Origin of the sequence: Streptomyces sp. NRRL WC-3742 (genome assembly GCF_000720635.1) — a bacterium.
In the GTDB taxonomy this organism is placed as follows: domain Bacteria; phylum Actinomycetota; class Actinomycetes; order Streptomycetales; family Streptomycetaceae; genus Kitasatospora.
Map to the genome: position 1 here is coordinate 1 of NZ_JOCF01000044.1, position 54982 is coordinate 54982.

At 72.7% G+C, this 54982-nt stretch carries 57 protein-coding genes and 2 pseudogenes (1 of these 59 cut by a window edge); 27 read left to right on the forward strand and 32 right to left on the reverse strand.

Going from position 1 to position 54982, the window contains the following annotated elements:
* Both IH61_RS47115 and IH61_RS0123525 read left to right on the forward strand, forming a co-directional pair.
* Window positions 1-130: pseudogene (locus tag IH61_RS47115) on the forward strand (ABC transporter ATP-binding protein); the annotation flags it as partial.
* A gap of 56 nt (window positions 131-186) precedes the next feature.
* On the forward strand, window positions 187-2751 hold the full coding sequence (locus IH61_RS0123525; protein ID WP_031073014.1) for an ABC transporter permease: 2565 nt from the start codon (window positions 187-189) through the stop codon (window positions 2749-2751).
* Window positions 2752-2832: 81 nt separating this feature from the next.
* Here IH61_RS0123525 and efeU read toward each other — a convergent pair whose 3' ends face one another.
* The 4 genes from efeU to IH61_RS0123545 form a co-directional block, all read right to left on the reverse strand.
* Window positions 2833-3696: an iron uptake transporter permease EfeU gene (efeU, locus tag IH61_RS0123530; protein WP_031073016.1), complete on the reverse strand. Its 864-nt coding sequence runs from the start codon at window positions 3694-3696 to the stop codon at window positions 2833-2835.
* 45 nt (window positions 3697-3741) lie between these two features.
* Window positions 3742-5028 (reverse strand): iron uptake transporter deferrochelatase/peroxidase subunit, encoded by a 1287-nt coding sequence (gene efeB / locus IH61_RS0123535; RefSeq protein WP_031073017.1) that lies wholly within the window; start codon window positions 5026-5028, stop codon window positions 3742-3744.
* 116 nt (window positions 5029-5144) lie between these two features.
* Window positions 5145-6299, reverse strand: a complete 1155-nt coding sequence (gene efeO, locus IH61_RS0123540; RefSeq protein WP_031073019.1) for an iron uptake system protein EfeO — start codon at window positions 6297-6299, stop codon at window positions 5145-5147.
* 132 nt (window positions 6300-6431) lie between these two features.
* Window positions 6432-7241, reverse strand: coding sequence for an ABC transporter ATP-binding protein (locus tag IH61_RS0123545; RefSeq protein WP_031073021.1), 810 nt, complete (start codon window positions 7239-7241; stop codon window positions 6432-6434).
* Between the two features lie 204 nt (window positions 7242-7445).
* On the opposite strand from IH61_RS0123545, the gene IH61_RS0123550 reads away from it, so the two are divergent.
* The gene (locus IH61_RS0123550; RefSeq protein WP_031073023.1) at window positions 7446-9038 is read left to right on the forward strand and encodes a M4 family metallopeptidase; all 1593 of its coding nucleotides are present in this window, start codon (window positions 7446-7448) and stop codon (window positions 9036-9038) included.
* On the opposite strand, the gene IH61_RS0123555 is transcribed toward IH61_RS0123550, so the two are convergent.
* Window positions 9035-9814, reverse strand: coding sequence for a hypothetical protein (locus IH61_RS0123555; protein ID WP_199823369.1), 780 nt, complete (start codon window positions 9812-9814; stop codon window positions 9035-9037). The two genes, IH61_RS0123550 and IH61_RS0123555, sit on opposite strands and share 4 nt — an antisense overlap.
* Window positions 9815-10162: 348 nt before the next feature.
* Between IH61_RS0123555 and IH61_RS0123560 the strand changes: the two genes are divergently transcribed.
* Window positions 10163-11989 (forward strand): acyl-CoA dehydrogenase, encoded by a 1827-nt coding sequence (locus IH61_RS0123560; RefSeq protein ID WP_051837772.1) that lies wholly within the window; start codon window positions 10163-10165, stop codon window positions 11987-11989.
* A 25-nt stretch (window positions 11990-12014) separates the two neighbouring features.
* Here the strand turns inward: IH61_RS0123560 and IH61_RS0123565 are convergent, their stop codons facing one another.
* The 5 genes from IH61_RS0123565 to IH61_RS0123585 form a co-directional block, all read right to left on the reverse strand.
* Window positions 12015-12959 carry a helix-turn-helix transcriptional regulator gene (locus IH61_RS0123565; RefSeq protein ID WP_031073028.1) on the reverse strand — a complete coding sequence of 315 codons (945 nt, stop codon included), beginning with the start codon at window positions 12957-12959 and terminating at the stop codon, window positions 12015-12017.
* Between the two features lie 110 nt (window positions 12960-13069).
* On the reverse strand, window positions 13070-13618 hold the full coding sequence (locus tag IH61_RS0123570; RefSeq protein WP_031073030.1) for a pyridoxamine 5'-phosphate oxidase family protein: 549 nt from the start codon (window positions 13616-13618) through the stop codon (window positions 13070-13072).
* Between the two features lie 139 nt (window positions 13619-13757).
* Window positions 13758-14807, reverse strand: coding sequence for an SDR family oxidoreductase (locus tag IH61_RS0123575; RefSeq protein WP_031073032.1), 1050 nt, complete (start codon window positions 14805-14807; stop codon window positions 13758-13760).
* A gap of 206 nt (window positions 14808-15013) precedes the next feature.
* Window positions 15014-15622 carry a class I SAM-dependent methyltransferase gene (locus IH61_RS0123580; protein WP_031073033.1) on the reverse strand — a complete coding sequence of 203 codons (609 nt, stop codon included), beginning with the start codon at window positions 15620-15622 and terminating at the stop codon, window positions 15014-15016.
* 529 nt (window positions 15623-16151) lie between these two features.
* Window positions 16152-16382, reverse strand: a complete 231-nt coding sequence (locus IH61_RS0123585; protein WP_031073035.1) for a hypothetical protein — start codon at window positions 16380-16382, stop codon at window positions 16152-16154.
* A gap of 135 nt (window positions 16383-16517) precedes the next feature.
* On the opposite strand from IH61_RS0123585, the gene IH61_RS46180 reads away from it, so the two are divergent.
* Window positions 16518-17117 (forward strand): hypothetical protein, encoded by a 600-nt coding sequence (locus IH61_RS46180; protein WP_158845214.1) that lies wholly within the window; start codon window positions 16518-16520, stop codon window positions 17115-17117.
* Between the two features lie 51 nt (window positions 17118-17168).
* On the opposite strand, the gene IH61_RS41295 is transcribed toward IH61_RS46180, so the two are convergent.
* The 3 genes from IH61_RS41295 to IH61_RS0123600 all read right to left on the reverse strand — a co-directional run bounded on the left by IH61_RS41295 (window position 17169) and on the right by IH61_RS0123600 (window position 22031).
* Complete coding sequence (locus tag IH61_RS41295; RefSeq protein ID WP_234327305.1) at window positions 17169-19328, reverse strand: acyltransferase family protein; 2160 nt, start codon at window positions 19326-19328, stop codon at window positions 17169-17171.
* 131 nt (window positions 19329-19459) lie between these two features.
* Window positions 19460-21232, reverse strand: a complete 1773-nt coding sequence (locus IH61_RS0123595) for a glycosyltransferase family 2 protein (RefSeq protein ID WP_234327306.1) — start codon at window positions 21230-21232, stop codon at window positions 19460-19462.
* 232 nt (window positions 21233-21464) lie between these two features.
* A complete protein-coding gene (locus IH61_RS0123600) occupies window positions 21465-22031 on the reverse strand; it encodes a GNAT family N-acetyltransferase (RefSeq protein ID WP_031073039.1) in 567 nt (188 codons plus the stop codon).
* Window positions 22032-22336: 305 nt separating this feature from the next.
* Here IH61_RS0123600 and IH61_RS0123605 point away from each other — a divergent pair, with 305 nt between their 5' ends.
* Complete coding sequence (locus IH61_RS0123605) at window positions 22337-23251, forward strand: lysozyme (RefSeq protein ID WP_078911339.1); 915 nt, start codon at window positions 22337-22339, stop codon at window positions 23249-23251.
* Window positions 23252-23316: 65 nt separating this feature from the next.
* On the opposite strand, the pseudogene IH61_RS47120 reads toward IH61_RS0123605, so the two are convergent.
* Window positions 23317-23535, reverse strand: a pseudogene (locus tag IH61_RS47120) (hypothetical protein); the annotation flags it as partial.
* Window positions 23536-23542: 7 nt separating this feature from the next.
* On the reverse strand, window positions 23543-24178 hold the full coding sequence (locus tag IH61_RS0123615; protein ID WP_051837774.1) for a maleylpyruvate isomerase N-terminal domain-containing protein: 636 nt from the start codon (window positions 24176-24178) through the stop codon (window positions 23543-23545).
* Between the two features lie 122 nt (window positions 24179-24300).
* Between IH61_RS0123615 and IH61_RS0123620 the strand changes: the two genes are divergently transcribed.
* Both IH61_RS0123620 and IH61_RS0123625 read left to right on the forward strand, forming a co-directional pair.
* Complete coding sequence (locus tag IH61_RS0123620; protein WP_031073046.1) at window positions 24301-24924, forward strand: LysE family transporter; 624 nt, start codon at window positions 24301-24303, stop codon at window positions 24922-24924.
* Window positions 24925-25000: 76 nt separating this feature from the next.
* Window positions 25001-25786, forward strand: coding sequence for an alpha/beta fold hydrolase (locus IH61_RS0123625; protein ID WP_051837776.1), 786 nt, complete (start codon window positions 25001-25003; stop codon window positions 25784-25786).
* Between the two features lie 28 nt (window positions 25787-25814).
* On the opposite strand, the gene IH61_RS0123630 is transcribed toward IH61_RS0123625, so the two are convergent.
* Window positions 25815-26438, reverse strand: coding sequence for a TetR/AcrR family transcriptional regulator (locus IH61_RS0123630; protein WP_031073050.1), 624 nt, complete (start codon window positions 26436-26438; stop codon window positions 25815-25817).
* A 156-nt stretch (window positions 26439-26594) separates the two neighbouring features.
* Here IH61_RS0123630 and IH61_RS0123635 point away from each other — a divergent pair, with 156 nt between their 5' ends.
* The 3 genes from IH61_RS0123635 to IH61_RS0123645 are packed head-to-tail and all read left to right on the forward strand — an operon-like array spanning window position 26595 to window position 29103.
* On the forward strand, window positions 26595-27353 hold the full coding sequence (locus IH61_RS0123635) for an SDR family oxidoreductase (protein ID WP_037973268.1): 759 nt from the start codon (window positions 26595-26597) through the stop codon (window positions 27351-27353).
* Window positions 27350-28132 (forward strand): SDR family NAD(P)-dependent oxidoreductase, encoded by a 783-nt coding sequence (locus IH61_RS0123640; protein WP_031073054.1) that lies wholly within the window; start codon window positions 27350-27352, stop codon window positions 28130-28132. The genes IH61_RS0123635 and IH61_RS0123640 overlap by 4 nt, the downstream gene beginning before the upstream one ends.
* Window positions 28129-29103: an NADPH:quinone oxidoreductase family protein gene (locus IH61_RS0123645; protein ID WP_031073055.1), complete on the forward strand. Its 975-nt coding sequence runs from the start codon at window positions 28129-28131 to the stop codon at window positions 29101-29103. The genes IH61_RS0123640 and IH61_RS0123645 overlap by 4 nt, the downstream gene beginning before the upstream one ends.
* 39 nt (window positions 29104-29142) lie before the next feature.
* Here IH61_RS0123645 and IH61_RS0123650 read toward each other — a convergent pair whose 3' ends face one another.
* The 3 genes from IH61_RS0123650 to IH61_RS0123660 are packed head-to-tail and all read right to left on the reverse strand — an operon-like array spanning window position 29143 to window position 30388.
* Window positions 29143-29454, reverse strand: coding sequence for a TfoX/Sxy family protein (locus IH61_RS0123650; RefSeq protein ID WP_031073057.1), 312 nt, complete (start codon window positions 29452-29454; stop codon window positions 29143-29145).
* A complete protein-coding gene (locus IH61_RS0123655; RefSeq protein ID WP_031073059.1) occupies window positions 29451-29795 on the reverse strand; it encodes a nuclear transport factor 2 family protein in 345 nt (114 codons plus the stop codon). The genes IH61_RS0123650 and IH61_RS0123655 overlap by 4 nt, the downstream gene beginning before the upstream one ends.
* Window positions 29792-30388 carry a TetR/AcrR family transcriptional regulator gene (locus tag IH61_RS0123660; RefSeq protein ID WP_031073062.1) on the reverse strand — a complete coding sequence of 199 codons (597 nt, stop codon included), beginning with the start codon at window positions 30386-30388 and terminating at the stop codon, window positions 29792-29794. The genes IH61_RS0123655 and IH61_RS0123660 overlap by 4 nt, the downstream gene beginning before the upstream one ends.
* Window positions 30389-30548: 160 nt before the next feature.
* On the opposite strand from IH61_RS0123660, the gene IH61_RS0123665 reads away from it, so the two are divergent.
* Window positions 30549-31487, forward strand: coding sequence for an ADP-ribosylglycohydrolase family protein (locus IH61_RS0123665; RefSeq protein ID WP_031073064.1), 939 nt, complete (start codon window positions 30549-30551; stop codon window positions 31485-31487).
* A gap of 44 nt (window positions 31488-31531) precedes the next feature.
* Here IH61_RS0123665 and IH61_RS0123670 read toward each other — a convergent pair whose 3' ends face one another.
* The gene (locus IH61_RS0123670) at window positions 31532-32149 is read right to left on the reverse strand and encodes a MerR family transcriptional regulator (RefSeq protein WP_420713996.1); all 618 of its coding nucleotides are present in this window, start codon (window positions 32147-32149) and stop codon (window positions 31532-31534) included.
* Between the two features lie 161 nt (window positions 32150-32310).
* Here IH61_RS0123670 and IH61_RS0123675 point away from each other — a divergent pair, with 161 nt between their 5' ends.
* Window positions 32311-32730 (forward strand): DUF3291 domain-containing protein, encoded by a 420-nt coding sequence (locus IH61_RS0123675; protein ID WP_031073068.1) that lies wholly within the window; start codon window positions 32311-32313, stop codon window positions 32728-32730.
* Here the strand turns inward: IH61_RS0123675 and IH61_RS0123680 are convergent.
* The 4 genes from IH61_RS0123680 to IH61_RS0123695 all read right to left on the reverse strand — a co-directional run bounded on the left by IH61_RS0123680 (window position 32718) and on the right by IH61_RS0123695 (window position 38411).
* Window positions 32718-34010, reverse strand: coding sequence for an alpha/beta hydrolase family protein (locus IH61_RS0123680; RefSeq protein WP_031073069.1), 1293 nt, complete (start codon window positions 34008-34010; stop codon window positions 32718-32720). The two genes, IH61_RS0123675 and IH61_RS0123680, sit on opposite strands and share 13 nt — an antisense overlap.
* Window positions 34011-34195: 185 nt before the next feature.
* Window positions 34196-35407: an acyl-CoA dehydrogenase family protein gene (locus tag IH61_RS0123685; protein ID WP_031073071.1), complete on the reverse strand. Its 1212-nt coding sequence runs from the start codon at window positions 35405-35407 to the stop codon at window positions 34196-34198.
* On the reverse strand, window positions 35407-36435 hold the full coding sequence (locus IH61_RS0123690; protein ID WP_031073072.1) for a phosphotransferase family protein: 1029 nt from the start codon (window positions 36433-36435) through the stop codon (window positions 35407-35409). Before IH61_RS0123690 ends, IH61_RS0123685 begins: the two co-directional genes overlap by 1 nt.
* A gap of 164 nt (window positions 36436-36599) precedes the next feature.
* Complete coding sequence (locus tag IH61_RS0123695) at window positions 36600-38411, reverse strand: CocE/NonD family hydrolase (protein WP_031073074.1); 1812 nt, start codon at window positions 38409-38411, stop codon at window positions 36600-36602.
* Between the two features lie 184 nt (window positions 38412-38595).
* On the opposite strand from IH61_RS0123695, the gene IH61_RS0123700 reads away from it, so the two are divergent.
* The 4 genes from IH61_RS0123700 (at window position 38596) to IH61_RS0123715 (ending at window position 42603) form a co-directional block, all read left to right on the forward strand.
* Window positions 38596-38910 carry a hypothetical protein gene (locus IH61_RS0123700; RefSeq protein WP_031073075.1) on the forward strand — a complete coding sequence of 105 codons (315 nt, stop codon included), beginning with the start codon at window positions 38596-38598 and terminating at the stop codon, window positions 38908-38910.
* Window positions 38910-40316 (forward strand): class I SAM-dependent methyltransferase, encoded by a 1407-nt coding sequence (locus IH61_RS0123705; RefSeq protein WP_031073077.1) that lies wholly within the window; start codon window positions 38910-38912, stop codon window positions 40314-40316. Before IH61_RS0123700 ends, IH61_RS0123705 begins: the two co-directional genes overlap by 1 nt.
* A 32-nt stretch (window positions 40317-40348) precedes the next feature.
* Window positions 40349-41122, forward strand: coding sequence for a hypothetical protein (locus IH61_RS0123710; RefSeq protein WP_158845220.1), 774 nt, complete (start codon window positions 40349-40351; stop codon window positions 41120-41122).
* A 131-nt stretch (window positions 41123-41253) separates the two neighbouring features.
* Complete coding sequence (locus IH61_RS0123715) at window positions 41254-42603, forward strand: histidine-type phosphatase (RefSeq protein WP_199823370.1); 1350 nt, start codon at window positions 41254-41256, stop codon at window positions 42601-42603.
* Between the two features lie 51 nt (window positions 42604-42654).
* On the opposite strand, the gene IH61_RS0123720 is transcribed toward IH61_RS0123715, so the two are convergent.
* Together IH61_RS0123720 and IH61_RS0123725 are read right to left on the reverse strand one after the other, a co-directional pair.
* On the reverse strand, window positions 42655-43443 hold the full coding sequence (locus IH61_RS0123720) for a hypothetical protein (RefSeq protein WP_158845223.1): 789 nt from the start codon (window positions 43441-43443) through the stop codon (window positions 42655-42657).
* Between the two features lie 61 nt (window positions 43444-43504).
* Window positions 43505-43924, reverse strand: a complete 420-nt coding sequence (locus tag IH61_RS0123725) for a cold-shock protein (protein ID WP_031073085.1) — start codon at window positions 43922-43924, stop codon at window positions 43505-43507.
* A gap of 253 nt (window positions 43925-44177) precedes the next feature.
* Between IH61_RS0123725 and IH61_RS0123730 the strand changes: the two genes are divergently transcribed.
* Together IH61_RS0123730 and IH61_RS0123735 are read left to right on the forward strand one after the other, a co-directional pair.
* Window positions 44178-45350, forward strand: coding sequence for an alpha/beta hydrolase family protein (locus tag IH61_RS0123730; protein WP_031073087.1), 1173 nt, complete (start codon window positions 44178-44180; stop codon window positions 45348-45350).
* 124 nt (window positions 45351-45474) lie between these two features.
* Window positions 45475-46017 (forward strand): MOSC domain-containing protein, encoded by a 543-nt coding sequence (locus tag IH61_RS0123735; RefSeq protein WP_031073090.1) that lies wholly within the window; start codon window positions 45475-45477, stop codon window positions 46015-46017.
* Here the strand turns inward: IH61_RS0123735 and IH61_RS0123740 are convergent.
* From IH61_RS0123740 to IH61_RS0123755, 4 genes are all read right to left on the reverse strand, one after another.
* A complete protein-coding gene (locus tag IH61_RS0123740; RefSeq protein WP_031073094.1) occupies window positions 46014-46220 on the reverse strand; it encodes a DUF397 domain-containing protein in 207 nt (68 codons plus the stop codon). The genes IH61_RS0123735 and IH61_RS0123740 overlap by 4 nt on opposite strands.
* Window positions 46221-46329: 109 nt before the next feature.
* The gene (locus tag IH61_RS0123745; RefSeq protein WP_031073095.1) at window positions 46330-47211 is read right to left on the reverse strand and encodes a GNAT family N-acetyltransferase; all 882 of its coding nucleotides are present in this window, start codon (window positions 47209-47211) and stop codon (window positions 46330-46332) included.
* 134 nt (window positions 47212-47345) lie between these two features.
* A complete protein-coding gene (locus IH61_RS0123750; RefSeq protein ID WP_031073097.1) occupies window positions 47346-47549 on the reverse strand; it encodes a DUF397 domain-containing protein in 204 nt (67 codons plus the stop codon).
* Window positions 47550-47552: 3 nt separating this feature from the next.
* Complete coding sequence (locus IH61_RS0123755; protein ID WP_031073098.1) at window positions 47553-48377, reverse strand: helix-turn-helix domain-containing protein; 825 nt, start codon at window positions 48375-48377, stop codon at window positions 47553-47555.
* Window positions 48378-48484: 107 nt separating this feature from the next.
* Here IH61_RS0123755 and IH61_RS43140 point away from each other — a divergent pair, with 107 nt between their 5' ends.
* The 3 genes from IH61_RS43140 (at window position 48485) to IH61_RS0123770 (ending at window position 49849) form a co-directional block, all read left to right on the forward strand.
* Window positions 48485-48847, forward strand: coding sequence for a hypothetical protein (locus IH61_RS43140; RefSeq protein ID WP_051837780.1), 363 nt, complete (start codon window positions 48485-48487; stop codon window positions 48845-48847).
* Between the two features lie 49 nt (window positions 48848-48896).
* A complete protein-coding gene (locus IH61_RS0123765; RefSeq protein ID WP_031073100.1) occupies window positions 48897-49088 on the forward strand; it encodes a hypothetical protein in 192 nt (63 codons plus the stop codon).
* 224 nt (window positions 49089-49312) lie between these two features.
* Window positions 49313-49849, forward strand: coding sequence for a hypothetical protein (locus tag IH61_RS0123770; protein ID WP_031073101.1), 537 nt, complete (start codon window positions 49313-49315; stop codon window positions 49847-49849).
* Between the two features lie 4 nt (window positions 49850-49853).
* Here the strand turns inward: IH61_RS0123770 and IH61_RS0123775 are convergent, their stop codons facing one another.
* Window positions 49854-50231 (reverse strand): SCO4402 family protein, encoded by a 378-nt coding sequence (locus IH61_RS0123775; RefSeq protein ID WP_031073103.1) that lies wholly within the window; start codon window positions 50229-50231, stop codon window positions 49854-49856.
* 163 nt (window positions 50232-50394) lie between these two features.
* On the opposite strand from IH61_RS0123775, the gene IH61_RS43145 reads away from it, so the two are divergent.
* The 4 genes from IH61_RS43145 (at window position 50395) to IH61_RS0123795 (ending at window position 53577) form a co-directional block, all read left to right on the forward strand.
* On the forward strand, window positions 50395-51096 hold the full coding sequence (locus IH61_RS43145; protein ID WP_031073105.1) for a DUF4937 domain-containing protein: 702 nt from the start codon (window positions 50395-50397) through the stop codon (window positions 51094-51096).
* A 333-nt stretch (window positions 51097-51429) separates the two neighbouring features.
* Window positions 51430-51966, forward strand: a complete 537-nt coding sequence (locus IH61_RS0123785) for a YrhB domain-containing protein (protein ID WP_031073108.1) — start codon at window positions 51430-51432, stop codon at window positions 51964-51966.
* 51 nt (window positions 51967-52017) lie between these two features.
* Complete coding sequence (locus IH61_RS0123790; protein WP_031073109.1) at window positions 52018-52524, forward strand: DinB family protein; 507 nt, start codon at window positions 52018-52020, stop codon at window positions 52522-52524.
* A gap of 132 nt (window positions 52525-52656) precedes the next feature.
* Complete coding sequence (locus IH61_RS0123795; RefSeq protein WP_234327307.1) at window positions 52657-53577, forward strand: CPBP family intramembrane glutamic endopeptidase; 921 nt, start codon at window positions 52657-52659, stop codon at window positions 53575-53577.
* Window positions 53578-53589: 12 nt separating this feature from the next.
* Here IH61_RS0123795 and IH61_RS0123800 read toward each other — a convergent pair whose 3' ends face one another.
* A complete protein-coding gene (locus IH61_RS0123800; RefSeq protein WP_031073113.1) occupies window positions 53590-54096 on the reverse strand; it encodes a DUF6624 domain-containing protein in 507 nt (168 codons plus the stop codon).
* Between the two features lie 222 nt (window positions 54097-54318).
* On the opposite strand from IH61_RS0123800, the gene IH61_RS0123805 reads away from it, so the two are divergent.
* On the forward strand, window positions 54319-54982 hold the 5' portion of the coding sequence (locus tag IH61_RS0123805) for an MFS transporter (protein ID WP_063763253.1). It continues 602 nt past the right edge of the window; the window shows 664 of its 1266 coding nt (coding positions 1-664); its start codon is at window positions 54319-54321; the stop codon falls past the right edge of the window.

Here is a 54982-nt window from a genome sequence, read left to right on the forward strand (position 1 = left end):
CGCCGCCTCCTACGCCGACCGCGTCGTCTTCCTCGCCGACGGCCGCATCGTCGACGAACTCCACCGGCCCACCGCCGACACCGTCCTGGACCGCATGCGCCGCTTCGACGCCAAGGGCCGCACCAGCTGACAGCCCGCGCGACGCAAGCCGACGACCCCCGAGCACCCCAGGACTGACGCTCCCCCATGTTCCGCACCGCTTTGCGCACCGTACTGGCCCACAAGGGCCGACTGCTGATGACGACGCTCGCCGTCATGCTCGGCACCGCCTTCGTCGCGGGCACGCTCGTCTTCACCGACACCCTCGGCAGCGCGCTCAGGACCCAGAGCGCCAAGAGCTACGCCGACATCGCCGTCACCGTCAGCGACCGCCAGGCCGTGGCCCGCGGCTACGACCACCGCGGCGGCGCCGCCACCGGACCGACCCTCACCGAGGAGACCCGCCGCAAGGTCGCCGCCCTGCCCGGCGCCGCCGAGGCCCGCGGGGTCGTCAGCGGCTTCGCCGGCATCGCCGACAGGAAGGGCGCCCTGATCGGCGACGGCTTCTCCACCACCGGCACCAACTACGTCCCGGGCGCCGACGGCACCGACCCGCGCTACCCGCTGGTCGAGGGCCGCGGCCCGAAGAACGCCGGCGAGGTGGCCCTCGACGCCAAAACCGCCGGAAAGGGCGGTTTCAAGGTCGGCGACACCGTCCGGGTGGCCGTCAACGGCCCGGTCATGGAGCTGAAGCTCACCGGCGTCCTGCACACCAACGACCCCCGGGTGACGGCCGGCGGCTCCCTCGCCGCCTTCGACACCGCCACCGCCCAGAGGCTCTACCTCGGCCCCGGCCGCTTCGCCGAGCTGGACGTCAAGGCTTCCCCGGGCGCCGACGACTCCGCGCTGCTCGCCGCCGTCGAGCAGGCCCTGCCGCAGGGCGACTCGATCGAGGCGCGCACCGGCCGCGAACTGGCCGACGAGCAGGACCGGATGATCGCGGAGGGCACCAAGTTCCTCAGCACCTTCCTGATGGGCTTCGCGGGCATCGCCCTGTTCGTCGGCGTGTTCATCATCGCCAACACCTTCACCATGCTCGTCGCCCAGCGCACCAGGGAACTGGCCCTGCTGCGCGCCGTCGGCGCCACCCGCCGCCAGGTCAGCCGCTCGGTGCGGGCCGAGGCGCTGCTGGTGGGCCTGGCCGCCTCGGTGACGGGCCTGCTCGCCGGAATCGGCATCGCCGCCGGGCTGCGGGCGCTGCTCAACGGCCCGATGGACGCCAACCTGCCCGACGGCCCGCTGATCGTCTCCCCGACCACGGTGATCGCCGCCGTCGCCGTGGGCGTGCTGGTGACGGTGCTGGCCGCCTGGCTGCCCGCCCGCCGCGCCTCCCGGATCGCCCCCGTCGCGGCGATGAGCTCGGCCGACCAGCCCGCCACCCACAGGAGCCTGGTGGTGCGCAACAGCCTGGGCCTGCTGTTCGGCCTGGCCGGGGCCACGGCCCTGGCGGCGGGCGTCACCGCCAAGGAGATCAAGCTCGTGGGCCTCGGCGCGGGCGCGCTGATGATCGGCGTGTTCGTGCTGACCCCGCTGCTCTCCCGCCCGCTGATCGCCCTGATCGCCCCGCTGCTGCGCGCCCTGTACGGGACCCCCGGCAAGCTCGCCCAGCAGAACGCCGTACGCAACCCGCGCCGCACCGCCGCCACCGCCTCGGCGCTGACCATCGGCGTCACCCTGATCACCGCGCTCACCGTGCTCGGCGCCTCGGTGAACAAGGCCGTCGACGCCGCCACGGCGAGCGACCTCAGGGCCGACTACACGGTGGCCATGCAGAACGGCTCGATGCTGGCCCCCGACGTGGCCACGCAGATCGCCAAGGCCCCGGGCGTCACGGCGCTCAGCGCCGTGCGCGGGGTGTCCGTCCAGACCGCCCACAACGGCGGCGAGGACGAGTACCTGACGGCCGTGGACGCCGCGACCATCGACCAGGTCGCCAACGTCCAGGTCCGCGAGGGGTCGGCGGACGCCCTCAAGCAGGGCAAGCTGCTGGTCAGTTCGGGCCGCGCCGAGCAGCAGGGCTACCGCGTCGGCGACACCCTCGCCGTCACCTACCCTGACGGGAGCAGGGGCTCGCTGGTCATCGGCGGCGTCATGGAGGCCAACACCGCCCTCGCCGGCGTCCTCGCCCCCGAGTCCGTGGTCGGCCCGCACGCGGCGGAGGGCGACGGCCCCACCCGCGTCCTCGTCAAGGGCGCGCACGGCGCCACCGACGAGCTCAGGCAGGCGCTGCGCGACGCGACCGGCGGCAACCCGCTGATCGCCGTCAAGGGCGAGAAGGACATCAAGGCGGAGAACCGCAAGATGGTCACCGGCATCCTCAACATGATGTACGGCCTGCTCGGGATGTCCGTGGTGATCGCCGTCCTCGGCGTGGTCAACACCATGGCGATGTCGGTGTTCGAGCGCCGCCGCGAGATCGGCATGCTGCGCGCGATCGGCCTGGACCGCCGGGGCATCCGCCGCACGGTGCGGCTGGAGTCCCTGCTGATCGCCCTGTTCGGCGGGCTCGTCGGGGTCGGCCTCGGCATCGTGGTCGCCTGGGCGGGCGTGCGCACCCTGGCGGAGGACCTCAAGGACATCACCACCGTGGTGCCCCCGCTGCAGATCGCCGCCTACCTGCTGGTCGCGGCCCTGGTCGGCCTGCTGGCCGCGCTGTGGCCGGCCCACCGCGCGGCGCGGATGGAGATCCTGGGCGCCATCAGGAGCGAGTAGCACCCCCGGCCCCTCAACGCGAACGCCCCGCCCGGCAGTTGCACCGGGCGGGGCGTTCGCGTGCTGTGTGGGGGGCTCGGCTCAGGCGGCCGGCTTGGCGTCGACGGGCTGGGCGGGCTTGGCCGACTTGGCCTTTCCGCCGCCGAGGAGGCCGAAGAAGCCGAAGAAGACGGCCAGCGTCGGCACCAGGTAGAGCAGCCAGACGACCAGCTGCAGCACCGTCGGGTCGGGCTGGAAGTTGAACACGCCCTTGAGCAGCGTCCCGTACCAGCTGTCCTTCGGGATGGTGCTGGAGATGTCGAAGGCCGTCGAGTGCAGGCCCGGCAGCCAGCCGGCCTCCTGGAGGTCGTGCACGCCGTACGCGAGCACGCCTGCGGCGACCACGACCAGCATCGCGCCGGTCCAGGTGAAGAACTTCGCCAGGTTGATCTTCAGCGCGCCCCGGTAGAACAGCCAGCCGAGCACCATCGAGGTGAGCAGGCCCAGTGCCGCGCCGACCAGCGGGTTCCAGCCGTCGTCGGTGGCCTGCACCGCGGACCAGATGAACAGCGCCGTCTCCAGCCCCTCCCGGCCGACGGCCAGGAAGGAGGTGACCACCAGGGCCGTGGTGCCCATCGCGAGCGCCGCGTCCAGCTTGCCGTGCAGCTCGGTCTTCAGGTGGCGGGCGGTGCGGCGCATCCAGAAGACCATCCAGGTCACCAGGCCGACGGAGATGATCGACAGCGAGCCGCCGAGCGCCTCCTGCGCCTCGAAGGTGAGCTGCGAGGAGCCGAACTGCAGCACCGCGCCGAAGGCCATGGAGAGCACCACGGCCGAGCCGACGCCGAGCCACACGGGTGGCAGCTTGTCCCGGCGGCCGGTCTTGACCAGGTAGGCGATCAGGATGCAGACGACCAGGCTGGCTTCGAGACCTTCGCGCAGGCCGATCAGGTAGTTGCCGAACACGGCTTACTCCTCGGGGTGGTGGGGGTGGGCGGGATCAACCCGGGATCAGCCGAAGAGGGCCTGGCCCCACCACTCCCCCGGCTTGCGGACGCCGGCCGGGCAGGCGAAGTGGGCGGAGCCGACGTGCTGGATGTACTCGTTGAGCTTGTCGCTGCCCGCGAGCCGCTGCTGCAGCGGGACGAACGCCTTGCGGGTGTCGCGCTGGTAGGCGAGGAAGAACAGGCCCGCGTCGAGGCGGCCGAGGCCGTCCGTGCCGTCGGTGAAGGAGAAGCCGCGGCGCAGGATCATCAGGCCGCCGTTGGCGTCCGGGTGGGCCAGGGCCACGTGGGAGGCGGCGGGCATCGCCTTCAGGTCGGGGGCGTCGTGCTCCTTGGCCTTGCCGTACGGGGCGCCCTCGCCCTTGGTGCGGCCGAAGACGTCCTCCTGCTCCTTGAGCGCGGTGCGGTCCCAGGTCTCGATGTGCATCCGGATGCGCCGGGCGACGAGGTAGGAGCCGCCGGTCATCCAGTCCGCGCCGTCGCCGGGGGCGGCCCAGACGTGCTCGCCGAGCTTGGCGTCGTCGGTGCCGGCGATGTTGTGGGTGCCGTCCTTGAAGCCCATCAGGTTGCGCGGGGTCTGCGCGTCCGGGGTGGTGGAGGAGGTCTTGCCGAAGCCGAGCTGGGACCAGCGGATGCTGACGGTGCCCATGCCGATGCGGGCCAGGTTGCGGATGGCGTGCACGGCCACCTGCGGGTCGTCGGCGCACGCCTGGACGCAGATGTCGCCGCCGCTGCGCTGCGGGTCGAGCTTGTCGCCCTTGAAGGTCGGCAGGTCGATCAGCGCCTCGGGCCGCTTGGCCTTGAGGCCGAAGCGGTCCACGCCGTCCTTCTCGAACAGGCCGGGGCCGAAGCCGATGGTGAGGGTGAGCCGGGAGGCGGGCAGGCCCAGGGCCTCGCCGGTGTCGTCCGGGGGCGCCTCGGGCAGTCCGGTCGCGGCGCCGCTGCCGACCTCGCGGCCGCCGGTCATCGCGGCGGCGGCCTTCGTCCACTCCTTGAGCATCTTCACCAGGGCGTCCTTGGTGGCGCGCTCGGAGACGTCGAAGGCGGCGAAGTGCAGCCGGTCCTGGACGGGCGTGGCGATGCCGGCCTGGTGCTCGCCGTAGAAGGGCACCTCCGCGGCGGTCGGCGCGGCGGCGGCCGCCGGGGCCGGGTCGTCCTGGCGGGTGGCGGCGGCGACGGAGCCCACGGCGGCGGCGCCGAGCGCGACTCCCGCTCCGGCCCAGCCGATGACGGCTCGGCGGCTGACGGCGCTGCCGGCCGACGACTGGTTCTGCTGCTCGTTCTCGGCGTCCATCGGCGGGCCGGACCCTTCTCGTTCTGCTGGTTGTTACTGGACCCGCCGAGGCCGTGGCGCCCCGGTTCGGGCGGCCACGGCTTCGGTGGGGTGGGACTACTCGGTTACCGAGTCGGCTACTTGACGACCACGGCGGCGGCCAGCTTCGACAGCGGCTCACCGAGGGAGTTGACCGCGTCGGAGAAGGTCTTGCGCTCGGCCTCGGTGACCTTGTCGTAGGAGGTGAAGGTGCCGTCCGCCTGCTTGTACTTGGCGAGCAGGGCGTTGATGGCGGCGAACTCGGAGTCCAGGGTCTTGGCGAGCTCCGCGTCCTTGGCCGAGGCGACGGGCTTGAGCAGCTCGTACGCCTTCAGCGCGCCCTCGACGTTGGCCTGGAAGTCGGCCAGGTCGGTGTGGCTGTAGCGGTCCTCCTCGCCGGTGATCTTGTTGGTGGCGACCTCGTCCAGCAGCTCCTTGGCGCCGTTGGCCATGCTGGTCGCGGTGATCTCGGCGGAGGGGATCTTCTTCTGCCAGTCCTTCAGGTCGTTGACCAGCTGGTCGGCGAGGGTCTTCTCCTCGTCGCCGATCCTGCCGTCGGCCCACAGGGCCTTCTCCAGGCGGTGCCAGCCCGTCCACGGCTTGCCCTGCTCGACCTTGTCCTCGCGGGTGTCGGTCTTCGGGTCCACGTCGCCGAAGCTCTCGGCGACGGGCTCGGTGCGCTCCCAGCCGGTGCGCGAGGGGGCGTAGAGGGACTTGGCCTTCTCCACGTCGCCGGCCTTGATCGCCCCGGCGAAGGACTCGACGGCCGGGACGGTGGCGTCGGCCTGCTCCTGGGCGTACTTGCGGTAGGCGTCGACGGCGGCGGTCAGCCGCGGGTCGGCCGCGGCGGCGCTGCCGCTCTCGCCGCCGGTGACGGTGATCTTCTGGCGGATGCCGTCGCCGACCATGCCGGGCTTGCAGGCGATCTCGTACGAGCCGGCCTTGATCTCGGCGTTGATGCTCGCCTTGGTGCCGGGGCCGATGTTCTCGCGCTCGGTGACGATCTTGTCGCCCTCGCCGTAGACGTAGACCTCGGTGGTCTTGGAGCCCTTGTTGGCGATGTCCAGGACGACGTGGCCGGCCGGGAAGCTGGTCCTGGACACCTCGCAGGCGGTGTCGGTCGCGTTCACCTTGACCGCGTCCGCGTCGCCGCCGGCCTTGTCGTCCTTCTTGGCGGAGCAGCCGGACAGGGCGGCGGTCGCCACGGCGAGGGAGAGCAGCACGGCTGCGGCGGAACGACGGCGGGCGGACATGCGGGCTCCAACGGAAAAGGGCAGGGGGGTGCCTCGATGGCGCGGGACTCCGGGCGGGTCGGCGTTCCGCGATTTAGCTGAGGCATACCTTACGTAGGGATGCCTCACCTTCGAAACCCACCCCCCTGACCGTTACCTCTCCGGCATCCGCCGGGCGGCGGCCCGGGCCGTCCAGCGGCCCTCGTGGCGGCTGATGCGGATCGGGTGGCCGAAGGTCTCGCTGATCAGCTCCGTGGTCATCACCTCGTCCACCGGTCCGGCGGCCACGCACTCGCCGCCGCGCAGCAGCAGGGCGTGGGTGGTGCTCTCGGGCAGCTCCTCCAGGTGGTGGGTGACCAGCACGCTGGCCAGCTCGGGGTGCTGGTGGCGCAGCAGGTCGAGGCTGTCCAGCAGCAGTTCGCGGGCGGTGAGGTCCAGGCCCGTGGCGGGTTCGTCGAGCAGCAGCAGCCGGGGGCTGGGCATCAGGGCGCGGGCGATCAGGGCCCGGCCGCGCTCGCCCTGGGAGAGGGTGGTCCAGGGGGCGTCGGCCATCGCGGCCATGCCGAGCGTCCCGATGAGCAGTTCGGCGCGCTCGACGGCCTCGGGGGCGGGCTTGCGGTGCAGGTCGGGCTCGATGGTGCCGGCGTACCCGGTGAGCACCACCTCCCGTACGGTCAGCGGCGAGCGCAGCGGGTGGCGGGGGTTGACGTGCCCGAGGTGGGCGCGCAGTTCGCGGATGTCGACCCGGCCGAGGCGGTGGCCCAGCACGTCGACCTCGCCGCGGGTGGGGTGGGAGACGGCGCCGAGCAGGGCGAGCAGCGTGGACTTGCCGGCGCCGTTGGGGCCGAGCAGGGCCCAGTGCTCGCCGGGGTCGATGCTCAGGGTGATCCCGCGCAGCAGGTGGCGCCCGTCGCGGACGACGTCGACGTCACGGGTGCGCAGCAGGGGGGAGAGCGAGCTCATAGGTGCACCGTACAACCGCCGGGTTCGCGGCCGCTCGGGGTCCTGCTGAAAACCGATCAGCTGGTGGTTAGTTACCGATCACTTTTGATTTGAGCAGGACACGACTTGGCAAAGTTATGACCTTTCCTCTAGCTGCTCGTGACCGGTCACCGTCAATCTCTTCGCAGCTCTACTCCCTGCATCTCCACCCCACTTGGAGCCTGCGTGACCCCCACCACCTCCCTGCGGCGTGCCCGCACGGCGGCCGCCGTCGCCGTCGTCGCCGCCCTCGCAGCCGTGACCGTCCCCGCCACCACCGCCTCCGCCGCGCCCGGCATGCGCGAGGCCGCGATAGCCAAGGCCCGCGCCAACGTCGCCCGCAACGCCGGGGTGTTCGGCTTCGGCGCGGGCCAGGACCTCGTCCTCAAGGACGTCGTCCTCGACGCGGACGGCGCCTCCCACGTCCGCTTCGACCGCACCTACCAGGGCCTTCCCGTCGTCGGCGGCGACCTGGTCGTCCATCAGGACGGGCGCGGCCGCCTCAAGGACAGCACCCGCGCCGCCGCCCACGAGCCCGCCGTCGCCTCCACCGTCCCCAAGGTGCCCGCGCGGACCGGCGCCGCCGACGCCCTCACGGCCGCCCCCGGCGTCCGGGACGCCGTCAGCAGCCCCGAACTCGTCGTCTGGGCCGCCGACGGCACGCCCCGCCTGGCCTGGCGCACCACCGTCGAGGGCACCGGCGAACACGGCCAGCCCGCCGGCCGGGTCGTCGTCACCGACGCCACCACCGGCGAGCAGATCGAGGCGTACGACGCCGAGCACCAGGCCACCGGAACCGGGAACTCCGAGTACACCGGCACGGTCACCGTCGACACCACCCCGGTCTCCGGCGGCTACACCCTCAAGGACCCGGTCCGCGGCCACGTCACCAAGGACGCCCGCAACGCCTCCGCGAACTCCCTCAACTCCGGCTCCGGCACGGCCTTCACCAGCGCCACCAACGTCTGGGGCGACGGGCGGAAGTTCTCCACCGACCGCTCCACCGCCGCCGTCGACGCCCACGCCAACACCGCCTGGACGTACGACTACTACAAGAACGTCCACGGCCGAAACGGCATCAAGAACGACGGCAAGGGCGCCACCGTCTTCGTCCACGTCGGCACCAACTGGGACAACGCCCAGTGGTCCGACGCCTGCTTCTGCATGATGACCGGCGACGGCAACGGCACCACCGACCCCGAACAGGTCGACCTCGACACCATGGGCCACGAGATGACCCACGGCGTCACCAGCGCCACCGCCAACCTGCGCTACAGCGGCGAGTCCGGCGGCCTCAACGAGTCGACCAGCGACATCTTCGGCACCATGGTCGAGTGGTACGCGGGCAACTCCATCGACAAGGGCGACTACCTGTTCAGCGACCAGTCCACCCCGCCGTGGCTGCGCCGCTTCGACAAGCCCTCCCTCGACGGCCGCTCGGCCGACTGCTGGAGCAGCTCCGTCGGCAAGCTCGACGTCCACAACTCCTCCGGCGTCGGCAACCACTGGTTCTACCTCGCCAGCGAGGGCAGCGGCACCAAGACCGTCAACGGCGTCACCTACAACAGCCCCACCTGCAACGGCTCCTCGACGGCGGGCATCGGCAACCAGAAGGTCGCCAAGATCTGGTACCGCGCGCTGACCGTCTACATGACCTCCACGACGAACTACAAGGGCGCCCGCGCCGCCTCCCTCAACGCCGCCCGGGACCTGTACGGCTCCGGCAGCGCCGAGTACGCCGCCGTGGCGGCGGCGTGGAGCGCGGTCAACGTCAACTAGGCCCTGAACCCCACGTGGACGTGGTCGTGGTGGGTGTCGTCGGTGAAGAACTGGTTGCCGACGCCGCCCTGGATCGCCAGCGGCCCGCCCACGTTGTACGAACCGGCGGCGGCCGCGTCCCGCATGAACTGCTCGACCAGAGCGCGGGGCGTGGCCCGGTCCACCACCGGGTGACCGTCGATCCGCCACACGTCGAAGGCCCGGCCCAGCGGATGGTCGCTGGGCCGGGTCGTCCCGAACACGTCCAACGGGTGCCCGCTGCGCACCACACTCACCGAGAAGGCGTACGGCCCGGCCAGGCGCAGCATCGCCTCCAGCACACTGTCGTGCACCGCGCCGCTGCGCAGATCCGCCACCGCCTCCGGCGGCAGCTCGATCCTCGGCTCGGCCAGCACCCTGGCCACGGCCGGGGCGGGCGTGGCGGTGGCCGCTCCCGGGGCACCCGGGTGCAACTCGGTGACCGTCCAGCGGGGCTCGGCACGACTGAGGCGCACGTCCACGGTGGTACCGCCCGCCACCACCGACCCGTCCGGGGCGCGCGTCCACCGGCGGCAGACGACCAGCACGCTCGCCGAGTCGTCCAGCAGCCCCCCGTACTGGGCATCCACCACCTCGACCGTGGCCTCTTCCTCCCCCGTGACCAGCCCCTGCGCCTGCTCCACCAACCCACCCGGCACCCCCAACGCCACCACCCGCCGCCGCGCCGCCTCCACCCCCTGCCCGCCCACCGGCCACCCCGCCACCGCAGCCACCACCTCGACGGCACGGCGCTTCACGTCCGGCTGCAGCTCATCCGGCCCGGGCTGCCACAGCACCGGGCTGGGCAACGGCACCTGCGCGGGAGCCCGACTGGCCTCCCGCGTCCCGGTGGGACTACTGGTGGGAGTACTGGTGGAATCCCCGGTGGGAGTCCCTCTCGGGCCCGGCCGCCCTCCCCCGCCCGCGCACCCGGTCACCAACAGCCCCGCCCACAGCACGGTCCGCCGAGCCACACCCGTACCGTTCGCGACGCTCGTCATGCGGCCAGTATCGGACCGAACCTCCCGGGGCGCCGATCGGAGATCCTCATCACAGTGCCGTAACCTCGCCCCCGCCCGGGCTTTGTCATTGGCATGACGCCAATCATGACGCCAACGACGAGTGAACTCTCCCGCCTCCTCTTCGGCCCCGACCGCCGCCTTCACGGCCCCTGGCGCGCCCTCGTCGCCGACCCCGCCATGCACCGCCGCCCCGACACCCCGGCGGCCGATCAGATCGACGCCTCCTACCGGCGGTTGAAGGAGCTCAACGCCCGTACCGACCCGGTCGCGCTGGCCGCCGACCCCCGGCAGTTGGCCGCCCTGCACGAGTGGACGGGGGTGGTCGACGGCGGGCTGACCGTGCTGGCCGGCATCCACTTCAACCTCTTCCTCGGCACCCTGCTCGACCACGACCCCTCCCCCAAGCGCCCCTTGGACGACTATCTGCGGATGGACCGGATCGGCACCTTCCTGTGCACCGAACTGGGCCACGGCAACGACGCCGCCGCCCTGGAGACCGTGGCCGACTACGACCGCACCGACCGCTCCTTCACCCTGCACACCCCCGGGCCCTCCGCCCGCAAGTTCATGCCGAACACCGGCCCGGCCGGCGGGCCGAAGTCCGCCGTGGTCGCCGCCCGCCTGCGGGTCGAGGGGCGCGACCACGGGATCTTCCTCTTCCTCACCCCCCTGACCGACGAGGACGGCGGCCCGCTGCCCGGGGTCGCCGTCCGTCCGCTGCCGCAGCGCCCCGGCAGCCCGGTCGACCACTGCGTCACCTCCTTCGACCGGCTCCGGCTGCCGTACGAGGCCCTGCTGACCGGTGCGCACGGCCGGCTCGCCGACGACGGCACGCTGACCAGCGCCTACGGCAGCAGGCGGAAACGGTTCCTCACCGCGATCGGGCGGGTGACCACCGGCAAGCTGTGCATGAGCGCCGGTGCGCTCGGCGCGGCCCGGGCGGCCCTCGCCACGGCCGTCCGGTACGCGCAGCACCGCGAGGTGACGGGCGCCCGCCCCGACCGGCGCGTCCCGGTGTGGACCCACCGCACCCACCACGGGCCGCTGCTGGAGGGGCTGGCCACCGCGTACGCGATGACCGCCCTGCACCGCGCCACGGTCGAGCGCTGGGCCGCCCACGACCCGGCCGACCCGGAGGCGTCCGCCGCCGCCGAACGGCAGGTCGCCGTCACCAAGGGCTGGACGACCTGGCAGGCCCGCGACCTGATCATCGAGGCCCGCGAACGGTGCGGCGCCCAGGGGCTGCTGCCCGTCAACGGGATCACCTCCTACGCGGCGGACATCGAGGGCACCATCACCGCCGAGGGCGACAACCTGGCGCTCTGGGCCAAGGCGGGCGCCGAACTCCTGCTGGAGTCCGAGCCCCAGGCGCCCACCGGCCCCACCGGCCCCACCGGCCCCACCGACCCGGGCGCCCCCGGGGACCTCGACGACCCGGCCGTCCGCCAGCGCCTGCTACGGGCGGCCGTCCGGCTCCGGCTCGCCCGCGCCCGTACCCGGCTGCGCGAGGCCCCCGCCGGGGACGGCCAGCGCCGATGGAACGCCGCCGCACCCGACGCCCTGGCCGCCGTCACCGCGCACGCCGAGCACGAGGCTGCCGCCGCCCTGCTCGCCTGGGCCGGGGCCGCCCGCGACGACACCGCCCGGGCGCTGCTGCACGACCTGCACCGGCTGTTCACCCTGCGCCGGATCGACGCGTACGGGACGCTGCTGCTCGGCGCCGGGGAGCTGACCCCCGGACAGGCGGCCGCTCTTCCGGACGTGCAGGAACGATCCCTCGGACGGCTGGCGGAACACGCGCTCGCACTGGTGGACGCCTTCGACCTGCCCGATGCCTTCTACGCGGCCCGGCCCATCACCGGGCGGGCCTACCAGGACGCCTTGGCCTTCGTGTCCGTCCGCTCCGGCTGAGCCCGGCGCTGGCGAGGGGCACCGGTCAGCCGTAGAGGGCGGCGGCCCGGCGGGTGGCCTCGGCCAGGCGGGTACGGAGGGCGGACGGCTGGAGGACCTCGGCCTCGGGGCCCAGGCGGAGGATCTCGAAGTAGCCGATCTCCCAGGACTCCAGGGGGAGGGTGACGGTGACCCAGCCGTCTCCGTCGGGTGGGCCTGCGGTGGCGAGGGCGTCGGCGGCGGCGGCGGGCTCCAGGAGGATCGCCAGGTTCTCCACCGCCAGCGGGCTCAGACGGACCAAGGCCCGCTCGCGGAGCATCGCGCGGGCGAACTCGCGGGCGGAGGTGTCCCAGTAGGCGGCGAGGTCGAAGTCCTGGTCGCGGTCGAAGCGGTCCTCGGTGACGGTGGCGGTCTCGAAGCGGTCGACCCGGTAGGAGGCCATCCGCCCGGACGGGCCCCGCGCCGCGAGGTACCACTGCCCGGCCTTGAGGACGAGTCCGTGCGGTTCGAGCCGCCGCTCGCGCGAGCCGTAGCGGGCGTGGAGGACCCGCTCCTCCCACACCGCCCGTGACACCTCCGGGAGCAGCGGCGGGGTGGCGGCCTCGCGGAACCAGGCGGGGGCGTCGAGGTGGAAGCGTTGGACGGCCGCCGCCGGGGCGTCCCCCACCACCGCCGCGACCTTGAGGCGGGCGGCGAGGGCCTGCCCGGCGAGGCCCATCTCGCGCAGGGGGCCGGGGAGTCCGGCCAGGTGCAGGACCTCGGCCTCGGCACGCTCGAGGCCCGTGAGCCGGGTGCGGTAGCCGTCGACGAGCCGGTAGCCGCCGCCCCGGCCGCGTTCGGCGTAGACGGGCACCCCGGCCTCGGCGAGGGCGGCGACGTCGCGTTGCACGGTGCGCTCGGAGACCTCGAGTTCGACGGCGAGGTCCGCGGCGGTCATCGCGCGCCGGTTCTGGAGGAGCAGGAGCAGCGCGATCGCCCGGCTGGCCCGCACGTGGTGTCCTTCCCTAGGCCGTCTCTTTCGGACCGCCCGGCGTGATCCGAAAGACACGGCCTAGACGAGAGGCCATTGTCGCCTCAGCCCAGCAACGGCATCCCGGTGCGTCACGCCTCCTCCGGCTTCGCGTCCTGCGCACCGGCGATGAGCTTGGTCGGGTCGGCGGCGAAGACGGTCATCCACTGCGGGTGCAGCCGGTAGTAGACGACCTCCTCCTCCCAGTCGAACATCTCGGCGCCGTACAGCTCCTGGAGGTACGCCAGCAGCTCCGGCCAGGCGGCGGAGGGCTCCTCGCCGTACGGGTTGAGGATCTCGACCGTGCCGTGGGTGAACACGCCGAGCTCCTCCCCCCGCATGTGCGCCGCGCTGACGGCCGGACGGGCGGCCATGTGCCGGGCCTTGGCGGCGCGGCGCGCGGTGCCGAAGTGCCACATGCCGTGGAGGAAGTGCCCGTCGGCGCCGCTGATCCGCGGCTCGCCCTTGGCCGTGACGGTGGACAGCGCGAGGGTGCACATGCCGGTGAGCACGCCGGTGAGCTGTTCGGCGGTGACGGTGCGCTCGTCGCTGATGATCGAGCGCAGGTGGGCGCTGGAGCGGGAGAGCGAGGCGTCGAGGAGGGCCTGGAGCCGCTGGAGCTCCTCGGGGGTTTCGCGCATGGGGAGGGTTCCTGTCGAAGAGTGGTCGTCCCGGCCGGTGCCACGGACGGCGCCGGCCGGCTCCTCCCACTGTTCCCCCGAAACCCGACACCTTCTGTCGTCTTTCGGGGCACAGTCACCCGCACGTCTCCCGCGCGGGTCAGGACGCCTCGGCCACCAGCCGCCCCGCCCACCGCTGCAGCGCGGGCACGACGGGCGGGTGCGTCAGGCCCAGCGTGGTGGCGAGGCGGGTGGCGGAGGCGGTGTCGTACTGGTCCTCGGAGAGGAAGGTGAGCGCCTCGGGGCTGGCGCCGGTGATGCTGCGCGGCAGGTGGCGCACCAGCCCGACGGGGACCAGGGCGCGGGGCGGGCGCACGCCGAGGTGGCCGGCCAGGTGCTCGACGAGCTCGGGGAAGTAGGGCGTCGCCGGGTCGAGGACGGTGTGGGCCTGGACGGGCGCGTCGTCGAAGGCGGGGACGGCGGCCAGGAAGGCGACGAGGTGGTCCACGGTGACCACGGGCACGAAGGTGCGCTTCGAGCCGGGCAGCAGGGTCAGCTGCCCGGCCTTGAGCTGGCGGACGACGCTGGCCAGGCCGAAGCGCTGCCCGGACTCGCCGGTCTGCGAGTGCCCGATGACGTTGCTCGGGTTGACGGTGGTCAGCGGCACGCCGAGTTCGGGGGCGGTGACGCGGATCGCGGCGTCGCCGAGCCGCTTGGAGGCCGGGTACGCCCCGTGGGTGCTGTAGAGGGTGTCGGCCGCCTGCGTCGCGAGGGGGTAGCGCGGCCGGGTGTCGCTCCCGGTACGGTAGCCGGAGAGGTGGACGTGGCGGCGCAGCCGCGGCCGAGTGGCGGACCAGCGCAGCGCGTTGAGGGCGCCCTGCACGTTGACGGGCTCGGCCTCGGCGCGGGTGAGTCCGAACTGGTAGCGGGCGGCGAGGTTGTACACGTCGCGCACCTCACCGAGCCGGCCCTCGTCCTCGGCGCCGATGCCGAGCCCCGGCGCGGTGACGTCGGCGGCGACGGTGGTCAGCCCGCTCTCGTCGGCGCCGTGGGTGCGCAGCCAGCGGCGCAGCGCGGCGCCGGCCGTGGTGCCCCGGAAGGAGGCGGCCACCGGCGTGCCCCGGCCGAGGAGTTCGAGGACGAGCCACCGGCCGATGAATCCGGTGGCGCCGAGGACGAGCACGCGGGGCGGCGGCGGGGTGGGCGGCATGACGGGTTCTCCAGGGATCTGTCGACTCGTGGATTGCGTGTGGTGCCGGGATCGTGACGTTGTGCGGCCGTCGCGCGCGGCTGACGATAGACCGTCGCGCGTCGTCCTGTCGATGGATCAGATGGATCGAATGGATCAATCGGCCGTCCCCCGAGCCGAGTTCATGCCTGGCGCCGTCAGGCCGGGCACGTTCGGGCCGGGCACGTTCAGACCGCCGGGCGCTCCAGGACCAGCAGCGTCCAGTGCACTCCCCCGCGCCCGTGCAGGTCCTGCCGCGACGCCTGGTGCACCGGGCGCAGGCCGTACTCCGCGGCGAGGGCGAGGGTCTCCTCGTCGGGGACGTCGTACATCCGCCGCCCGGCGGGGACGGGCCCGTGGCGCACGGTGAGGGAGAGTCGGCCGCCGGGGGCGAGGAGGCTTCCCACCGTCCGCAGGGCGGTCCGGCGCTCCCCGGGGGCGAGGTGCATCCAGACGGCGGTGACCAGGACGAGGTCGTAGCGCTCGCCGCTCGCGCGCACCTGCGGCAGGTCGGGCAGCGCGTCCGACATCCACCGCACGCCGCTTCCGGCGTGCAACCGCTCGCCGTGGGCGCGCAGTTCGGGCGTCGGCTCGACGGCGAGGACGTGGTGTCCGAGGGCGGCGAGGGCGGCGGCGTCGCGCCCGGTGCCGGCGCCGAGGTCGAGGACGGCGGCGGGCGCGGGCGGGTAGTGGGCGAGCAGCTCGCCGTGAACCTCGTCGAAGCTCACGCTCTCGTACTGGACGGCGAGTTCGTCGGCCGCCTCGCCGTATCCGAGTGTTCCGGCGGGTCGGGTCATGTCGTGTCCCCCATGATGACGGCGTCGCCGGCCGCGGCGGCGCCTGCGAAGAAGTCGCGCAGGTCGCGCAGGTCACCGACGACGCGTGCGGCCCACGTCTCGGACCAGGTGTGGTGGAGCCGAGCGCGGCGACCGTCCGGGCGAGGACGGCGGCCTGCTGGCGGACGAGCTCGCCGAGCGCGGAGTCGCGCAGGAAGAGGGAGGCGACGGCGACCTGGTCGGGGCGCAGCACGAGCGGTGCGCCGCGCTCGGGGCGGCCGGGCCCGCCGTAGACGGGCAGCCGGGCCGCCGGGTCGGGATGGAAGCCGTTCTCGGTGAGCGCGAGTTCCATCAGCAGCGCGGTGCTGCGGACGCCGAGGGCGAGCCCGGCGGCGGCGAGCCGGTCGTAGCCGCCGTCGCGGTGCCGGGGCACCAACTCGCCGAGTTCCTCGGGCGAGCAGGCGTCGACGGCCTGGCCCGGCAGCCGGCGCCAGTAGTGATCGACACTCACCCGCACAGCCTAACGAACGGCGGCCGGACGGGAAGCCGATCACGCCTCGCCGGGGTGCCAGGACGGCCATTCCCACGGGCGGTCGGCCCAGCGCACGCGCTCGGGGTCGCGCGGGTCGAGGTCGGGGAACAACTGGTGAACGCGGGGCTCGAACTCCTCGGGCGCGAGCGGCTCCCAGCCGTGCCCTTCGAAGTGGACGAGTCGGTAGCGGCTGTCGGTGCGGAACGCGGCCACGTCGACCAGGGGTTCGGTCGTGCTGTTCGTCTCCATGAGCCCAAGCATGTGACCGGGCGGCAACCGGCGCCCGTCCAGACCCCTCTTCCGGGTCATGTCCCGGCGTCCGCGCGCTCGTTGAGCAGGTGGCTCGACGCTTACGCGAGCGTTCGGTTCCGGGAGGACGAGGACATGACGGGGCAGCCGCCTACCGCAGGGCCGTGGCAGTGGCCGCAGAACGCCTGGCAGCCTCCCCCGGTGCCCGTGCCGCCCCCGCCGGGCCAGGCCCCGGCGCCCGCTGCTCCGCCTCCGCCTCCGGGGCGGCGCTCGCGCAGGGCGTGGGCGGTGGCGGCGGTGGGTACGGGCGCGGTGCTGGCCGCCGTCCTGGTGACCTGCGGGCCGGGTTCGGGTACCGACGTGCGGCCTGCGGCCCTGGCCACCCCGGCGCCGGGGCCCGTGCCCTCGCCGCTGCCCGCCCCGCCGCCGACACCGCCGCAGGGCGCGGGCGAGGAGCAGGGCCCGGCCGCCGAGAACGCCCTCGCCCAGTCGGCCCAGTCGGCGCAGTCGGCCCAGCCGTCCGCGCTGTCCGCGCCGTCCCCGTCGCCGGGCGCGCGGCCGAAGCCCTCCCACTCCCCGCATCCGGCCGGCCGCAGCGCCGCCGCCTCCGCGGCGCCCGCCGGGGCGACCCTGCCGAGCCCGGGCCCGGGCAACCCCTGTGACCAGGGCGAACACGTCGCCCACTGGCCCGCCGACTCCGAGCAGGCCCGGATCTGCCGCCACCTGTACGGCTGACGGGAGCCGATGGGGCGGGGGCTCCACCCCCCACAGGCGGAGCCCCCGCGTTCAGTGCGCCGCCCCGAGCAGTTCCCGGTCGAGGCGCGGCGCGAGTATTCGGGCGAGGGTGTCGGTGATGTGCCCGGTGTCCCGGTACAGGACCACGCCCTCCAGCACCGCCGGGCAGCTGGGCCCGGTGCCGGGGCAGAGCAGCGGCCCCAGGTCGAGGGCACGGACGCCGTAGCGGGCGGCGAGGCCGTCGTCGAGCAGCGGGTCGTGCTCGAAGGCGGTGTCGCGGGGGAAGACGCAGGCGTCGGAGCGCCCGTCGGAGGCGGCCAGGCAGGTGGGGATGTCCTTGCCGGGCATCGGGGTGTCGCCCAGGTAGGCGAGCGGGGCACCGAGCGCGGCGAGGCGGTCGAGGGTGCGGGTCCAGCCCTGGGTGCGCTCCTCCTGGGTGCCGTAGCGGTTGAGGCCCGCCAGGAGGACCAGCCGGGGCTTGGGCTCGTCGGCCAACCGGGTGAGGGTGTTCTCGCGCCAGCGGTCGCACTCCTCGAAGGTGCGGCCGAGGACGTTGTTGCGCACGGTGAGGGTGCTGAGCGGGCAGCCGGGCTTGACGAGCACCTCCAGCGCCCAGTGCCGCTGCCGGGCCATCTCGAGCCCGGCGGAGATCCACTGCCCGGCGTGGGAGTCGCCGAGGAGGACGATCCGGTCGGGGCTGTGCTCGTCGCCGAAGAGGCAGCGGGGGCTGGTGTCGGCGTTGAGCGCGATCTCGCAGCCCTTGCCGGGCGGGAAGTCCTCGCGGGCGCGGGCCAGCGAGGGCGTCAGGCCGGTGAGCACCGTGCCGGGGGCGAGCAGCCGCGGCCCGTCCACGGCCCCGGGCGGGGCGACGGTGGAGCCGCCGGAGGCGGAGGTGCCGAGCGCCCGGACCGTCCCGCCGCCGAGGGTGAGCGCGGCGATCAGCGGGATGACCAGCGCGCTCGCGCCCACCGCGAGCCCGCGCCGGGGCGCCGTGGTGCCGCCGTGGCGCAGCGGCTCCTCGACGAGGCGCATGGTGAGCCAGGCGGGCAGGGCACTGGCCGCCGTCAGCACGGCCAGCGTCGTCCACGGCAGGGCGCCGTACCGGGCCTGGGCGATGGTGATCACCGGCCAGTGCCACAGGTACCAGCCGTACGAGAGCCGCCCGGCGGCGCGCAGCGGACGGCTCTCCAGCAGCCGGGCGGCCGCGAACCGCGAGGGCGACCGCTCCGTCGAAGGCCGCGAGGCGTCGGCGAGGAGCAGGGCGGCCGCGCCGAGGACGGGCAGCAGCGCGGCGGAGCCCGGGAACGGGGTGTTGCGGTCGTACAGGAAGAGCGGGACGACCACGGCGGCCAGCCCGGCCCACCCGGCGACCCTCAACACGGCCCGCACGCCCGCCCGTTCGGCCCCGCGACCGGCGAGCAGCGCGGCGCAGGCCCCGGCGGCGAACTCCCAGAGCCGGCTGCCGGTGGAGAAGTAGGCGAGCGGCGCGGAGGTCTCGGTCCAGCGCAGGCACAGGAACAGCGAGACGCCGCCGATGCCGACCGTGGCGAGCGTGATCGCGGCCGTGCGCCGGCGCCCGTACAGGTAGCGGGCGAGGCCGATCAGCAGCACGCCCCAGAGCAGGTAGAACTGGTTCTCCACGCTCAGCGACCAGAAGTGCTGCAGCGGGCTCGGGTCGCGCTCGGAGGCCAGGTAGTCGGTCTGCTGGCCGACGAAGCGCCAGTTGGCGAACTGCCCTGCGGAGGCGATGAGATCGCGGGCGAGGTCCGTTCCGCGCAGCGGGTCCAGCAGGGCGCCGCCGGCGACGGCGGTGGCGACGAGCACGGTGGCGGCGGCGGGCAGGATGCGCCGGGCGCGGCGGGCGGCGAAGTCCCACAGGCCCAGCGGGCGGCCGACGAGCATGCCGGTGATGAGGAAGCCGGAGATGACGAAGAAGACGTCGACCCCGACGTAGCCGCCGGTCAGGCCGGGCACCCCGGCGTGGAAGGCGAGGACGGACAGGACGGCGAGGCCCCGCAGGCCCTCGATGTCGGGACGGAACGCGCCGCGCCGGCGGGCGAGTTCGCCCGTGGCCCTGGCGGCGGGCACCCGGGAGACCCGGACGACCTCGGGCAGCAGCTCGGCGGAACCGGCGGTGGTGGTAGCGACGCTGGTGGTACTGGCAGTGGTCGTACTGGCGGCAGGGGACGAAGGCGGTACGGCCGTTGACACGGCGGTGCTCTCCTTGCAGATGGCGACGGTGGTCAGGGCCGCCGGCCGATGGGGCGGCCGGGCGGCGGAGTCCGCGCCGGTGGGGCGACGCGCAAGGAATCAAGGGGAGACGACGAGGGATTGACGATGCGTCAGAAGATGAGCGGATCGGCCCAGCCGGAGGCCAGCAGCCCGCACAGCGCCAGTACGGCGGTGACGGCGACGGCCTCGGCGCGCCCGAACCCGAGGTCCGAGCGGCCCCGTGCGGGCGGGGCGACCTCGCCCACGGCGGCGTCCTTGCCGCCGTCGGTGCCGCCGAGCAGCGGCCACAGGGACCGGATCAGCGGGAACATGGTGTACGCGGTGAGCGCGAGCAGCCCGGTCAGGGCCCAGTACGGCTGCCAGCCGTGCAGCATCACGGCGCGCACGAGTCCGGCCACACCGGCCAGGACGACGAACCCGAGCCAGCCGACCCCGATGCGGGCGACGGCGCGGGCGAGTGAACTGCCGCCGGAGACGGCGCCGGTGGGCACCCAGTCGGCGGAACGGCGGCGCAGCGCGTGGGCGATGGCGACCACGTGGCAGAGCCCGCCGAGGAGTTGGACCCGGGTGACCTCGAAGCGCCACCGGGTGCGGGACATCGCGGGCAGCAGCACGAGGGCGACCCAGATCGGTGGCAGGAACGGCAGCACCTGCCAGGGCTGGATCTCCTCCGGCCGGAAGAACAGCATGATCAGCGCGGGCAGCGGCACGGCGAAGACGTTCACCGCGCTGGTGACGTAGCCGAGGATGCCGTTCCAGAAGCAGAGCCGGGCAGATCGCGGTAGCGGGCCTCGGCGGAAGTCGGGGTCGCCGACGAGTGCGAGGGAGCCGAGGCACCAGCGGTACTGCTGGCTGATGAAGGCGGGCAGGCCGGTGGGCGACATGCCCTTGGCGACGAGCGCGGGTACGTACCGGGTGGTCCACCCGGCGCGGGCGAGCGAGAGGCCCGTGTAGAGGTCCTCGCTGTGGTCGATCTCGGCGAAGCCGCCGACGCGCATCAGGGCGGCGCGGCGGTAGAGCGCGTTGGTGCCGCAGCAGACGGTGCCGTCCTGGGCGTCCCGGGAGGGCTGGATCCAGCGGTAGAAGATCTCCTGCGTGGCCCCGGCCGCGCGCTCCAGCCAGGACATGTCGGCGTCCGTGTCGAAGCACTGCGGGCTCTGCACGATGCCGACCTCGGGGTTGTCGAGGTAGGGCACCAGGTGGTGCAGGAAGTCGGGGCGCGGGCAGAAGTCGGCGTCGAGGACGGCGACGATCTCGCCGTCGCCCTCGGCCAGGCCGTGGTTGAGGTTGCCGGCCTTCTTGAAACGGCCCCGGTCGGGGCGGGCGCGGTACCGGAAGCCGTAGGACTCGGCGAGTCGGCGCACCTCGGGCCGGTCGGCGTCGTCGAGGACCAGGACGGTGAGGGCGCCGGGCCAGCGGACGGCGGCGGTGTGGCGGTAGGCGTTGTCCAGGACGGCGAGGGGTTCGCCGGCGGTGGGCAGCAGCAGGTCGACGCTGGGGTGGCGCCCGGGGTTCCAGGCGCGCAGCAGCAGGTCGTGGGAGTCGCGGGTGTAGCGGCGGGCGCGCTGGCCGTCGGTGAGGGAGAGCAGCCAGGTGGCCGCGTTGAGCACGGTGAGCACCAGGAACGGCCAGAGCAGCGGCTTGCTGAGGGCGAACAGGCCGAGGGTGGCGGTGGCTCCCGCGTAGGAGAGGGTGGCGCAGAGCAGCACCCAGCGGCGCTGCGGGCCGAAGTACCAGTAGAGCTCCTCGTCGTCGGGCGGGCTGGGGAGGCGGAGGTCGGACGCGTCGGACCCCGTCGGCGCGGTGGGGCGCCGTTCGGTATCGGTACCGGCATCGGTACCGGAGTCGGGTGCGGGCATGGCGGTGCCATGGAGTACGGGCATGCGGAAATGGCCCCCCTGGGCATGGGACGGAACGTGGCCGTTCGCCCTCAGCCTCTCACATTGGCCTAGACCAATCGTGAACGAGGCGTGACATCTCCGCATCGCCCCAGGTCAGTGACTTGACGAGACGTCATCCCCCGACGAAACGTCAAACGATCAACGATTGACCGTTGGAGCACTCTGGTGCCACGCCCTACCGGCGGGTCACCTCCGCACCCGCCACCCCCACCCGTCACACCGCCGGGAGCTCCTTCGTCAGCACCGCGAAGCGCAGGTCCGGCCGCAGCGGCAGCCCGAAGCGCTCGTCCCCGTACGGGAATGGCGAGTACTCGCCGGTACGGCGGTAGCCGCGCCGCTCGTACCAGGCGATGAGATCGCCCCGCTGCTCGATCACCTTCATCTCGAGCAGCCCCACGCCCCACTCCTCCCGCACCACCCGCTCCGCCTCGACCAGCACCACGCGGCCTATCCCGCCGCCCTGGAGGGTCGGGCGGACGGAGAACATGCCGAAGTACGCGCTGCCCTCGCGCCGCTCCAGCTGACAGCAGGCGACCAGCTCGCCGTCGACCTCGGCGAGCAGCACCACGCCCTGCGGGTCCTCGACGGCCTCGGCGACCCCGGCCGCGTCGGTGCGCCGGCCCTCCAGCAGGTGCGCCTCGGTGGTCCAGCCGGCCCGGCTGGACTCCCCCCGGTACGCGGACTCCACCAGCTCCACCAGAGCCGGGACGTCGGCGGCGGTGGCACGCCGGAAAGTCGGCCCCCCGGTGAATCCGGCGGAACCGGCGGTGGTCTCGGACATGGCGATCCTCTCCTCGTACGCACGAACGGCCACCCGGACGGGTGGCTTCCGGGCATCGTGCCACAGCCCCGCGCCGGCCCCGCCCGACGGCCCGGACCAGCGCGAATGCATCTACGCGCGTCCACAGCGGGCCCCGGCCCCCCTCCGCAAGGGCCCCCGACACCATGTGACGGTCGTTCACGATGTGCTCCGGGAGGTCTGGCACGCCGCCGCGTCCATGGCTACTGTGCTCCCGGCCGAAAGGTCCCAACCTCCAGCCCCATCAGGCTCGTTGGGCCCTCCGCACCCGACCACAGGAGTGCTCCATGTCCCGCGCCGTCCCTGCCGTCCCCGCACCGGGATCAGCCGACTCCACCGCCGCCGCGAAGGCTTCGACCGCCCGCCAGTGGCTGCCCGCCCTCGCCACCCTCGTCGCCTCCGCCGCCCTCGTCACGGGCCTGGCCGCGCCCGCGTCCGCCGCCGAGCCGACCACGGCCGCCGCCCCCGTCGTCGAGGGCAAGGCCGGCTTCCACCCCGAGCGCGACTTCGCCGGCTCCACCGTCGCCGCCCACGAGGGCCGCGCCCACGCCCCCGCCGTCGCCTCCCTCGCCGTCACCCAGACCCAGGGCCTGGACGTCTCCAGCTACCAGGGCAGCGTCAACTGGGGCAGCGTCGCCGCCAACGGCGCCCGCTTCGCCTACGTCAAGGCCACCGAGGGCACCGGCTACACCAACCCGTCCTTCGCCCAGCAGTACAACGGCTCCTACAACTCCGGCCTCATCCGCGGCGCCTACCACTTCGCCCTGCCCAACTCCTCCTCCGGAGCCACGCAGGCCAACTACTTCGTCAGCCACGGCGGCGGCTGGTCCGCCGACGGCAAGACCCTGCCGCCCGCGCTCGACATCGAGTACAACCCCTACGGCGCCACCTGCTACGGCCTGAGCCAGAGCGCGATGGTCAGCTGGATACGCTCCTTCAGCGACACCGTCCACAGCCGCACCGGCCGTTACCCGACCATCTACACCACCACGAACTGGTGGTCCCAGTGCACCGGCAACTACGGCGGCTTCGGCGCCACCAACCCGCTGTGGGTCGCCCGGTACTCCACCAGCGCCGGCACCCTCCCCAACGGCTGGGGCTACTACACCTTCTGGCAGTACGCCGACTCCGGCACCTTCCCCGGCGACCAGGACGTCTTCAACGGCGCCGCCGACCGCCTGCAGGCCCTCGCCCTGGGCTGACCGCTCCGATGAGCTGGTGCCCCGGCGCTCACCCGCCGGGGCACCCTCGGCGCGGGGGGCAGCGGTCAGCGCGGGGCGGCCAGCTCCGGGGCGAAGACCGTCCCCAGCGGCTCCGGGCCGACGTACTGGCGGCAGCCGCAGGCCCGCAGTTCGAAGCGCACCGGGCGGCGGTCGGAGTCCCACTCCACGGCGGCCTGCGCCTCCTCGTGGCAGCGGCCCTCCTGCCGGTCGTGCATGGCGAGGTGGTGCGTGCAGCCGCAGACCGCCTCCGGCGGCCGGTGCGCCTCCGCGTCAGCGGATCACCGGCAGGACGGTTCGGCTGGGCCCGCGACCGGCCGCCGCCTCGATGAACGCCACCGGGTCGGCCACCTCCGCCAGCATCGCCCGGGTGAAGTGCAGCGCCCCCTCGGCGGGCGGCGGGCCGCCGACCGCCGCGATCAGGTCCAGCAGGTGCACGGTCGCCTCCATCAGCGCCACCTCCCCCAGCGCCCCGAGCGTCACGCTGCCCAGCAGCGGGTGCGCGACGGCCGTCCCCGGCGGCACGTCCGCCAGTGCCTCCAGCGCCGCCGGGCCCTCCGCCCCGAACCGGGCCACCAGCAAAGCCGGTTCGGCCAGTCGCGCCGACTCCTTCGCCGCGTCCGCCACCTGCTCCGCGGCGGTGTGCGCGATCCCGCCCGGCCGGTTGTACGCCCGCAGCACGCCCGCCCCGTCGACCACCTCGGCCGAACCGTCCAGCAGCGCCTCCCGCAGGCCCGCGAACATCTCCGGCACCGGCGCCACGTGCGCGTACAACTCGTGCACCGTCCACCCCGGCAGCCGCGTCGGCCGCTCCCACTCCTCCGCCGAGAACGCCGCACCGCGCTCCGCCCAGGAGGCCCACGCCTCCGCCAACATCGCACGGACGGGCTCGACCTGACGACCGTTCATCGGCACACACTCCTCCTCGGCGGCTGAAGCCTCACGCTACCGCGACCCCGCCGATATCCCCTTGCCACCCCTGTGGTTCGAGGGCCACCATCGGGGCGCATGACCCTCCCCAGGCCCACCTCGTGAGAGCCCTCCTCGCCGGGCTGCTCGCCGGGTTCGGCGTGGCCGTCCCGGTCGGCGCCGTCGGCGCGTACCTGGTCTCCCTCACCGCCCGCACCTCCCTGCGCACCGGCGCCTGCGCCGCCCTCGGCGTCGCCACCGCCGACGGGCTCTACGCCCTGCTCGCCGTCCTCGGCGGTACGGGCCTCGCGCCGCTGCTGACGCCCGTCGCCCGGCCGCTGCGGCTCGGCGCCGCCGTCGTGCTCCTCGCGCTCGCCGCCCGGACCGCCCTCACCGCCCTCACCGCCCTGCGCACGGCCGGACCGCTGGAGCGGCGGCCGCCGCCCTCCGCGGCGCGCGCCTACCTCACCCTGCTCGGCATCACACTGCTCAACCCGCTCACCGTCCTGTACTTCGCCGCGCTGATCCTCGCCGACGGCACCCGGGCGGACGACGCCCTCTCCCGGCTCGTCTTCGTCGCCGCCGCCTTCGCCGCCTCCGCCGGCTGGCAACTCCTCCTCGCCGGCGGCGGCGCCCTGCTCGGCCGCACCCTCACCGGCCCCCGCGGCCGCCTGGCCACCGCGCTCGCCTCGGCGGCGCTGGTCGGCTGGCTGGCCCTGCGGCTGCTGCTCGACGCACTGGCCTGACTCCGGCGCCCGTCCCACCAGTTGGATTCCTCGGGGCACCCGGAATGAAAGCGCGGGGCACCCGGTTGCGGCGATCATGAAACTCACCCTGAACGACGGCACCCTCATCGACTACGAGGACCACGGCGACGGCCCGCTCGCCGTCTACGCCCACGGCGCGCTCCTGAGCCGCGAGGTCGAGGACGACTGGGGCCTGCTCGGCTGGGACGGCGTCAGGAACCTGCCCGGGCGCCGTTTCGTCCGCTACGACGCCCGCGCCCACGGCGCCTCCGGCGGCCGGCCCGTCCCCGAGGAGCTGACCTGGGAGCACTTCGCCGCCGACCTCGTCGAGATCCTCGGACACCTGGACGGCCGCCGCCCGGTGACGGGCATGGGCGCCTCCCTCGGCGTCGCCACCGTGCTGCACGCGGCCGTCGGCGACCCGGCGCTCTTCGACCGCCTCGTGCTCGTCATCCCGCCGACCGTCTGGGAGGCCAGGTCCGGCTCCGCGGACTACTACCGCGAGACCGCCGAACTCGTACGGGAACAGGGCGCCGAGGCGTTCGTCTCCCAGGTGGGCTCCGGCCCCGTCCCGCCCTCGCTGGCCGACCTCCCGTTCCCCGCCCGCACCGTCGGCGCCCACCTCGACCTGCTGCCCGCCCTCTTCGAGGGCCTCGCCGCCTCCAACCTCCCCCCGCGCGAACGCATCGCCGAACTCCCCCACCCCACCCTGATCCTCGCCCTCGCCGACGACCCCGGCCACCCGCGCTCCAGCGCCGAACAGCTCGCGGAGCTCCTCCCGAACGCCGAACTGCACATCGCCACCGGGTCGGCCGACATCCGCACCTGGGGTGACCGCATCGCCCGCTTCCTCACCGCCTGAGGGCCGTCCGTACCCTGGGGCGCACGGCCTAGGCGCCGAGCATGCGGAGCACCAACTCGCCGTAGCGGCGGCCGAGTTCCTCCGGGGTCTCGCTGGAGCGGTCGGTGTACCAGCGGGAGACGTCGATGCCCAGGGACGTCACGGCTCTCGCCGCCGTGCGCACCTCGGCGACCTGGAAGGCGCCCGAGGCCGCGCCCTCCTCGATCAGGCCGCTGACCTCGCGCTCGATGTCGAGGCGCAGCGCCGCGACGACCGCGTACGCGTCCTCGGGCAGCGCGTGCAGCTCGTAGTTGACCACCCGGCCGACCGTGCGGGCCCGGGCGTGCCAGGCGGTGAACTGCTCGACCAGGTGCCGCATCCGCTCCGCCGGGCCGCCCTCGGCGGAGGCCGCCGCCCGGACCAGGGAGAGGGTGGCGGCGTGGCCGGCCTGGCTGATCTCGGCGAGCAGGGCGGCCTTGGACTGGTAGTGGATGTAGAGCGCCGCCGGGCTCATTCCGGCGGCGGTGGCGATGTCGCGGGTGGTGGTGGCGTGGAAGCCGCGTTCGGCGAAGGACTCGACGGCGGCCTGGAGCAGCCGGTGCGCGGCCTCGGGGCGGGCGTCGGCACCACCGGAGAGGGTGGGCCAGAGGTCGGCGATCGGCGTGCTGGTCATGGCGCCATCCTCCCAGAAGACTCGTACAGGCGTTCCCCCTCTGCTCACCCGGGGGCTGTTGACAGGTTCCCTCACCGACACCATGCTGAGCAAGCGCTTAGTCACCCTCGAACGGGTGGCCGTTCCCCCCTCCACGCGCGAAAGGCAGGACCCTCCGTGGTGCACTCCTTCAAGGGCCGGGTGGCCGTCGTCACCGGATCGAGCCGGGGCATCGGCCTCGGCATCGCCCGCGAGCTGGTCGCCCGGGGAGGGAAGGTGTGCCTGACCGCCCGCAACCCCGAGCCGCTCGCCGAGGCCGTACGGGACCTCGGCGGACCGGAGTGCGCGATCGCCGTCGCGGGCAAGGCCGACGACCCGGCCCACCAGGAGGAGGCCGTCGCCCGCACCCTGGAGGCGTTCGGGCGCCTCGACCACCTGGTGAACAACACCGGCATCAACCCGGTCTACGGCCCGATCCTCACCACCGACGAGGACGCGGCCGCCAAGATCCTCGCCGTCAACGTCCTCGCCCCGCTGGCCTGGACCCGCCGCGTCCACGCCGCGTGGATGGGCGAGCACGGCGGCTCGATCGTCAACGTGGCCTCCGTCGCGGGCATCCGCTCCTCGCTCGGGATCGGCATGTACGGCGTCAGCAAGGCCGCCCTGATCCGGCTGACCACCGAACTCGCCGCCGAACTGGGCCCGCAGGGCATCCGGGTCAACGCCGTCGCCCCGGCCGTGGTGAAGACGAAGTTCGCCGAGGCCCTGTACGAGGGCCGCGAGGAGAAGGTCGCCGCCGCGTACCCGCTGGGGCGCCTCGGCCTGCCGTCGGACGTGGCGGGCGCCGTCGCCTTCCTGCTCTCCGAGGACGCGGGCTGGGTCACCGGCCAGACCGTCGTCCTGGACGGCGGGATCACCCTCGGCGGCGGACTGTGACCGGGTTCGCGGACCAGGGCGTGGTGGTGACCGGCGCCGGTCGCGGCATCGGCGCCGCCCTCGCCCGCGCCTTCGCCGCCGCCGGAGCCCGCGTCGTGGTCAACGACCTGGACGCGGAGGCCGCGCACGCCGTCGCCTCCGCCTGCGGAGGCACCGCGGTTCCCGGCGACGCCGCCACCGCCGAGGGCCTGGCCGCCCTCGTCGACCGGGCCCGCGCCGACCTCGGCGAGATCGACCTCTGGTGCGCCAACGCGGGCGTCGCCCCGGCCGGCGGGGCCGACGCCCCGCCCTCGGTGTGGGCGAGCGCCTGGGAGGTCAACGTCCTCGCCCACGTCCGCGCCGCCGAACTCCTCCTCCCCCGCTGGCTCGAACGCGGCGAAGGCCGGTACCTGTCCACCGTCTCCGCCGCCGGACTGCTCACCATGCTCGGCTCGGCCCCCTACGCCGTCACCAAGCACGGCGCACTCGCCTTCGCCGAGTGGCTCTCCGCGACCTACCGCCACCGGGGCCTGCGCGTCCACGCGCTCTGCCCGCAGGGCGTGCGCACCGACCTCCTCGCCTCCACCGGCGCCGTCGGCGAGGCGCTCCTCGCACCCGGCGCGATCTCGCCGGAGGAGGTCGCGGAGGCCGCGCTCGCCGGAATCCTGGAGGAGCGGTTCCTGATCCTGCCCCACCCCGAGGTCGCCGAGTACCAGCGCGTACGGGCCGTCGACCCGGACCGCTGGCTGGCCGGCATGAACCGACTGCAGCAGGGCCTGGAGAAGGGCGGCGCACTGTGAGGGCCTGGCAGGCACACCGGCTCGGCGAGCCCGCCGAGGTCATGCGGCTGGCCGACGACACTCCCCAACCGGAGCCCGGCCCCGGGCAGTTGCTCGTCCGCGTCCGCGCAGCCGCCGTCAACTTCCCCGACGCGCTGATGCTGCGCGGCCACTACCAGGTGCGCCCGCCCCTGCCGTTCACCCCCGGCGTGGAACTGTGCGGCGAGGTCGCCGCCGGCCCCCGCGGCGGCGAACGCCTCATCGGCACCCCGGTCCTGCCGCACGGAGCCTTCGCCGAGTACGCGCTCCTGGACGCCGCCACCGCGTTCCCCGCTCCCCCGGCGCTGGACGACGCCGAGGCGGCGGCACTGCACATCGGCTACCAGACGGCCTGGTTCGCCCTCCACCGCCGCGCCCGGCTGCAACCGGGCGAGACACTGCTGGTGCACGCCGCCGCCGGCGGGGTCGGCAGCGCGGCCGTCCAGCTCGGCCGGGCGGCCGGGGCGCGGGTGATCGCCGTCGTCGGCGGACCGGAGAAGGCCGATGCCGCCCGCGCGCTCGGCGCCGACCTGGTGGTGGACCGCAGGACCGAGGACTTCGTCACCGCCGTCAAGCAGGCGACGGACGGCCACGGCGCGGACGTGGTCTTCGACCCGGTCGGCGGCGACGCCTACACCGGCTCCACGAAGTGCGTCGCCTTCGAGGGCCGCATCGTGGTCGTCGGCTTCGCCGCCGGCCAGATCCCGGCCCCCGCCCTCAACCACGCACTCGTCAAGAACTACTCCATCCTGGGCCTCCACTGGGGCCTCTACAACACCCGCGACCCCCACGCCGTCCACGCCGCCCACGAGAAGCTGACCGAACTCGCCGAGACGGGCGTCGTCCGCCCCCTGGTCAGCGCCCGACTCCCGCTCGCCGACGCCGCCGAGGCGGTCCAGCGGGTCGCGGACGGCCGCTCCACCGGCCGCCTCGTCGTCCTCACCGACCGGTAGGCACTCTCCGCCGACACCCGGCGGTCGGGGGCCGGCCGGTCAGGCGAGTGCCGCGCGGGCCAGGGCGCACAGCTCGGTCCGGTCGTCGATCGCCTGCGCCGGGGCACTGTAGTAGGCGTGCACCACGACCGTACGGCCCGCGGCGTGGTAGGTGAACGGCGTGGACCCGGCACTCTCGTACGAGGAGCGGGCCTCGCCGTCGACGCGGAGGTAGAGGGTGTCCATGACGATCGCGAACTGGATGCCGTGGCAGCGCAGTGCCCAGCCACCGAAGTAGCGGTGGAGGGTGACCTCGCCGAGCGGCGCCAGTTGATCGGCGACGTACTCGGCGAGGCTGCGGGATCCGCTCACGCCGGGAAGAACCCGGTGATGTCGGCGAGCCGGCCGTCGCGGTGGAGTGCGGTGCTGACACCCGCCACGGCGGGTTCGTCCTGCTCGCCGAGCTGGGTCCACCGCGCGAGCGACCGGTCGTGGTGCTCGAGCACCTCGTCGATGCGGAACCGGTGACCGGGGAAGGCTTCGGCGAATCCGGCCATGTAGGCGGCCAGCTCGGTCAGCCCGCCCACCTCCGTGCCCGGGTCCCGGTAGGCGACGTCCTCGACCGCCACCGTGCGGAGGGCGGCGAGCCGCTCGCCGGGGTCGGCCGACCAGCACGCGGCGTAGTCCGTCCAGAGCTGCTGTGAGTCACTCATCGCTGTCCCTCTTTCGCGGAGCCGATCGACGCCATCGCGCCATCGGTGACGGTGTGCAGTTTCGTGCGGGGCGTGCCGGCTCTGACCAGCACGAGCAGGCCCTGGTAGAGCGCCAGCAGCCGGGCCGCCGACACCTCGACGTCCAGGTCCGCCGACAGCAGGCCCAGCGCGCGGGCGCGTGTCAGGGCGTCGGCGAAGCCGGACTCGATCACGTCCAGCCCTCGGCGCACTCCGGCGGCGGCCTGCGGAACGGTGAAGGACTCCACCGCGGTGTTGGTGAGCAGACAGCCCGGATCGGGATCGAGGCCCGTCTCGAACGCCGAGGTGAAGAACGACCTGATACCCGCCACGGGGTCTGTCGGTTCCAGGAGATGGGCCTGGACCCGACCCCGCACCACCTGGTCGTTGTAGGCGTCCAGGGCGGCGCGGAACAGGCCGTCCTTGCTCTCGAAGACCCGGTACAGGCTGCCCGGGTGCAGCCCGGTCGCCTCCTCGATGTCCCGCACCGATGCCCCGAGGTAGCCCCGGTGGCGGAACAGTCGCATGGCGGAGGCCAGGACCTCTGCCTGGTCCCAGAGCTGTCTGCGGCCCACCCGGCACCTCCGTAGTTGAACGGTTGCTCACAAAAATAGCACGCCTGCGCGACGCTCCTGATCAAGCTCGGGGCAGGCCCGGCGACAACGGCCCAGGGAGAGGCCGAGGGAGACCGAAACCCGGGTGCGGGCATGAGGCGGGGGCTGTCAGGATGCCCGCATGACACCGCTCGCCGCTGCTCGGGACTCGTTGGAAGGTTTGGCTCTGGGGGACGGGTTCGGGGAGCGGTGGTTCCCGTTGTTCCGGTCGCCGCAGAAGGCGTTCCGGGAGATCAGGGCGCGGCGGGTGCCCGTCGAGGCCGTGTGGCACTGGACGGACGACACCGCGATGGCACTGTCCGTCTTCGGGGTGATCGCCACGTACGACGCGGTGCACCAGGAGCGGCTGGCCGAGGCGTTCGGCAGGTCCTACGTGAGGGACTCCGCCCGGGGGTACGGGCACGGGATGCACCTGCTGCTGCCCGAGCTCGCGGAGGAGCCGGGGAGTTGGCGCGCCCGCGCGCGGGCGCTGTTCGACGGGCAGGGGAGCCTGGGCAACGGCGCCGCGATGCGAGTCGCGCCGTTGGGTGCCTGGTTCTGCGGCGACCTGGAGGAGGTCGCCGAACAGGCCGCGCTCTCGGCGGAGGTCACCCACGCCCACCCGGAGGCGATCGCCGGCGCGGTGGCCGTGGCCCTCGCGGCGGCGCTGGCCGCGCGCGGGCGGGCGCAACCGGAGCCGGAGGGCGGCGAGTTGCTCGCCCAGGTGGCCGACCTCACCGCACCCGGCCGCGTCCGGGACGGGCTGCGGCGGGCGGCCGAGGTGCCCGGCGACACCGAGCCGTGGCGGGCGGCGGACCTGCTCGGGAACGGGCAGCGGATCTCGGCGGCCGACACCGTGCCGTTCGCCCTCTGGTCGGCCGCACACCACCTGGACAGCCTCACCGACGCCCTGTGGACCACCGCCGAGGGCCTTGGCGATGTGGACACCACCTGCGCGATCACGGGCGGCGTGGTCGCCTCCCGCACAGGACTGGCGGAAGTACCCGGCGACTGGCTCTACCTGCGCGAGCCCCTGCCCGACTGGGTCGGCGAGCTGGCCGAGGAGTCGGCCGACGGATGACGAGTCGGTCGACGGATAGCGAGTCGGATGAATCGGATGATCGGTCAGGAGTTGCGCTTCACCGACTCGTTCTCCTGGGCCAGTCGCCGCAGCGCCAGCAGGGCCGGCTCGAGCAGGACGGTGCGCACCAGGGCGCTCTCCGCCTGGGCGAGCGGGTCGGCCGCCGGGTCGAGTTGGTCGAGGTCGATGGCGGCGAGTTGGGCGGCGGCGGCGGCGTAGCCGAGGAGGGCCGGGTGGGCGATCTCCTCGCCGAGGGAGCGCAGAGTCTCGAGGGCTTCACCGAGGACGGCGCGGGCGGGGGCGTGTTCGGAGACCTCCCAGCCGAGTTCGGCGAGCAGCGCGTCGACCTCGGCGGCGCCGGGTGCGGGTTCGGGGGCGGGTTCGGCGTCCTCGTCGGCGGGGCGGGCGCCGAGGACGATGCCGAGCACCTGGTGCTGTTCGCCCTCGTGGGCGGCGATGCCGCCGAGGACCTCCTTGGTGGCGCTGACGCTGAGGCCGCGCATGCCGATGAGGGCGCGGACCAGGCCGAGGCGGCGCAGGTGGGTCTCGTCGTACTCGGCCTGGGTGGTGGCGATGGCCCGGCCGGGGGGCAGCAGGCCCTCCCGCAGGTAGTACTTGATGGTCGCGGTCGGGACTCCGCTGCGGCGGCTCAGCTCGGACATGCGCACGGCTGCTCGGTTCCTCCTGGCTCGCGGTCCGGTCCTCGGTCCGGTCCTCGGTCGGACGCGCGACTGGCGTCTGGATACCAGCACTGTCTAACATAGATAGCGGCACTATCCAGTGTCGTCCGTCCGCCGACCAGGCGTCGACGAGGAGTACAGCCATGCCCACCCTGCCCTGGATCACCCCGAACCCGACCACCCCCGGCACCGAGGCCGTCGTGATGGCCTCCCGCTTCGAGGTCCGTTCCCTCGCCGACGTACCGCGCTTCTTCCTCAAGGCCATGGCCGTCTGGAAGCAGCTGCACAGCACGCCCGGCGTCGTCGGCGCCTCGCTGGTCGCCCGGCCCCTGAAGCGGACCTTCTACACCCTGTCCGCCTGGGAGAGCCGCGAGGCCCTGAACGCCTTCGCCGCCGCCGAGCCCCACCGCACCGTGATGACCGGGCTGCGCAGCACCACCAAGGAGTCCACCTTCACGTTCTGGCAAGCCCCCGTCGACCGGCTGCCCATCGCCTGGCCCGACGCGCAGCGCCGGATCGAGGAGCAGCGCCAGGCCGGCAAGGCCCCTGGTCAGGGCTCGTAGACCATCTCCGGGAACCTCGCCGAGGGCCCGTCCAGCAGGTGGTCGTCATGGCCGCGCAACCAGCGGTCGAGGAAGCTGGCGACGTACGTCCGGGTGGCGAGCACCGCCCGGTCGGACCGGATGTCCCCGACGGCTTCGCGTACCGCCTGCGTGCCGATCGCGCCCTGGCCGGCGAGCTGCGGCAGCAGGGACTCGGCGTCGGTGTACGAGCCGTGGCGGGAGCCGTCGAGGGTGAAGTCGGCGTGCCAGCCGGTGCTGTGGCGCCACAGGGCGTCCCAGCCGGGCTGCTGCCCGTAGGGGCCGGAGTCGCCGTTGCGGGTGCCGAGCAGCAGGAACGGCCGGTCCAGGCCCTTCTCGGCGACGTCGGTGAGGAAGACGCCGGTCCTGCCGTCGGGGCCGGGGAAGTGCAGTTGCCCGTCCATGTTGACGGCGGCGGCGATCCTGGGGTCGTCGTGCATCACCTGGAGGGCGGCGGAGCCGCCGCCGGAGTGGCCGACCGTGGCGATCCGGTCCAGGTCGAGGGCGGCGCCGACGCCGGGCGGCAGGGTGCGGGAGTGCTTGAGGTGCGCCAGCTCGTCGAGGACGAACCTGGTGTCGGCGACCCGGGTGGCGAGCATCTTGCGCAGCAGCGCGCCGATGTCGAGGTCCGGCTTCTCCAGCTCCGGGAACACCGAGGCGGCCAGCTCACCGCTGGGGAGGGAGACTTCGGACGCCTCCCAGGTGTGGTCGACGGTCACCACCACGTAACCGCGCGAGGCCAGGTCCTCGACCAGGCCCGTACCCCAGGTGCGCGGGTCCCCCAGGCCCGCCGAGTACAGCACCACGGGCCTGGCCCGGCCGGGCAGGGCGGGCGCGTCGGCCCGGGCATGGGTGCGCACGTTCGACCAGTCGGTGCGGCCGGGCTCGAAGCCGTAGTTGCGCTGGCCGACGCTTCCGGCGCTGCCGAAGTGCGCCGCCGCCCCGGGGGTCATGTACGGCGCGCGGTCGTCGCCGAGCGCCGGGCGGCTGGTCGGGTACCACAGGCTGATCATCAGCTCACGGGGCCGCCCGGGCTTCCACGGGTCCTCCCGGTCCCGGTCGACCAGGTGCACGCTGGTGGTGCCGACCGCGTACGGGCCGGTGGGCGCCGGAAGTGCCGCCCTCGCCTGCTTGTCGACCGCCCCCCGTGCCGGGGCGGCCTGGGCCGCCGGAGCCGCCACCGCGCCGGGCGCCCCCGCCGCCCCGAGCACCACCGCTGCCGCCAGTACCACCGTCGCCACCGCCCGTCCCCGCGTGCCCATCGTCCGTCCCCTTTGCGCTCGTCACCCCGTTGTCGGTACGGGTGAGACGGTACGGGCGGGGCGGGGGCACGGCCGTCATACCGGGGGGCCAACTCGCCGATGGATACCCCGGTATGACAGGACTACGGACAGATAGCCAGACGGACGTACAACCAGACGGACGTACAGCCGTACGGGCGTACTCGCTACTGGTACTTCCGCAGCTCCCGGCGGGCGAGGGAGCGCTTGTGCACCTCGTCCGGGCCGTCCGCGAGGCGCAGGGTGCGCATGCCCGCCCAGAGGTGGGCGAGCGGGGTGTCCTGGCTGACGCCGGCGGCGCCGTGGGCCTGGACGGCCTTGTCGAGGATCCACTCGACGGTGCGCGGGGTGGCGATCTTGATCGCCTGGATCTCGGTGTGCGCGCCCCGGTTGCCGACGGTGTCCATCAGCCAGGCCGTCTTGAGCACCAGCAGCCGCAACTGCTCGATCCTGACCCGGGATTCGGCCACCCAGTCCTGGATCACCCCCTGCGCGGCGAGGGGCCGGCCGAAGGCCACCCGCTCGTTCGCCCGGCGGCACATCGCCTCCAGGGCGCGTTCGGCGATGCCGATGGCGCGCATGCAGTGGTGGATGCGGCCGGGGCCGAGGCGGGCCTGGGCGATGGCGAAGCCGCCGCCCTCCTCGCCGACCAGGTTGGCGGCGGGGACGCGGACGTCCTCGAAGAGGAGTTCGGCGTGGCCGCCGTGGTCGGCGTCGTCGTAGCCGAAGACCGTCATGCCGCGCTTGACGGTGAGGCCGGGGGTGTCGCGCGGGACGAGCACCATGCTCTGCTGGCGGTGGGCTTCGGCCGACGGGTCGGTCTTGCCCATGACGATGATCAGCTTGCAGTCGGGGTTCATCGCGCCGGTGATGTAGAACTTGCGGCCGTTGATGACGTAGTCGTCGCCGTCGCGAACGATCCGGGTCTCGACGTTGGTCGCGTCGGAGGAGGCGACCTCCGGCTCGGTCATCGCGAAGGCGGAGCGGATCTCTGCCTCCAACAGCGGCCGCAGCCACCGCTCGTGCTGCTCGGGGGTGCCGAACTGGGCGAGCAGCTCCATGTTCCCGGTGTCGGGGGCGGCGCAGTTCAGGGCGGGCGGGGCGAGTTGGGGGCTGCGTCCGGTGATCTCGGCGAGCGGGGCGTACTGGAGGTTGGTGAGGCCCGCGCCCTGTTCACCGGGGAGGAAGAGGTTCCACAGGTGCCGCTTGCGGGCCTCGGCCCGGAGGTCGGCGACGACGGGCGGGACGGACCAGGGCTCGCGGGCCGGGTCGGCGAGCTGCTCGGCGAGGACGGGCTCGGCGGGGTACACGAACTCGTCCATGAACGCGAGGAGTTGCTCGCGCAGTTCGGTGGTGCGGGCGTCGTAGGCGAAGTCCATCAGTGCTCCTTGAGGGTGCTGAGGCCGTGCCGGGCGAGGATCGGGGGCATCTCGGCCGCGCGCTCGAAGCCGGCGCCCAGGGTGCGGCCCTGCTGGAAGCGGAAGTGGATGCCCTCGGCGACGACGGCGAGCTTGAAGGAGGCGAAGGCGACGTACCAGTCCAGGTCGGCGGCCTGACGGCCCGTCAACCGGGCGTAGTACGCGACGATTTCGTCCGCCTTCGGGAAGCCTGGGGCCGTCGCGGCGTAGGGGATGATGCCGCCGCCGACACCGGCGAGTTCGGTGTACATCACCAACAGGCCGACGTCGGTGAGCGGGTCGCCGAGGGTGGACATCTCCCAGTCGAGGACGGCGGCGATCTCGTCGTCCCCGCCCACCAGGACGTTGTCCAGCCGGTAGTCCCCGTGGACGAGGGCGGGCGCCGGCGAGACGGGCAGCCGCTCGGCGAGCAGGGCGTGCAGCCGGTCCACCTCGGGCAGTTCGCGGCTGCGGGAGGCTTCGAGCTGCTTCGACCAGCGGCGCAGCTGGCGCTCCAGGTACCCGTCCGGGCGTCCGAAGTCGGCCAGGCCGACGGCGGCCGGGTCGATCCGGTGCAGGGCGGCGAGGGTCTCGACCAGCCGCAGGCCGAGGGCGTGGACGCGCTCCTCGCCGAGGGCGGCGAGGGGGGCGACCTCGCGGTGGGCGATGCCGGTGACGAACTCCATGAGGTACCAGGGCGCGCCGAGCACGTCCGTGCCGGGGTCGATCAGCAGCGTGCGCGGGACGGGCACGTCCGTGCCGCCGAGCGCCGTCATGACGCGGTACTCGCGGCCCATGTCGTGGGCGGTGGCGAGCACGTGCCCGAGCGGCGGGCGCCGGAGCACCCAGCGGCTCGCGTCATCCGTGAGCACGTAGGTGAGGTTCGACCGCCCGCCCTCGATCAGCTCCGCCCGCAGCTCGCCCCGCACTCCCCCGGGCAGTTCCCGCGCCAGGAACGGGCGCAGCAGATCGAGGTCCAGGCCGGGCGGGTCGGCGGGTGTGTCGGTCATCGGGCGGCTCCTCGGACGTGGGGCGTCGTTGACTAAGCGCTTGCTTAGCATTCAGCCGCAGGCCGCCCCCTGTCAATACACGGCCGTGGGGCCGCCCCGTCCTGCTCGGGGCGGCCCCACGGCGCGAGAGACCGGCTGTCGCTCAGCCGTCGCTCGGCCTTCGCTCAGCCGAGGGGCAGTTCCAGGACGGCCTCCTGCGCGATCGGGGAGGTGATGGTCGTGGTGCTCCCCTCCGTACCGGTGAAGGCGTAGAGCTGGTCGCGGCTGTTCACGACCAGGGCGAGGCGGTGGCCGTCGGCCAGGTCGTAGGCGACGGGCTGCAGCGTCCAGCCGACCGTGTCGGCCGTACCGGCGCTCAGGCCCGTGACGGTGAGCGGCTCGTGGGTGATGATCCGGGCCGAGCCGTCCGGGGCGACGTCGAAGAGGTAGGCGACGAGTGTCGCGGTGTCTCCCGCGCTGACGCCGACGGAGAGCCGGAGGTCGGCGGCTCCCCGGATGCGGCGCCCGCCCGACAGCGCCTCGGTGGACCAGACCAGCAGCCGGTCGGACTCGAAGCCGTCCAGGTCGTAGCTCTTGGGGCTGCCGAACCACTCCTGCTGCCCGGTCGTCATGATCGCGTCCATCGCCGTGGCCTTCGTCGTCCATCCGGCGGTGAACTCGCGGCTCCAGCCCGAGGACGGCTTGTCGGACAGGGCGCCGCTCCCGTTGGTGCCGCTCAGGTACCACAGCTCGGTGCCGGTGGTGGCCTCCGCCCAGGAGCCGAGCGGCTCGCGCCGCGCCGGGGCGGTGATCTGCCGGCCGCCGCCGATGGCCGGGACGGTCTTGTAGGTGAACATGACCTGGCTGTTGACCACCGGCCACTCCGGCACCCCGTTGGGCTTGTCGAACAGGTGGTGGTCGAGCCAGGCGTACGCCTCCAGCATCGGCGTGAGGGCGCCGATGAAGGGCGCGCCGCTCGGGTACCCGGTGATGGCGAGGCCCTCCGGGGCGCCGTGGTCGCCGATCCACAGGTTCAGGTGCTTGGGCACGGTGAGCTTCTCGAAGGTGGCGATCGCCTCGGCGGGCGGGAAGAGGCTCTCGTGCCAGGTGCTGGCGTAGAAGGTGGGGATTTCACGGGAGTTGGTGACGTCGACGTAGGTCTCCGGGGAGCGCTCGGCGCCCCAGTCCACCACCTCCTGCATCTCCTGCCCCTTCAGGAAGTTCTGGAGGAGGCGCCACGTGTCCTCGTCGAACCTCTCCTCCTCCTTGCCCGGTTCGGCCCCAGTGAAGGCGATCAGCAGTTCCACGGCCTTCACGTGCCGGGTGCCGTTGTCGTAGAGGCTGGTGGCCAGATTGCCCCAGGTGGCCAGGGCGGCGACGGCGGCGACGCGGTTCTTCTCGTCGTGCGCGGCGACGAGTTGGCTGATCCCGGAGCCGTAGGACAGGCCCATGAAGCCGATCCTGCTCGGCGCGAACAGCCCCTCCGCGTGGTCGATCACGGCCGATCCGTCCGACCAGTCGACCGGCCCGGCGACGTCGATGAGCCCGTTGGAGGAGTAGATCTCGCCCGGCGCGCCGAACCCGCGCGGGGTGTACGCCAGCACGTGGTAGCCGCGCGCCGCCAGCGAGAGGTACCCGACCATGAACGGCAGCCAGCCGTACGGGTTCCAGCCCGCGGGCACGATCACCACCGGGCGCGGCTCCGAGGTCTGCTGCCTGATCGCGAACCCGGAGAGGCTCACCTCCCCCGTCACGCGAATGCGCGGGAAGGTGACCCCGGCCTGCCCCAGCACCCGGGCCACCAACTCCCGCAGCTCGTCCGGGAGTCCGGCGGCCGGTGCCGCCCCGCCCTGGACGGCCGCGAGCAGCGCCCGGGCGACGGCGAGCACCGACGGGTTGACGTCGAGGGTCCCGTCGCGCCAGATGCCGTGCGCGGCGATGTCGGCGAGCGTCGCCTCGGTGACCGCGGGGGTCGGTTCTCCGCCTTGCGTAGTCATACGAACTGCCCTTCCCTGGAAAGCTCGAGCGCCCCGGAGGGCGCCGTACGGGCGGATCATGGACCGGGGCCCGGACGTTGAAACAAACTGCCGGTCTGTCACACTCGAATGAGTGGAGGACGAACGTTTCCGGCGGTGAAACCTTGGGAACGGCCTGAAGATCGGTACAGGGGGAGGGATCACGATGGGATACGGCACGCGCATCGACGCCGCTACCGTCGCGAAGGCGGCGTCCGACGTCCACGCGACCAGCGAGAGCAGCCGCCAGGGCATGCTGCTGAAGGACGCCGAGGCGGCCGGGACCGGCCACCCGGGATGGAAGGCGTCGACGGCGAGCACCGGCTGCGTCAAGGCGTGGCAGGAGCGGCTCCGCCAGGAGGCGAACGACGTCGAGGCGGCGGCGAAGGCACTGGCCTCCTCCGCCAACAGCTACGTCACCACCGACCGTGCGGTCGCCGACTCCCTCACCGAGGACGCCACCTGGCTGAAGGGCGCCTGATGCTCACCGTCGACGCCCTCACCAAGGCCAATCCCCAGCTCTGGCACCACGCGGGCGATGACGCCGCCAACACCGCCAAGCACTGCGAACACGTCGCCTCCGTCGCCCGCGACGAGACCGCCCGCACCCTCGCCGGCGCGTGGACCAGCCCCGCCGGCGACTCCGCCCGTGCGCGCTTCGCCCGCCACGCCGAGTCCTACGAGGCCGCGGCGATGGTCATGCGCGCCATCGCCCGGACGTACGACGGGCTCGCCAAGGCCATCGAGACGAGCCAGTTGACGCTGCACAGCGCGCTCGACTACGCCAGCCGCAACCAGCTGAAGGTGAACCAGGACGGCTCCGTCTCCACCGACCCGGTCGCCCAGACACCCGAAGCCGCCGCCGCCCTCCGGGACGTCATGAAGCAGGCCCAGAGCACGATCGTCTCCACGCTGCAGGCCGCCACCGCCGCGGACGCGGCAGCCGCCGACGAACTGCGCACGCTGGCGGGCCTGGTGAACGTCCAGGACCCGAAGGCCGTACGCGAGCTGCTCAGCGGCGACGGCAACGGCGCCCTCGCCGTCGCCCTGCGCCTCCAGGGCGGCGCGCCCGGCCTGCACGGGATCAACGTCTCGCCCGCGCAGATCGAGGCCGCGCGCAGGGCGTCGGCGGAGACCGGCATGAGCGTCGACCTGATCCTCGCCATCATGTGGCAGGAACAGCAGTGGTACCAGAACTACGAGCCCAACCTGGACGGCCCGCTCACGGCGGCGGGGCGGCGGGCGAACTGGGCGAGCGAGGAGACGTTCAAGCCGGACAAGTCGCTGGGGATCACGCACATGAAGCTGGCGACGGCCCGCGGCGTCATCGGGGAGAACGGCACCGCCTTCCCCGGTCTGAGCGGCCTCAGCGACTCCCAACTCGCCAAGTACATCGAGGAGAACCCCAACGAGGACGTCCGGCTCAGCGCCTACTACATGAAGCAGCTCCAGAAGAACCCGCACGGCGCCACGACCGACAAGGAGCTGTTCATGCTGTACGCGGCCGACACCGATCAGGTGCGCGACTCCAACGCCAGGTACGGCGACGACAGTTCGCAGCGCGGGGCCGCGATCAAGGCCCGGGCGGAGAACTGGGACCGGCTGCAGCAGTCGCTCCGCGACGCGGACGCGTGGAACGGGCTGCCGGAGAACGAGCGCCGGAAGGCCCTCGACACCCTCGCCGCGCAGACTCCGTACGATCGCAAGGTGGACCTCAACCCGCTGTACACCGGCGCCGGTGTCTCCTCCAGCACGTACGGGACCGGGCCGCTGCCGCCCGACCGGGCGCAGTTTCCGCCGACGCCGACCCCGGAGTCCCCAGTGAAGCCCGCGCCCACGGTTCCGGCTCCGCGCCCGGGCCCGGCACCGGCTCCCCCGGCGCAGTGAACGGGTTCGCTCGCCGGGCGCGGTGGTGTCTGGTGACGACGGTGGCCCTGGCCTCGCTGTCCGCTTGCAGCGGAGGCCCGCCACCGCCGGTGCCCCTGCCCTCCGAGGTGCCCTCGAGTTCCGCGTACGGCACGGCGAGCGAGCTGGTGGCCGCGCTCGGGCGGGGCGGCATCCCCTGCTCGGTCACGCTCAGCAACAACCGCCAGAACGGGAGTTCCGACGCCGACTGCACGGCGGTGGTCGACGGCGTCTCCTTCGAGAACGAGATCAGCGCCTTCGGACCGAGTGTGACCCTCGACGAGATCGGCACCTCCGTCGACCACCGGCGCGGCGAGGGCCAGACCCTCGTCGCCGCCGGGCGGTGGTACGTCTACGTACGCAACCCCGCGTACGCGCCCCAGGTCGCCAAGGCCCTCGACGGCGTCGTGCTGCCCGGCAAGGAGCTCGCCGTCCCCTCGTACTCGCTCCCCGCGATCCCCGCCTCCCCCCGCTTCGCCACCGTCCAGCAGCTGGCGGACGCGCTCGACGGCGCGGCCGGTTGCACCGACCGGAAGGACACCGGCGGCGGGCGGCTGACCTGCACGACCGGCGCCAAGCTCGGCCGCACCCCCAACTGCGCCACCCTGCAACTGCATCCGGACGACGCGGCCCGGGACAAGGCGCTGCGCATCGAGATCTCGCACCCCGGCGTCCCGGCCTCGCTCGTGACGGCGGCCAACTGGACGGTCAACCTGTGCGACTACGCCCTCGCCGACCAGGTCGCCCGCGCGATGGGCGGCGTGGTGGTCGCGTACGACGGCCGGTGACGACAGCGGTTGACGTTCAGCGGTTCTTCACCCCGGCCATGACACACCGTCGGCGCGGCTTCCCCCCGCCGTGCCACCTTGCGCGAAGCGCAGCTACCAGCCGGTAGCCCCACCCGACCCGAAGGATCGCCGTGAAGCGAACCGCCCCCCTGTCCGCCGCCATGGCCGTCGCCCTCGCCGCAGGTGTGGTGTTCACCGCAGGCACCGCCTCCGCGCACACCGGGCGCGACCTCTACGGCACCAAGACCCCGTACGCCCCGCAGGGCAGGCCCGGCCACTACGAGAAGGCGCCGAAGGGCTTCGCTCCGGTCTTCACGGAGAACGTCGCCCGCCACGGCTCCCGCGCCATGACCAGCAGCGAGGACGGCGACGCGGTGCTCGCCGCCCTCCACAAGGCGCAGGACCGGGACGCGCTCACCGACCTCGGCGAGGAACTGGCCCCCCAGGTGCAGTCCCTGCTGGCCGCCGCCTCCAAGCTCGGCTACGGCAACCTGTCCGCCCGAGGCGCCGACGAGCACCGGCAGACCGCGCTGCGCATGGAGCAGCGCCTGCCGGGCCTGTTCGCGGACATCGCCGCCCGGCACGAGCCGATCGCCGTGGAGACCTCCGGCGTGCCGCGTGCGGTGGCGAGCGCCGACGCGTTCACGGGCGGTCTGGCGGCGGGTGATCCGGCGCTGGCCGGGCTGATCAAGGCGCCCGTCACCGACAAGGACCTGCTGTACTTCCACAAGCAGCCGAAGAACGCCGACTACCAGGCGTACCTGAAGAACGACCCTGACCTCGCCGCCGTCCTCGCCGGGATCGAAGAGGACCCCCGCACCACCGAGGCGGCGCACCACGTCGTCGGGCGCCTCTTCCAGGACGAGTACGCGGCCGCGCTCCCCGACGCGGACCAGGTCGCCTTCGCCCGCGCGCTGTACCAGCTCTACAGCGCCGCCCCCGACCTGGCCGTCGAAGCCCCCGACGTCGACCTCGCCCCGTACCTGACGCGCCGCGACGCCCAGTGGTTCGCCTACCTCGACGACGCCGAGGAGTTCTACCAGAAGGGCCCCGCCTTCAGCGGACGCACGATCACCTACAGGATGGCCGGCGTCCTCCTCGACGACCTGCTCGCCCAGGCCAGTGCCAGGGCGAGCGGCACCAGCCCCAACGGCGCCGTCCTGCGCTTCACCCACGCCGAGGAGATCGAACCCCTCGCCGCCCTCATGGGCCTGCCCGGCAGCACCGAGCCCGCCGCGTCCGGCGAGCCCTACACGTACGGCAACAACCCGTGGCGCGGCGCGGAGGTCTCGCCGATGGCCGCGAACATCCAGTGGGACCTGTTCGCCGACTCGCCCTCCGAGGGGCATCCGGCGACCTATCTCGTGCGGATGCTCTACAACGAGAAGGAGACGGCGTTCACGGCGTCCTGCAAGCCCGTCGCCAAGAACAGCTACTTCTACGAGCTCGACGAGCTCGAGCACTGCCTGCCGCACAGCTGACCGTGCCGGTTCCGGCTCCCCGCCGCCTGGAGCGGGGAGCCGGTCCGGTCGTCAGGCGGGGACGTTCTTCATCACGGCGTCGGTCAACGCCGTGAGCTTGCCCTGCAGTTTGTCGAAGTCCGTGCCCCGCCCGTCCGACCACTGGCCCTTGCCGAGCAGCATGCCGTGCCCGTAGGAGGAAAAGCCCTCGACGAACGGGCTCTTCTCGGGCAGCACTTGGAGGCCCGAGTCCTTGGCCGGCACCTGGACGCCGGCCTGGTAGGACTCGGGGTGCACGGCCAGCACGTTGATGATGTGGACGCTGTCCATCTGGTCCTTCATGGTGAACAGCGCCAGGTTGTACTGGTTGCCCTCGGCGTCCCGGTACAGCGCGAAGTCGACGCCCACGCAGCCCTGCCCCTGCGTGATCAGCCCGGCCAGGGACGGCCCCACGCTCTCCGCGCCCGTACAACTCGGGTGCGTCACACCGGAGAGCAGCGTGTAGCCCTCCACCTGCGCCGGGAAGACGGACAGCGGTATCGCGGAGGCCGGAACGCCCGAAAGGGCCTTCTCGGACGGCGAGTTGCTCGCCGGTGCCGCCACCGCAGGCTGCGCCGAGACGGTCGGCGCGGGCGCGGCCACCGGCGCCGGATCCGGGTCCGCCTTCGTCAGCGTGTACGCCGACACCCCCGCGACCACCAGCAGCGCGGCGGCCAGCGGCATCAGGATGCGACGCCGCGAGCGCGGTTGCGCCGCCGGTTCCGGTTGACCGCTCGAACTCGCCGCCGCTGCCGCGCTCTTCTGCTCGAACTCCCGGACGAAGTCGGCCCACGTTCCGTCATTGGATTCACCCTTGGTCACGGGCTCAGAACCCTAGCGGTCGCCTCCGACGCCTGGGGAACCGGGGGCCGTTCGGCCCCGGTCAGTCCTCGACCCAGCCGTTCCGCTTGCCGAACAGGACGAACTGGGCGCGCACGGCCAGGATCTGCCGTCCCGTCAGCTCCGGGACGGTGGTCAGCAGGAGCTCGGTCACCTCCCGGGTGTACTCGGCCGAGCTGAGCACGTCGCACATCGGCTCCTGCCCGTCCCCGACGGACAGGACGGACGGGGCGGCTGCGGGCTGGGCCGACCGGGCCTGCTGCTCCGTGAGCCGGACCCGGGACGCCTTCAGCCCGCGGTCGCCGTCCTCGATCTCGAACTCCACCATGAGTCCGGACTGGATGGACGACTCGGGGATGAGCAGATCGTTCACGTGCAGGAAGACGTCCTCCCCGCCGTGCTCCGGCGCGATGAACCCGTAACCGCGCATACCGTCGAACCGGACCACCCGACCAACAGCCATCCCCACCAACCCCCACACCTCTGCAACGCCGGGCACCACGCCCGTCGACCTGCGCAGGATCGTAACAACCCCGGTCGGCGGCCGAGACCGAGCCGTCCCGAGCGCCGCACGACAATGCCGGCGAGGGGAACCCCGCGCCGCACGACATAGTCCCGGCGTATGACTCCGGTACTCCGGTAGCTCGCGGGGGCTACGAACGACGCCGGACCGTGGGTTGATTCGGCACGGAGCGGCGGAACCTAGTTTCGACGCCATGAAACGCAACCGCCGTATCAGCGCTGTCGCGGCCCTGGCGCTCGCCGCCCTCGTCACCGGAACCGGCGCCGGATTCGCCGCCACTCCCACACCGGTGGCCGCACCGGCCACGGCCACCGCGCCCGCGCGGGCCTTCCAAGGCGTGCTCCCCGCCCCGACCGGCCCCTACGCTGCCGGCGAGGAGATCATCCACCTCACCGATACGAACCGCCCCGACCCATGGGTACCGGCCTCCGGCCCCCGCCAACTGGCCGTCACGATGATCTACCCGGCCGTCCCCGGGACCGGAACTCCCGCCCCCTACATGACCCTCGCCGAGGCAGCCGGACACATCCAGAAGGCGAAGATACCGGCGAGCTTCGGCATCACCCCGCAGACCCTCTCCGGCGTCACCACCCACGCCTTCGACGGCGCACGGCCACAGCGGGGCAAGTACCCGCTGGTGGTCCTCTCCCCCGGATTCGGGGACCCGCGCGTGGTGCTCACCTCGCTCGCGACCGAGCTGGCCAGTCACGGCTACGTCGTCGCGCTCGTCGGCCCCACCCACGAGGACGGCGGCGAGACACTGGCGGACGGCCGGACGCCGCCGTGCGCGATCTGCGACGACCTGACGCTCAACATGGACACGGTCACCGCCAGCCGCGCATTGGACATGTCCTTCGTGATCGACCAGTTGACGCACGGCAACACCGCGTGGCGCCTGGCACACCTCATCGACAAGCACGAGATCGGCATGGCCGGACACTCCATCGGCGGATCGTCGGCCGCCACCACGATGATCGCCGACCCGCGCGTACAGGCCGGAGTGAACCTGGACGGCACCTTCCATCCGGCCCCGACGCCCGGCCAGATCAACCGGCCGTTCCTCATGATGGATGGGGCCGATAACCTCCCGACCGACAGTGCCGGCGACTGGGGGAAGGCATGGGACGCCCTCGGCGGCTACAAGAAGTGGATGGCGGTCACCGGCGCCAACCACGCCAGCTTCACCGACGTGGACCTGCTCGAGCAGCAGGCCGGCTTCCCGGCGCCGCCTCTCTCCCCGGCACGCGGCGTGGAGATCACCCGCGAGTACGTGACGGCGTTCTTCGACCAGACGCTGAAGGGGATCTGTAGTCCGCTGCTGGACGGCCCCACGCCGGACAACCCGGAGGTCCTCTTCCAGTCATAGAGATCGTCTTCAAAGACGAGGGCGGCGATGGCCGTGGTCAGTTCGCCGAGGGCGGCGAACTGGCCACGGCGCATCCTCTAGGCTCGCGAATGTTCATCGCGATCGAAAGAGGGAGGTCCGCGGCATGAGTGGGACGGTCACGGCGGTCAGCAGCAACGGCGAGTACTCGTTCACCAAGCCCAACCGGGAGAGCATCGTGCTGCTCGCGGGGCTCGGGGTGGAGGGGGATGTTCACGCCGGGGTGACGGTCAAGCACCGCTCTCGGGTCAAGAGGGACCCGACCGTGCTGAACCTGCGGCAGGTGCACCTGATGCACGAGGAGCTCTTCGCCGAGGTCGGTGAGGCGGGGTTCGAGGTGGCGGCGGGCGACCTTGGGGAGAACATCACCACGAGCGGCGTCGATCTGCTGGGACTGCCCGTCGGGACGCTGCTGCGGATAGGCAGCGAGGCCGTGGTGGAGGTCACGGGCCTGCGCAATCCGTGTGCGCAGATCGACAACTTCCAGGACGGGCTGTTGAAGAAGCTCGTCTTCCGCGACGAGGAGGGGAAGATCGTCCGGAAGGCCGGAGTCATGAGTGTCGTGCTGATGGGTGGCGAGGTGCGGCCCGGCGACACGATCACGGTGGAACTGCCCGCCGAGCCGCACCGGCCCCTGGACATGGTTTAGAGGAGGTCGAACTCCCCGGCGGCGGTCGCGGCCAGGAAGGAACGCCACGCCTTCGCGGAGAAGGTCAGGACGGGCCCCTCGGGGTCCTTCGAGTCACGGACGGGCAGCGCGCCGGAATGGCCCGGCGCCACCTCGACGCAGTTACCACCATTGCCGCTGTAGCTGCTCTTCGTCCAGCGAGCGCCAACCAGATCAACAGCCATCGAGCCTCCTCGGTCCGTGTGCCCGCAGCGGGCAGCCGACTGGACCATATATCGAATGCATGGATGGGCCGGAGGCGGTGAGGTCCAGATCCGGCCCGTCCGTCGGTTGCTAAAGGTCGATTTGGTACTGGTGTGTCGTGTGCGTGGGCGTGTAGCCGAGGCCGTCGTTGATCTGTCGCATGTGCGTGTTGCTGTCGGCGGTGTCGGTCAGGAGGCCGCCGAGCTCCGGATAGCGCTTGTGGGCGTGCCGGATCGACTCGGCCTTCATCCATCGACCGAGGCCGTGTCCACGGTGCTCGGGCAACACGCCGGTGCCGTAGTGCTGGCCGTCACCTCTGCCGTTGCCGGGGACGACAAGCTCGGTGAACCCGGCGATCGAGCCGTCGGAGGCGTCGACGGCAACGACGGTGTGGAGGTGGTCGCCACGCTGTTCGACAGCCTTCGCCGCGGCGCGGACGCGGTCCACGTCCCAGGCCACCGTGCCGTAGTCGGTGTCGTCCATGGGCATGTCGTCCATGGCGCGCCGCGAGGCGGCGAACGTCTCGGCAAGGTCGCCGGGCACGGTTCCGTGCCATGACGTCAGCCGGTAGCCGGGGTGTGGACGGTCGATGATGCGGGCGAGGGTGGCGGTGTCCGTGTCGGCGAGCGGCAGACGGGAGTAGGTCAAGGAGAGGACCTTCCGGAAACCGCGGGCCGGGAGGAAGTGGTCGCCCGGCGATCCGGCCTCGGCCTGGGCGATGACGCAGCGTCGGGCGTCGGCCCGGGCGGCGGAGACGGCGGCGTCGAGGAGCTGGGAGCCGACGTGTCGACGGCGTTCCGCGGGATGGACACCGAGGGTCAGTTCGGCCAGGTGGTCCTGTCCGGGGCTGTTGAACAGACGGAGGAAGGCGGTTCCGACAGGGATGGAGTCGGAGTCGGACGCCAGCCATGCGAGACGTCGGCTGTTCGGGCCGTGGACGGGGTCGATCAGTGGGGTGATGCGGGATGACAAGGTGTCTCCGTCGTGAGGAGGTGGCAGAGGTCTATACGCGGACTCAACTGCTGGGCACTCCTGCGCATGTGCTCCACACCTCCTCGTCGACGACCGGGAGAACTTAACTGGCCCCTCGCCTCCTCGGCAAAGGGTTAACCGAACTCACCGGAAACGGTCGCAGCAACGAAGGACGCCCAGGCTCCGGCAGGGAAGAACAGGACCGGCCCCTCGGGGTCCTTCGAGTCGCGGACGGGGACGAGGCCAGGGAAGTCCGGCGAGACCTCCACACATGTACCACCGTTGTCGGAGTGCGACGACTTGAACCACGAAGCTCGGGACATATCTGGGCTGACCATAGATCAAAGTTCCTTCCGGACCCTGTGAAGCAGGTCGACGGCGGCTGCTCCCGTCGGCACTTCCGACTGCAACCGATCGTAGGCCCTTTCCCACATCCTGACAGTCTTGTCGTCCCGCACGACGTAGCCCTGATCCGCCGACTCCGTGTACCCGACCACGGAGCGGTCGGCGAACGTCAGCAGCGTGACCACAGACCGGAATGGGGCGTGCTCAGCCAGGCTGAAAGGGGCCACCTGGAAGATCACGTGATCCCTGCTCGCCATCTCAACCAAGTAGTCGAGCTGCTCCCGCATGATCGCGGCGCCACCAACCGGGCGGCGGATGCCGCTCTCGTCTATGACCGCATGGATCACCGGCGGTTCGGCTCGCTTGAACAACCGCTGCCGCGTGACGAGGAACCTCACGCGCTCGTCTGCCTGGTCTTGCGTGCTGCTTCCTCGCCGCACTGCCGCCGCCTCTCTCGCGGCGGCGTAAGCCTTGGTTTGAAAGAGCCCTGGAATGAGGTTCGGTTCAAAGATCCTGATCGTCGCCGCACGCGCTTCCTGCGCGGCATGCTCGGGGAAGCCCTCCAAGAACCCCTTCCGCCGCATCCCCACCCACATCAACTCCAACGTCTGGCCCGTCCCGAGCGCCTTGTCGGCGGCCCTCACGAACTTCAAGCTGGTGGATTTGCGGCCTGTTTCCACGGCGGAGATGTAGCTGTCCGAGTACCCCATCTTGGCGCCCAGTTCCTGCTGGGTCATGCCCAACGCCTCGCGTGAGCTGCGAAGGAGCGAGCCGAACGACTCGCGCGGGGATGACGTCGGATCAAGTTCCTTACGGTTCAAGGAAGATCACCTGGTTCCACTTCTAGCGCAGGCAAGTTGAACGATTCCCGAGCTTAGCCCAAAGTGGGCGCTCCCGGTAGTCAGTTCACTACGGAGAGGAGCGATCCGTGAGCGCCCCGAAGTCCACCCACGCCCCGCGAGTCGAGACCCCCACGCCCTTCCAGGCGGTGATCTACCTCGCCAAGTCCAACTCCGCGTTCCCCGAGCGCGAGTTGCGCATGTGCGAGTCCTACGCCAAGTCCTTCAAGTGGGACGTCTCCCTCATCGTCGTCGACGACGAGGCCGACCTGCGCGGACCCCAGTCCCGCCCCATGCTCCAGGCCGCCCTCCAGCGCGTCCTCGACCGCCGCGCCGGGGCGATCCTCATCCCCCACAGGTCGACGATCTCCCCCATCGAGGGCGAGTTCAACGAGTTCTCCCACCGCGTCGAGAAGGCCGCCGGCTTCATCCAGGTGGCCACCCGACGATGACCACCACCACCGACACCCCCCGCTACTTCCCCACCCCGCCGGAGTCGCCGTGACCACGCCCTCGGCCCCCTACGAGGTCCGCCTCATCGACTCCCGCAGCCCCCACTTCGTCCTCCTCGAGTGCTGGGGCATCTGGGACCTCACCCGCCACGACTACCTCCGCGCCCCGACCTCCCCCGACCGCATCCGCCGCTTCTACACCCGCTCCGCCGCCGAGTCCCACCTGCGCACCCTCTCCTGACCCCCACAAACACGCGCCGCCCCGGGGTGGGCCCGGGGCGGCGCGCACGGTCACTACCTGGCGGAGGCGGCGCCGCCGGTACGGCCGCTGGACGAGGCGCGAACGGAACGGCTGACCGTTAACTGATCCAGCGCCCCGGTACTCCGAGGCGCACGTCACCGAAGTCCTCAGGTGCCAGCAGGAGTTCACCAATCCCTGAGCCCCGCCGCCCCTACACTCTGCCCGTGATCGAAATCCTCACCGACATGGGCCTGCTGACCCAGCCACTCATCGACCTCGAGACCGTCCAGATGGCCGGCGTCGCCCTGGGAGCACCGGCCACCGGCGTCCCGATCCACAGAATCGTCTCCGCCCAGTTCCCCACCGTCGCCCGGCACTGGGACGGCATCGGCCTCGACGGCGAGTACTTCGACTCCGACAACCGGCCGATGACCCTCGAGGACGTCGTCGCCGCCACCACCGAGGCGGACGGCTTCCTGCACTGCGGCGACCAGCTCGCCTACAAGGTCCAGACGGGCAGAGTCGTCGGCTTCGCGATCTCCGGCTCGCACCTCTCCCACTTCGCCCACCTGACCACCTACGACCAGATGCTGGCCGCCTTCGGCCAGCCGGACCGCATACGCGAGGCCGGGGCGTACGGCGACCTCGTGACGTACGGCAACTACTACCGGGCCGCGCGGAAGCAGGTCAGGTGGAACGAGCTGGAGCGCCGGGTGGACCTGATCAACCTGGGCGCCTTCGAGGAGCTTTCGGGCCCGTGACGGCTCACGCCGCGTGGTCGTTCGCCGCCATCACCTGCGCCAACCGGCCTGCCGCCGCCACCACGGCAGGCCAGGCGGGCGAATCCAGGTAGACCTCGTCGGCGGCATCGGCACCGACCGCCTCCTGCACCACGCCGTAGGCAGCGCCGAGGCGAGCCATCAACTCGACCTCCTCCTCGGTCCGGAGGCTCTGCCCCAGCCAGGGGTGCGGATCGTCCGCATCGCAGAAGTCGTCGAAGAGCACATGCACGACGTGGTCGAGATCTTCGAACTCACCCGGGTCGAGCCACACCTCCCGCTGCCGGGTCGGACTGGCCAACGCCACGACCGCAGGCACCACGTGCATGCGGTAGTACGGAAGAGCGACACCGTGATCGATCACGAGCCGAGGCTATCCCTCGATCCTCCGTGTCCGGCCCGGGCTACGTCTCAAGCCGTAGTCCGATGGTCCCAACCGGCTGCGGCTGTGGACCGATTGACGTTCATCGGGGTTCCCGATCGATCATGGTTCGTCGGGATCGGCACGACGGGGAGGCAGGCAGCACATGTGGGGCAAGTGGATCGGCTTCAGCGTACCGGCGGATGCCCGGGAGCGATTCTCCTCGGCCCAGAGCGCCTGGTCGACGATGAGCGACCAGCCGGGCCTGGTCGGGCAGGTGGGCGGCTGGGACGCGGCCACCGGCCGTGCGCACCTGCTGGCCCTCTGGGCCGACGAGGGCGCCTACCGCCGCTTCATGCGCGAGCGCCACGACACCGTGACCGCCGCCAACCAGCAGAGCACCACCTACACCGCGATCGACGTCTCCACCGGCGAGGTCGTCCTCGACATGGCCGGCGACGCGGGCGACTCCCTCCCCCGCGCCCTCCCCCGGGCCCTCGAACGCGCCACCCTCCTCCGCGTCGCCGACTGTCGCCTCCTGCCCGGCCGCGACGACCACTTCCTCGACGTCCAGCGCACCGTGTGGGCACCGGGCATGGCCGCCGCCGGAGGCATGCTGGCCGGGGTCGTCACCCACCTCGAGCCGCACCGCTACCTCGTCACCACCCTCTGGTCCGACCCCACCGCCCACCAGCGCTACACGACCCACCACCTCCCGGCCCTGCTCTCCCGCGCCACCCTCCAGAACGACCTCCACTCCATGACCGGCCACGTACTCCCCCTCGAACCGGCCTGGCACGTCACGGCGCCGTCCGCAGGGAACCTGCCGAGCAGGGACCGGCGGCGACCTACAGCGCGTCCAGCCTGAATCCACGACGAAGCCGCAGAGCACGCGCAGCGCGTCGCAGGAAACGACGAATTCGCCATCGAGTGGCACCCACAGCGGACTTCCGCGCCGGAGTAGCCAGAGCATCCGGGCGGAGGACCCTGGCGGTCGAACACCTCTCCCGGATCGTCGAGACGGCCGATCGGCCGTGGCTCGCCGAGGCGCCCTCCTCCCGGGGCCCGGCGGTGCGCCCGGGACGCCGACGACCTCATCGTCACCCTGGCCTGATCAGCACCCCGGGTTCCGCCGGCTCCGCGCCAGTCACGTCCACCCCGAGCCGGAGACCCGGTTGACCCGTGGTGAACGATGGGGAGCATGATCTCCAGGGAACGTGCCGTCGAGCTCGTCGAGGCCCAGCTCGCGAAGGAGCAGCCGACCTGGGCATCGGCGTCGCGCTGCGAGTTGGCTGTGGTGTCCGTGAAGAAGCACGAGTTCGGCTGGGCCGTCTTCTGGAACTCGGCGGAGTACGCGCGGACCCGCGACCGCCACCACATGCTGATCGGCAGCGGCCCGTACCTGGTGGACGGGCTGGACGGGAGCATCCACCACATTCCCACCACCACGTGGATGAGCAGGGACTGGGAGGAGCTCTACCTCCGGCAGGTTCGGGGGGACAGGTCGCGGGACCCGGTCGCCCGTGAAATCCGGGCGCTGGTCGAGTCGGACGGGGCCGTGGCCGCCATGCACCACCTGCGGAGGCGGGCGCCGCGGTTGAGCCCGGAGCAGGCGCAGGCGTACGTGGCCGCCGTCCGGGGTGGGGGCGAGCCGTCGGAGGAGTTGGCGGAACTCACCCGGGCGGAAGAGCTGTTCCGGCGCCCGGTCATCGAGACGCTGGCCGGACCGGTCCAGTAGGCCCGGGAAATCGGGTCGTCCGCTGCGGAGCGGGCTCGGCATGATGGGCCGATGGATGATCCCAAGAGGACCGAACCCCCGCGGCTGGCCGACGATCGTACGTCGCTGGTCGCCTTTCTCGACTACCAGCGCGAGACCCTGGCCTGGAAGTGCGCCGGGCTCTCTCCGGAGCAGTTGCGGCGGCGGGCCGTTCCGCCGTCGGGGCTGTCGTTGCTCGGGTTGATCCGGCACGAGGCCGAGGTCGAGCGCAGCTGGTTCCGGAACGTGGTGAACGGGGAGGGCGTCCCGGCGTTCTGGCCGCGTCGGGAGGAGGGGGCGTTCGCCGAGTTCGACGTCGACGACGCGGATCCCGAGGAGGCGTTCCGCATCTGGGAGGAGGCGTGCGCGCGGTCGCGGGAGATCGTCGAGGCCGCCGGGTCGCTGGACGACCCGATCCGGTGGCGGGAGGAGACGTTCTCGCTCCGCTACATCCTCACGCACATGATCGAGGAGTACGCGCGCCACAACGGGCACGCGGACCTGCTGCGCGAGCTCGTCGACGGAAGCACCGGCGAGTAGCGGCGAGCAGCAGCGAGCAGCAGCGGCCCGCCTAGCACGTCCGGTGGGCCGCCGGACAGCCAGGAAACTGCACCTTCCCACCGGCAGTGCACTCGGTTCCGGGGCATCCTTCGCGTCCGTAGCGTCATCGGCATGACAACGATGACGCAAACACCGCCGCAAGCCGCCCGTCGGCGCGGCCTGTTGGTCTACCTGGTCCTCGCCTACGCCGGGATGTGGGCGGCCATGGCGCCGCTGCTCGCCGACGGCTACCGGCGGGCCGATGCCCGGGAGGAGGTCGGAACCCTCGAGCAGGTGTGCATCGGCGCCGCGATGCTCACCCCGGCGCTGGCGGCACTGTTCGTGGTCCGTTTCGTCGAGCGCGGCGACGGCGTGAGGGAGGCGCTCGCGTTGCGTTGGCCCCGGCCCTGGGGCCGCGCGCTGTGGGACTGTCTGCTGCCGCTCGGGGTCCTCGCCGGGCTGACGGCCGCGCTGTTGGCACTCGGCGCGCTGGCGGGCAGCTACCCGTTCGCCGGGTTCGGGGCGCTGGACGCGGGGTCGGTCGGGTCCTGGGCGGTGCAGGGGGTGATCGGGATGGCGGTGTCACTCCCGCTGTTCTTCGGGGAGGAGCTCGGCTGGCAGGGCTTCCTCCTCCCCCGGCTGGTGCGGCTGGAGAACGGCGAGACAGGCACGGCGACGCCGGTCCGCGCGTACCTGCTCACCGGTACGGCCTTCGCGCTCTGGCACCTGCCGCCGCTGCTGATGGGCGGCCAGTATCCGGGGCGGCCCTGGTACGTGGCGGTGCCCGCGTTCGTGGTGAGCTGCGCGCTGGTCCTGCCGGTCTTCACGTGGCTGCGGCTGCGGTCGGGGTCGGTGGTTCCGGCCGTACTGGCGCACACCTTCGCGAGCAGCATGAGCGTGTCGATGGTCAGGGAATTCGCCGACCCGGACGCCGAGTTGGACCCGCTCACCATGGGTCTCGGCGGCTGGCCGGGCTGGATCGTCCTCGGCGCGTTCGTCACCTTCCTGGCGCGCACCGGCCGGCTGCGGCCGTCCCGCTACGGCCGGGGGTAGCGGGTCCGGGCCTCAGGGGGCAGCGAACCGGGCCACGTACTCGTCGAACGGCGGGATGCCGACCTCCGCCCTGCGCTCGTCCATCCGCTCGGGCTCCTCGCAGGGCCACGGGACCGGCGCGCCGTCGCGCACCCCGGCGATCTGCGTGCCGTAGATCTGCGGGCGGCCTTCGTTGACGAGGGTGCGGTCGCGCAGGAAGGCCACGTCGCGGGGGCTGACGTGGCCCCCTGCGGCCTCCTCCTCCATGAGCCTCAACGCCCGCCGCTGGACGTCGAGTTGGCGGTCGGCGTGCTGCGCGATCAGCCATGCTGCCCGGGCCGCCTCCTCGCCGACCAGGTCGGCGGTGGGCCAACCGTGGGCGTCCATCAGCTCGTTGAGCCGGTCCGCGTGCCGCGTAGTGAGCCGCCGCCACTCCAGCTGCTCCGCCGGGTCCTCGCTGTTCGCCATCCGCGCACCCCGGTGGTCGGCCTCGGCCATGCCGGTCAACTCCCGGGCCAACGCCGCGATCTCCGATGCCATCCCGCACTCCGTTCCCCGTCGGTCCATGCCGGTCCATGCCAGCCCATGCCGGTCCATGCCGGTCCAACGGAAACCCTAGGTGCGCCGAGCACCACGGAATCTCCTGCTCAGGAACGGTGACAGGCCCGTCCGGATGCTGGGATACTGAAGCCGGCCCCGGAGAACACAACCCTGACAGACGACCGGTCGTAGGCGTCCTGTTAACCTGCTCGACATGATCAAGTGGGGTCGGGGAAACGGAATTCGGTCGGCGCGACGACGCACGGCCACCAGCGTGCGCTGATCGCCGCCATCTTCGTCAACCGGGTGGGCAACGGGCTCTTCAACACCGCCTCCGTCCTCTACTTCACCCTCGTCGTGCACCTCCCCGCCGCCCAGGTCGGGGCCGGGCTGACGATCGCCGGGCTCTGCGGGCTGGCGGCCGGGCTGCCGGCGGGGAACCTCGCGGACCGGTTCGGGGCGCGGCCGGTATGGATGGTCGGCCTCTGCGTCCAGGCCGTCACCATGGCGGCCTTCGTGACCATCGACAGCTGGCTCGCGTTCACCGTCGTCGCCACCCTGGACCGGCTGGCCGCCACGGCGAGCAACGCCGCGGGCGGGGCGCTGGTCGCCCGGGCCGCCGGGGACCGGCCGGCGGCGTTCCGGGCCAGGCTGCGGACGTTCGGCAACCTCGGCGTGGTCGTGGGCACGCTGGGCGCGGCCTTCGCGGTGCAGATCAACACCCGGCCCGCGTACACGGTGCTGATCCTCGCCAACGCCGCGAGCTTCGCCGTCGCCGCACTGATCACTCTCGCCGCCGTCCCGAACCACGCGCCGCTGCCCCGGCCCGAGGGGCACCGGCAGTGGACGGTGCTGGCGGACCGGCCGTACGTGTCCTTCGTGGCGC

Excerpts from the sequence above, each read along its gene's own strand:
- IH61_RS0123525 (WP_031073014.1), top strand. The coding sequence starts at position 187 with ATGTTCCGCACCGCTTTGCGCACCGTACTGGCCCACAAGGGCCGACTG.
- efeB (WP_031073017.1), bottom strand. The coding sequence starts at position 5,028 with ATGGACGCCGAGAACGAGCAGCAGAACCAGTCGTCGGCCGGCAGCGCC.
- efeO (WP_031073019.1), bottom strand. The coding sequence starts at position 6,299 with ATGTCCGCCCGCCGTCGTTCCGCCGCAGCCGTGCTGCTCTCCCTCGCC.
- IH61_RS0123545 (WP_031073021.1), bottom strand. The coding sequence starts at position 7,241 with ATGAGCTCGCTCTCCCCCCTGCTGCGCACCCGTGACGTCGACGTCGTC.
- IH61_RS0123560 (WP_051837772.1), top strand. The coding sequence starts at position 10,163 with ATGACGCCAACGACGAGTGAACTCTCCCGCCTCCTCTTCGGCCCCGAC.
- IH61_RS0123570 (WP_031073030.1), bottom strand. The coding sequence starts at position 13,618 with ATGCGCGAAACCCCCGAGGAGCTCCAGCGGCTCCAGGCCCTCCTCGAC.
- IH61_RS0123575 (WP_031073032.1), bottom strand. The coding sequence starts at position 14,807 with ATGCCGCCCACCCCGCCGCCGCCCCGCGTGCTCGTCCTCGGCGCCACC.
- IH61_RS0123580 (WP_031073033.1), bottom strand. The coding sequence starts at position 15,622 with ATGACCCGACCCGCCGGAACACTCGGATACGGCGAGGCGGCCGACGAA.
- IH61_RS0123585 (WP_031073035.1), bottom strand. The coding sequence starts at position 16,382 with ATGGAGACGAACAGCACGACCGAACCCCTGGTCGACGTGGCCGCGTTC.
- IH61_RS46180 (WP_158845214.1), top strand. The coding sequence starts at position 16,518 with ATGACGGGGCAGCCGCCTACCGCAGGGCCGTGGCAGTGGCCGCAGAAC.
- IH61_RS0123595 (WP_234327306.1), bottom strand. The coding sequence starts at position 21,232 with ATGCCCGTACTCCATGGCACCGCCATGCCCGCACCCGACTCCGGTACC.
- IH61_RS0123600 (WP_031073039.1), bottom strand. The coding sequence starts at position 22,031 with ATGTCCGAGACCACCGCCGGTTCCGCCGGATTCACCGGGGGGCCGACT.
- IH61_RS0123605 (WP_078911339.1), top strand. The coding sequence starts at position 22,337 with ATGTCCCGCGCCGTCCCTGCCGTCCCCGCACCGGGATCAGCCGACTCC.
- IH61_RS0123615 (WP_051837774.1), bottom strand. The coding sequence starts at position 24,178 with ATGAACGGTCGTCAGGTCGAGCCCGTCCGTGCGATGTTGGCGGAGGCG.
- IH61_RS0123625 (WP_051837776.1), top strand. The coding sequence starts at position 25,001 with ATGAAACTCACCCTGAACGACGGCACCCTCATCGACTACGAGGACCAC.
- IH61_RS0123630 (WP_031073050.1), bottom strand. The coding sequence starts at position 26,438 with ATGACCAGCACGCCGATCGCCGACCTCTGGCCCACCCTCTCCGGTGGT.
- IH61_RS0123655 (WP_031073059.1), bottom strand. The coding sequence starts at position 29,795 with ATGAGTGACTCACAGCAGCTCTGGACGGACTACGCCGCGTGCTGGTCG.
- IH61_RS0123665 (WP_031073064.1), top strand. The coding sequence starts at position 30,549 with ATGACACCGCTCGCCGCTGCTCGGGACTCGTTGGAAGGTTTGGCTCTG.
- IH61_RS0123670 (WP_420713996.1), bottom strand. The coding sequence starts at position 32,149 with ATGTCCGAGCTGAGCCGCCGCAGCGGAGTCCCGACCGCGACCATCAAG.
- IH61_RS0123675 (WP_031073068.1), top strand. The coding sequence starts at position 32,311 with ATGCCCACCCTGCCCTGGATCACCCCGAACCCGACCACCCCCGGCACC.
- IH61_RS0123680 (WP_031073069.1), bottom strand. The coding sequence starts at position 34,010 with ATGGGCACGCGGGGACGGGCGGTGGCGACGGTGGTACTGGCGGCAGCG.
- IH61_RS0123685 (WP_031073071.1), bottom strand. The coding sequence starts at position 35,407 with ATGGACTTCGCCTACGACGCCCGCACCACCGAACTGCGCGAGCAACTC.
- IH61_RS0123690 (WP_031073072.1), bottom strand. The coding sequence starts at position 36,435 with ATGACCGACACACCCGCCGACCCGCCCGGCCTGGACCTCGATCTGCTG.
- IH61_RS0123695 (WP_031073074.1), bottom strand. The coding sequence starts at position 38,411 with ATGACTACGCAAGGCGGAGAACCGACCCCCGCGGTCACCGAGGCGACG.
- IH61_RS0123700 (WP_031073075.1), top strand. The coding sequence starts at position 38,596 with ATGGGATACGGCACGCGCATCGACGCCGCTACCGTCGCGAAGGCGGCG.
- IH61_RS0123705 (WP_031073077.1), top strand. The coding sequence starts at position 38,910 with ATGCTCACCGTCGACGCCCTCACCAAGGCCAATCCCCAGCTCTGGCAC.
- IH61_RS0123725 (WP_031073085.1), bottom strand. The coding sequence starts at position 43,924 with ATGGCTGTTGGTCGGGTGGTCCGGTTCGACGGTATGCGCGGTTACGGG.
- IH61_RS0123730 (WP_031073087.1), top strand. The coding sequence starts at position 44,178 with ATGAAACGCAACCGCCGTATCAGCGCTGTCGCGGCCCTGGCGCTCGCC.
- IH61_RS0123735 (WP_031073090.1), top strand. The coding sequence starts at position 45,475 with ATGAGTGGGACGGTCACGGCGGTCAGCAGCAACGGCGAGTACTCGTTC.
- IH61_RS0123740 (WP_031073094.1), bottom strand. The coding sequence starts at position 46,220 with ATGGCTGTTGATCTGGTTGGCGCTCGCTGGACGAAGAGCAGCTACAGC.
- IH61_RS0123750 (WP_031073097.1), bottom strand. The coding sequence starts at position 47,549 with ATGGTCAGCCCAGATATGTCCCGAGCTTCGTGGTTCAAGTCGTCGCAC.
- IH61_RS43145 (WP_031073105.1), top strand. The coding sequence starts at position 50,395 with ATGTGGGGCAAGTGGATCGGCTTCAGCGTACCGGCGGATGCCCGGGAG.
- IH61_RS0123785 (WP_031073108.1), top strand. The coding sequence starts at position 51,430 with ATGATCTCCAGGGAACGTGCCGTCGAGCTCGTCGAGGCCCAGCTCGCG.
- IH61_RS0123790 (WP_031073109.1), top strand. The coding sequence starts at position 52,018 with ATGGATGATCCCAAGAGGACCGAACCCCCGCGGCTGGCCGACGATCGT.
- IH61_RS0123795 (WP_234327307.1), top strand. The coding sequence starts at position 52,657 with ATGACAACGATGACGCAAACACCGCCGCAAGCCGCCCGTCGGCGCGGC.
- IH61_RS0123800 (WP_031073113.1), bottom strand. The coding sequence starts at position 54,096 with ATGGCATCGGAGATCGCGGCGTTGGCCCGGGAGTTGACCGGCATGGCC.